Genomic DNA, 57,671 nt, shown 5'->3' with positions numbered 1-57,671 from the left:
GCAATGTCAGCCCAGTTCAGGCGTTACCAGGGTGATCTCCACCGTCTCGCAGCAACGCTGGCGCAACCAGTAGGCAGACTCCACTTCGACGAAGCAGAGTTGATCCCGCCCTGCCTGCACGCCCTGCATGATCTGCTCAAACCGCAATTGCTGTTGCTGCTCCCAGGCGCTGGCCAGTCTGCTGCCATGGGCCTCGTCCACCACCTCGCGGCGCAGCTCGAACAGATTATCGGTGATCGGGCTGTTTATCTTGGCCGGGCTATGCCAGTACATCAGCAGGTTGTCCATCATCTCGGTGTCATAGTTGGCAAGGGCATCCAGCTCGGGGGTCGCCCCGACATCGCTGGCGGCAAAGTCACACCAGCCCGCAGTCAGCGGCGCCAGGGTTTGTGCAGCCGCCCCCTTGCCATGCTGACGCAAGGAGGCCACATCCGATCCCTTGATTGCGGGCAGCCAGACATCGCCCTGATGCTGGTCCAGCAGCGGCAGCAACAGAGAGGTGGGATAGACAGGGAAACGGGGGCCGAGAGAGTGAAGCAGTGATACTAGCGTGATCTTAACCATGAGGGACGCCTTGAACTGGAAGGCCGATCAACTGTGCTCGGCCAGAAAGACAAAGGAGGCCCTTATCCTATCATGTTTGACTGCTAGCGAGCGGACTCACATTTTCACGGCTCAAATCGGAGGGCAATGCCCAAAAAAACAGCGTTCAGGCAGGGGGACGCCAGAGAAAGCCCAATAGTTTGAACCAGCGCCCACTAAAGTGGATCCGGGAATGCTAGTTTGCATACATCTTTAGCGTAAGGAGTGCATTCATGATTGGGATCGACCAGATTTCTAACGACTTTATAAACGACTTGAAAATACTGGCATGCTTTGATCCGGCCAACATGAGCCTAGGGATCAAGTTGCGCAGTGACATGTCTGACGAGCTGTGCCAAGCGGCTGTACGCCTGCATCAGCAAGGTCTCATCAGCGCAGAAGATGGCGGCTACCTGACTCCTTTTGGCATGACCATGGTTGAGCATCTGCAGCATCTGATCGTCGCACTCAAACCGCTTTGATCGCCTGCGGGGCCCAGAGTGAAAAGTTGAGCAACTCCCAGCGTGAGCCCTGCCGCAACAGACAAGCAAACAACAAAGGACCTTCGGGTCCTTTTATTTTGCCATCGACCATCCATTCACCTTCCCGTTTCGGCAAAGGCTGAGCCTTGATCTCATCGGGTATGCTCATGCTTCCCAGGCGAACTTGTACAAATTGCTGACACACGGCTTTCGCTTCGGTGGCAAACGCATTCTGTGCCTCAGTGTCAACGGACATGAGCAGGCTGGCGGCCAGTAGGAGTGATGGGATCATGGTGAGAGAGGGCGGTGAAAGTGAGATCGATACAAGCCTAAAAAAAACCTATAAACAAAAAGCCGTGGAACCAGAGGCACCACGGCTTTCTTAAATTCTGTAAGAATTACAGAGCAGTTACGTTCTCAGCCTGCGGGCCTTTCTGACCTTGGGTCACAGAGAACTGTACGCGCTGACCTTCAGCCAGGGTACGGAAACCGTTACCGCTGATAGCGCTGAAGTGAACGAAAACGTCCGGGCCGTTTTCTTGCTGGATGAAGCCAAAACCTTTGGTTTCGTTGAAAAACTTAACGGTACCGGTGATCATGTTAGACATATCTATAACCTGTATTCAAATAATTACTTATGCTTTTCAGCGGATAAAGCTCAAAAACGGGATTAACTTATGAACAACAGGAAAAGATGTAAAACATCATATTCATTGACATAACTTTCGCCCTTTCAAGCTGATTTAGATTATACGTGGCTTTGGGGATTACGCAAACAAATTTGTGCCCTGCCGACGGCAGGGCACAAGGGTTTATAGCGCGGGAGCTTCCAGTGCCTGAACCAGGATCTTGAGGAAGCGTGCAGCCTCGCCGCCAGTGCAAGCTCTGTGGTCAAACGTCATCGACAATGGCAGTGCCCTGACCGGACGAGCCTCTCCGTGGATGAACACCACCTTCTCGAACAACTTGCCGGCGCCAATGATGGCGACCTGAGGTGGCGTCACTATGGGGCTGGCATAGCGACCGGCGATAGCACCGAAGTTGGTGAGGGTGATGGTCGCTCCCTGCAGCATCTCCCGCGGCACGGCACGCGCTTTCACATCGGCGATCATGCGATCCAGCCCCTGCCGGATGTCCGCCCCCTCCCGCTCTGCCACGTTCTCCATCACTGGCACATAGAGTCCATGCCGGGAGTCCACCGCGATGGCGACGTTGACCTCGCTGAACAGCCGCCTTGAGAGGGTATCGCCGTCAAACCAGGCGTTCATGGAGGGCTCTGCACGACAGGCAACGCCAATGGCCTTGATGAGGCGTACCGTCACATCCTCATCCAGCCGCCAGTGACGCAGATCTACCTCGTCGGTAATGCTGACCGGCACGACGGTCTGGTGGGAGAGCTCCATCGCCTTGGCCATGGCACGGCGCGAGCCCTTGAGGAATTCGTTGCCGCTGCCTTGAAGAGCCTCGAATGCCTCCTGCACATCCTGCTCTGTCACCATGCTGGCGCTGCCACTGCCCTTGATCCGGTCGATATCCAGTCCCAACTTTTGCGCCAGCAGGCGCACGGCAGGCATGGCTTGCACCAGGCTGCCACCCGGGGCTATGGCACCCACCACGAAGTGATCCTCAATATGCTGTTGATGAGCACTGACCTTGCCAACCACAGTGCCGTCATCCTCGCCACCTTCGAACTCCACCAGCGGCGCACCGATGTGGAGTATGTCGCCCTCCTGCCCGCACAACCTGGCGATCACCCCCGCCACCGGCGAGGGCACATCCACCAGTGCCTTGGCGGTTTCTACCGACAACAGCACCTGATCGACACTCACTGTATCGCCGGCACTCACCTTCCATTCGACTATCTCGGCCTCGGCCAAGCCTTCGCCCAGATCCGGTAATTTGAAAAATTTCATAGCCACTTCTCCATCAGCTGATGAGCCGCGTCCGCGATATCCTGCTCGGTGATGAGGTAATACTCTTCGTTGCGGTAGTAGGGCACGGCGGCATCCACCCCGGTAAGGCGCCTTGGCGGTGCCTTGAGAGAGGTCAACGCCTCCTCGGTAACCCGCGCCACTATCTCTGCGCCCACGCCGAAGCTGCCGCACGCCTCATGCACCACCAGCAGACGGCCCGTCTTGCGCACCGAGGCCAGAATGCTCTCCATGTCGAGGGGTTTGATGGTGGCGAGATCCAGCACTTCACACTGGATATCCTGTTCCGCCAGCAGGCTCGCTGCTCGCATCACCTCCTGGATGCAGGCTCCCCACGCAACCATGGTGATATCCCGTCCCGGCCGCAGGGTGAAGCAGACGTCCAGCGGCAGGCCGACACCGTCATCCACCACATCCGACTTCATGGAGCGATAGATACGATCAGGCTCGAAGAACATCACGGGATCCGGGTCGCGAATGGCCGACAGCAGCAAGCCATAGGCCCGCCTCGGACTGGAGGGGATCACGACCCGCAGCCCCGGAATATGGGCAAACAGGGCTTCGACGCTCTCGCTGTGATGCTCCGGCGAGTGGATACCGGCGCCATAAGGAGAGCGGTAAACAATGGGACAGGAGAGGCGGCCACGGGTGCGGTTACGCATCCGCGCCGCCTGGCAGATGATCTGCTCCATGCCGGGAAAGATGAAGCCCTGAAACTGGAACTCGGCCACCGGCTTGAGCCCCTGGGTCGCCATGCCGACGGCCACCCCGGCGATCAGCCCCTCGGCGAGCGGCGTATCGATCACCCGCTTGAAACCAAACTTGTCGCGCAGGCCGACGGTGGCGCGAAACACCCCGCCGTTGACCCCCACGTCCTCACCGAGCACCACCACATCGGGGTCATGCTCCATCTCGTGATGCAGCGCCAGATTGATCGCCTCGAGCAGTGTCATTTCACTCATGCTGCCTCCCCATTCCCATTGCGTGCCATGTCGCCACACCACGCCGGCTTGATGGCATCCTGCAGTCTCATCTCATCGATCATGAGTGTTCCTCCCCAGCGTGGCGCTGCATGCCCTTGGCAATGATGCGCTGGCGCTGCCCGCGATAATCCTTGGGTAACTCGGCAAACTGATAGTCGAGCAGGGTTTCCGGCGCCTGCGGGACCGTGCCTTCATAGGCAGCCACGGCGCGATCAACCTCCCGGCTCGCCTCGGCCAGCAGCGCCTGCTCCTGATGCTCATCCCACCAACCCTGCTCGGCCATGAACTGGCGCAGCCGCTTGACCGGCTCCTTGGCCCAGGCGGCCTCGACTTCGGCGGCATCGCGATAGCGGGTCGCATCGTCGGCCGTGGTGTGATCCCCCAGCCGATAGCTGATTGCCTCTATGAGGGTCGGGCCCTTGCCGGCGCGCGCACGCTCCACGGCAATGCGGGTGGCATCATAGACGGCCACCACATCATTGCCGTCAACCTGAATGCTGCGCACCCCGGCCCCCATCCCTTTCTGGGCCAGGGTGGGGGCGCTCGACTGCAACTTGCGCGGCACAGAAATGGCCCACTGGTTGTTGTTGATGATCATCACCATGGGCAGATGCCAAACTCCAGCGCAGTTGAGTCCCTCCAGGAAGTCACCCTTGGAGGTGCCGCCGTCACCTATGGTGACCACGGCAACGCGAGGCTGGTTGCGCAACTTGAAGGCCGCCGCTATGCCGGCGGCATGGGTGATCTGGGTAGCGATGGGCACGCAGATGGGTAGGTCCTCCGACAGCTCGCCATCGGCCTTGTAAAAGACACAACCCCGTTCGTCCCCGCCCCAATATTGCAGGTTTTTCTCCATGGGCACGCCCCGCACGTAGAGGGTGGGCATGTCCCGGTAGTAAGGCACGTAGACATCCTGCTCCTGCATGGCGAGACCGACGCCTACCCCGACCGCTTCGGCTCCCAGATGGGAGGGAAACGTGCCGAGTTTGCCGGTTCGCTGCAGCGCTATCGCTTTCTTGTCATAGCTGCGCACCATCACCATGTTGCGGTAGAAGGTGTGCAGTATCGCCTTGTCCAGCCAGGTCGGCAGTGTCGCGACCGGGCGCCCTTCCTCATCGAGGTAACGAAGGAAAGGGATGTCGACATGGGTCATAACTGGCTCCTTGCCGTTGTTAACGTCACCACCATGAGGTGACCCTGAGAATGTAAATAACATGTTAACCAAAGAGCAACATAATTTAACCAGGTAAGACCAGTAGAAACTTCTTTAATTTCAGAAAGACACTGAACTTTTCGGCTGAGCAGAGACGAGAAAGGGAGCCGCTTTGGGCTCCCTTTTCGGGCTGGTGCGGGATCAATCCCACGGAATGGATGCCACCGGCCCTACGGTACGCAGGTGGCGGGCGCAGGAAAGGATCAGTTCACTCCCACAAGCGGGTCGGTACCACCAGCAGCACGGTGCGCTGACCTATGGCCACATTGGCGTTGGGGAAGACCACTGCCTCCCGCGTCTTTTCTACCGTGTAGCGCAGCGCCCCATCCTCAGCCAGCACAAATCCCTGGGGAAACTCGGTGAAATTGTCCACATCGCTGGCAAACAGGAAACGAAACTGGGCCGATTGCTTGTTAATCACCCGGTCGATGGCAAAAAGGGTGAAGTCATCCGCGCGCCAGGGCTCGAGCACCACCTCATCCTTAGTCACCAGCTCCTGCAGGGCCTGACGGGTCTCGATGAAGCGGGTCATGTCGTTCTCACCAAACGGGCGCACCTTGCCCAGCTCCACCGTGAAGGCATGGGCACCATGCTGGTGCGAGCTGTAATAGCTAAAGGTGGTGGTGGGGCCGCTGGAGAGCAGTATGGTGCGCACCCCGCAAGCACCGAGGAACTGCACCTGCTCCCTGCTGTGCGGCCGCTCATGAGGGAAGGGGTAGACAGCAAACTTCTCGTGGCGTGAACCCCGAATGGCGGTGTGCAGATCGTAGTGATAACGGGGCCGGGCCGGATCGGCAAAGAAGCGGCTCACATACTGCTCGAGGCGCATGGCGCGAATGCGCTCCTGATTGCACAGCCCCTCCCCCTTGCTGTGGGCACCGGAAAAGAGCCGGTTCATGTTCTCCTCCACCTCCCGCAATCCCAGGTTCATGGCGGCCGGGTTGCCAAACAGGAACAGCACACGATGACGGGCGCTGAGCTCACCGCTGAGCAGCCGGGTCAGCAACTGGTTGCAGATCTCGATGGGGGCGGTTTCGTTGCCGTGAATGCCGCAGGAGAGCACTATGTCCTTGCGCCCCCCCGACTGCCCATCACCCCCTTTCGCAGGCTCCAGGCAGAGCACTCCTGTATCCCACACGCTCACCCGGGTGCCACCAGGCAGGTCAAATGTGAAGGGCTCAAGCTGCCACTCATGGCGACGAGTCAGGGCCAAAAAGTCATGCTGGGGAATCATCCATCTCACCCTTTTGTCAAGAACGCTATGAGCGGATTATACGCAAGGCGTGAGGGCTTAAAATCAGTTTTTAAACAAATTCAAACAGTAAGGATACAAATATGGCGACAGATAACGACAAGTCGGCAAGGCATGGGGTAAACGAGGGAACGGCGAGAAGAGGAGAGCAAGCGACAGGGACGAGAAAATATCAGGCAGTCATTCACGCACCGGCGTCAGGCCGGTAGACAGAGGAAGATCAGGATAAGCAGAAAAACGAGGCATCCATGCCCGGCTGATCAACCACGCCAAAACGGCTTGGTGGTCTCTTGATAGCGATCAGATTCGTTCAGGCCGATGTCCTTGAGCAGGTACTCGGGCAACTCGGAGAGCTGGCGACGGCTGCGGCTGCGTTCCAGCCAGGTAAGCACTGTCATTTTGACGCGAGCAACCAGATTCGATTGGCTGGAATGCTGGTAACCTACCTCGGTATAAGCCATGTTGGCCATGATGTGGCTCCTCTTGATGATGTCTGCGCGGGGTGCGAATTTGTTGCGCAAAGCTTAGTCAGGAGGAACGGGCGACTCAATTGACGAATTTTGATACAACACATTAGTAAAGCTAATAGTGAATATCGTCAGCCTAAAAAACATAAGGTATTGATTTTAAAAAATTAAATAACCATTTTATTCCACCTGAAAGCGCAACAGCATATTCTCCTGTATGGCATGTCTCTAACTATGCAGTTTCTTGTCTTGCCTATGCAGTCACGGGCTCCCGAAGCGAGGAAGACAACCTGGGGTTTACATCCAGTTGTTAATCAAGAGATCTTTTATTGATCCTTATTTAACAAGTAGATACAAAAAAACACTCTCAAACGGCTATCGCTTTTCGCCCTCGCCAAGCACACCGCTAAGGAGACGCTTGGCGCACTTCCGGCATGCTGGTATGGTTATTTATACAGTAGTTCAGCCAACCCCCTGCCAACTCTCTTTAGAGGATGTGACAGGGGCGACCACAGGACATGCCGATGGACACATTTACGCCGACTGCCGCCCTGCGTCAACAGATGGACGCACTCGAAGAGGCGCTGGCCCACCTGGCCCGACAACTGGAGCAGCTCCCCTTGCTGGAGGCCCACGTCTATCCCCTTCCTGCCGTACCCCAAGGGCAGGAGCACGAGCCCATCGAGCAGATAGACGTGGGCTATCTGGGCGGAGAGGAAGCGCTGGCGGCCACCCTGGTGGCCTACCGGGATCACAGCGCTCGCCCCGGCTGCTCCACCAAGGCTACCCACCGCCTGCCGGGCTGGCTGCGCTTCTCTGCCGCCAGTGCCAGCCAGCTGCGCCCACTGCTCGAGGAGATCAACGCCCGCAAACTCGCTTTCAAGACATTGGTGCAACAGGCCGGCGGGCGCGATGAGAAGTTCGAGCTGGTACACAGGGCCCTGCCCGGGGTGATCACCCTGCAGGTCTACCGCAAGCTGACCCTGCTGGAGGGAGAGCTGCATTCTCTCGGCTTTACCTGGGCCGACAAGCAGAGCATCAATCGCCTCAGCCGGGAGCAGGTGCTGGAGATGCTGGAGCGCAGCCGCCGCTACATACCGGCGCTCTCCAACAACGAGGAGTGGAGCAAGATGGTGGATCAGGAGGTCTATGACCTTCGCCGCCTGCCTGCCGATGCCGAGCTCAGGATCCGGCGACCGGTCAAGACCCACCCCATGATCAACCTGCTCTGGCAGGACCGGGAACCCCGCAAGCAGCAGCTCAAGGCGAGCCTGCCCCTGCTGCTCTGCTCGGACACCCAGCCCGGCGTCACCCACCTTGGCCACTACCCGCCCAAGCTGCGGCAAGCGCGGCGGGATCGCAAGATTGGCGGTGAGCCCATCATAGAGCGGCTGCATCTCTACCTCTATCAGGGGTAGCCGTGGGTCAGCAGACTCCCCTTGCCCAGCCTCTCCAGATGGCGCAGCAAGATGCCAATTCATCGCCGCCGCTGGCCTGGCCTCTTTGACGGGCACGCCTGCACAGGCACAGCCATAAACGAAGGGGGGATCGCCTGCTGGCGATCCCCCCTTCTATGTGCACAACATCAGCCTGATCAGCCCATCAGCAAAGCGCGCAGACTCTCCACATCCAGCCCGCGCACTTCGGACTGGCCGCTCAGCAGGCCATCGGCCAGCGCCCGCTTCTCGTCGTGCAGGGCGACGATCTTCTCCTCCACCGTCTGCTCGCACACCAGCCGATAGACAGTGACCGGCTGGGTCTGCCCCATGCGGTGGGCCCGATCGCTCGCCTGATCTTCTACCGCCGGGTTCCACCAGGGATCCAGGTGCAGCACGGTATCGGCCTGGGTCAGGTTGAGGCCGGTGCCCCCCGCCTTGAGGCTGATGAGGAACAGCGGCACCGGCTCGTGCCGGAAGCGCAGGATGGACTCCTGGCGGGACTTGGCGGAGCAGCCGCCATCCAGATAGCAGTAATCCCATTTCTTCTGTTCAATGCGCCCGCGCAGCAGGCTCAGCAGATCGACGAACTGGCTGAACACCAGCACCCGATGACCGTTGCCGATCGCTTCGTCCAGCAAGGCCATCGCCTCGTCCAGCTTGCTGCTGGTCTGGGACCACTCGGGCATCACCAGTTCGGGGGAGCAGCAGAGCCGGCGCAGCCGGGTCAGGCCGCTCAGCACGTGCATAAGAGCGCGGCCATCGGCACTTTGCACCTGCTGCACCACCTCGCGCCGGGTTGCCTCATACAGCTGGCGTTCCTCGGGAGAGAGGCTGATGTGATGAATGATCTCGGTCTTGTCCGGCAACTCGGTCAGCACCTGCTGCTTGAGACGGCGCAGGATGAAGGGGCTGATCACCGCCCGCAGCAGCGCCATGTGCTGGGGATCCTTCACCGCCTTGCCGAAGCGGCGCTTGAACTCGCCCAGGCTGCCGAGCAGACCCGGGTTGATAAAGGTAAACAGGCTCCACAGCTCCCCAAGGTGGTTCTCGATGGGCGTGCCGGAGAGGGCAAGGCGAAAATCCCCTTCGAGCTGGAACAGCAGCTTGGCGCGCTGGGTGCCGGCATTCTTGATCTGCTGCGCCTCATCCAGCACCATGCTCGACCAGCGGCGGGACTTGAGCGCCTCCGCCAAGCTGCCGAGCATGCCGTAGTTGATCAGGATAATCTGGCCGGCCTTGGCATCGCGGATCACCCCTTCTCGCTCGGAGGGGTTTTCGAACACCACCACCTCGAGTTCGGGGGCGAAGCGCACCACCTCTTCCTGCCAGTTGGTGACCACTGACTTTGGCACCACCACCAGCGCCGGCCCCAGGTGCTGACGCATGCGCAGCACGATGAGCGCCTGCAGGGTCTTGCCCAGACCCATATCATCGGCCAGACAGGCGCCAAAGCCATGATGCGCCAGGGTCGCCAGCCAGCGAACCCCATCCTTCTGATAATCCCGCAGCGGGGTCAACAGTTCGGCCGGACACTCCACCTCCTGCAACCACTCCTGTTGCAGGGAGTGCCAGGCGTCATCCCCCTCAGTGGTGATGACGGAGAGCAAGCGGGTGAGCGGATAGGCCAGCTTGTTGTTGATGCGTTGCTCTTCATCCAACATTGCGCCCAGCATGGTGAGCCGCTCCACCAGCTTGTCGCTCAGCATCAGGCTGGTCTTCTCGTCGAGCTGGACGGTGCGCTGACCCGGCGTCATCTGGCGCAGGATGAGACGCAGGTCGAGGATCTGGTGCTCATCAAGGGCCAGAGCCCCCTCCACCTGGAACCAGTCCTGGCGCCGCTCGATGCGCAGGCTCAGGGCCGCTTCATCCAGACTCTTGAGGCGGGCGCTGTCCTGATGCCAGTGAATGACCACACCGGCATCCACCAGCTCGGGCAGGGCGTTGACCAGTGCCAGCGCCTGCTCCCCCTGAAGTAGCCACTCACTGCCGGGCAGCCCTATGGGCAACGAATGGCGCAGCTGCTGGGCCTGCCCCTTCTCGGCGGCAAGGTCCCGCTGCCAGTAGTGATAATCCTTGATCCCCTGCCGTACTATGGCCTCCCCCTTGCCAAGGGGCAGTGGCGGCAACTCGCCCTGGCGGGTCACCAGCCTGACCGCCAGCTGGCCATCCTGCCAATCCAGCTGAACCGAGGGAACACCGGGCCAGGGAGCCAGTTCGGCATTGCCTGTCAGGCCAGCCACCTGGCTGTGCCAAGGCAGATCCGGGATGGCATCCAGGGTACGTTGCAGCTCACCTACGCCCTCTTTCGACAAGGGAGGAATGGATTCCAGCGCGGGCAGCCGATCGAGCAGCGCCTGGGGGGTGAGGATAAGCTGCCACAAGTCCTGCGCCAGCGGCAGTATATGGGCCCCGCGCGCAGCGGCGGCCGGGCTCAGCACGGCGCCCATGCCCTGCTCAAGGGTGACAATCTGCAGCAGGGGGGCACTGATGGCCAATTGCAGCTTTTGTCCCTTGGCATTGAACAGACGCGGATGATTGGCCAGCGGCACCCAGGCATCTCGCGGCAAGTGGCCCATGACCCTGGGCAGGGTGCGCACCAGCGCCCAGTCCTCTTCGTCGAGCAGAGCGGCATACTGGGTGGAGAGCAGCGCAGGATCGACCCGACGGCCGGCGGTCCACTCCCCCTTGGTGCTCTGCTTCTGGATCTTGCACTCCAGCTCGGGCCCTTCGGCATGCAGCAGCCACACCAGCCGCTCCTGCGCCTTGCGCACGCCGCTGGAGCGTCCCAACCCCTGCAACCAGTTGAGCCAGCTGGCAGAGGCGGGTGTTTTGTCCTCCCCGTCCTGTTCGTCTGTCTCTTCCTCCCCGTTGGCGGTACGCAGCTGTTGCAGCGGTGCACGCTGCGCCCCCAACCCCAGCAAGAGCCGCAGCAGATCCTGACAGAAGGCCATCAGCCTGTGATGGGGATCGGCCTCCAGCACGTGGGAGAGATCCCACTTGTGCAGGATGGCAACCTGGGGGCTCTGCTCACCGTGCCGGGCAAGGGCGCAGAGATCGAGCCAGAGGTAACCCCAGTGCAACTCCTCCAGCGGCAGTTGCAGGGTATCGAACAGGCCGACCGCCTGGCCGTGGCGATCACCAGCCCACTGGCCCAGCAGATCCGCCAGCAGCGGAAACTGGTTACCCAGGCTGCGCTGCCATTTTTTGCGCTGCTCGCTGGCAATCACGGGGTCAGCTTGTTGCAACCAGCCGAGCCAGAGCAGGCCGCCGAACATCAGTGGCCATTGGCCCTGATCGCCTTGCGCCTGCCACTGCCCCAGAGCACCGAGCAGCCGCTCGGCAAGGGGTTGTTCTGCCCCCTGCTCCGCCAACTGCTGCAAGGCGGGCCAGTGAGTGGTTACCTCACCGGCAAGGTCGCCACAGAGCCATTGCCACTCGGATGCGAACCCTTCACTCACGCGGGTCAGCTCGGGGGCACAAGCGCAGGCGACCGATGTCAGCGGCCACTGCTCGCCCGGTTCAGCATCGAGCAAGGTTTGCAGGGAGAAGTGCATCAGCATCAGTTGCTGCCATTGCGGGCTGGAGCCCGGCAGCAGGCGATGGGCCTCGGGCACGTCGAGCAGGCTCAGCAGATCGGCCGCGAGGTAGTAGGTCGGCACCTGACCCGCCTCCCCAAGGCAGAGCTCGCGCACCAGCGCCTGGGCCATCTCCTGACCGGTCACCGAGGGCACCCGTGCCCAGTTCGGCATGGGGCAGGCTCCCGAGCGCACCGCCAGGATCAGCGCCAGGGTTCCCTCTGCCGTCAGACTCCACTGCTGCTCCCCGCGCAGCCGCACCAGCCCCTGCAACTGCAACTGGCTCAGCTTGTCGGTCAAAGCCCGCCCGATCGGCTGCTGTGCTTGCAGTTGTTCTTGCAAATAGCGGGTACTGGCGGTGCGCTGCAACTGCAGCTCACTGAGCAGGGCATAACAATCGGAAGAGAGGGTGAACGCAGACATCAAGACTCACGGGCAGGTGCAAAAGCGGAATTTTAACGGGAAAGCGGCGGCGGCTCGACCCTTAACCGTGAAATAACTCAAAAAAAGCCGACTGGCTCATAGAACGCAGCGCTCAGGGCTGAGCGCCAAGGGATGGCAAGAGGCGGAAACCTCGGCGAAATGGCAATAAAAAAGGCGCCTCAGCGCCTCTTTAGGGGGAAACGTGCCGACGTATCAGCCTTCCAGCTGCGCCAGACGGGCTTCCAGCGCCTGTAACTGGGCCTTGAGGGTTTCGACCTCCGCCTCCAGCGCGCTCAATCTGTCCACCGCCGGGGAGGCATAGCTGCTAACAGGGGATGCCTCGGCCAGCGTCTGCAGATCCACCTCGCCACTGAACAGGTGGGCATAGCGAGATTCACGCTTGCCCGGTTCGCGGGGCAACTTGACCACATAGGGCCCCTGCTCAATCAGGGCAGCCAGCGCCGCATCCACCTGAGTGACATCATCGAAGCTGCACAGGCGGTTGGTGCGAGAGCGCAACTCACCGGGTGTCTGCGGGCCGCGCAGCAGCAGCTCGCAGACGATACCGAGCTCCTGTGCGCTGAATTTGAGGGTGCCGAACTCGGTATTGCAGAAGCGATGCTGGTAACGGGGCACCCGGGCATTGAAACCGGCGGTGTTGACTACCAGACGCTTGCGGATCAGCTCATCCACCACGGCGCGGATATCCAGCTCACAGAGCTCCAGGACCGGCTCGCGGTTGCTCTTCTGATTGCAGGCATTGACCAGGGCATTGAGGGAGAGGGGGTATTGATCCGGCGTGCAGATCTCTTTCTCGATCAGAGCACCGATCACTCGGGCTTCCAATGGGCCTAGCACTAACTCCATTTCATACTCCCTTTCTAAAACAAGATGTTGAGGCCACTATCTTAGCCATGGCGCCCGGGCCGTCCAGCAGAGGCAACCATTTTTGCGAAGCGGTGAGGCGGTTGATGAAACATCACCCAACCTGGCCGCCCCGCGTTGCACCGCCCCCCAACATCAGGAGGAGGGCTTGCGCTCCAGCGCCGTGGCCACGGATGTGGCGGCCGAGCCGGTTAGCAAGGGATCACCCGGATAGAGCATCAGGGCCTGCGCTCGCAGTGCCTGCGCCTCCTCTTGGCGTCCCAGCGCGCCGAGCGCGATCACCATGTTCGCGTAAATATTCGCTCTGGGCGTGTGACGCACAAAGGCCTGGCCCCAGTCGAGATAGGCTTCAAGCTCCCCCTTGTTATCGGCCTGCAAGCCCACCATGAGTCGCACCGAGTTCACGTCAAACTCCACCCGGGTCAACCAGGCCATGGGATTGACGATGTCGAGCAACAGGGTCGGCTCCTTGTAGCCACCACGCTCATACTTGGTCACCACCCAGGCAGTATGAATGGCGGTGAGCATGAAGGGCACGACCAGCAGAGGAATGGTGATGGCCACGAAACGCAGCAACAGCCAGGGGCGATAGACATACTCGCGCCAGCTGGCACGGCCCGAGGCTTGCAGCCCCTCCTCCACCTCCGCATCCAGCACATGGATCAACAGCAGCAGGGCCCACCACAGGGCAATGGCATGATAGAGCGGATACTCGGTCTGGGTGTGCAGCAGTATGGGGATCACCAGCGCCAACAGCGCCGTCCCCTTGACCCAACCGGCCCGACTCAGCCGCCATAGCAGGGCGCCCACCATCAGCACCATGCCAATCATGGGGGCCAGCCCCCCTTCCACCGCCCAGTAGAGAAACTCGTTGTGGGGGTGATCGAGGTTATATTCAATCTGCACCATGGCCGGGTTCAGCGCCTTGTCGGCCATGTAGTGATGCAGGAAGGTGGTCTCAAAGCTGCCGTAGCCCCAGCCAGCCAAGGGGGATTGCGCAATCAACCTGGCAGCATAGGGCCAGTAGACGGAGCGCATGCCACCGGATTGATACACCTCAAGCCCGCGCTTGACGCCACTGATGCCGTATTGTGACACCAGCCCCAGCACAATGCCGAGCGCAACCAGGCCAAGAATACGGGCCAGTTGATGCTGATGACGCAACTGCGGTGCGAGCAAGATCAGGGCCAGCAAGCCACCCAGTTGCCCCACCCGGGATTGCAATACCACCAACAACAGGCTGGCCGCCAGGATCACCCCATAACGCAGCCCTCGTAGCCAGGCATTGGCATTGCCGCGTAGCTCCAACCAGATGGCAAGAGCAAGTCCGGTCGCCATAAAGGTCGCCATCACATTGGGCTGCTGAAAAATACCGTAAGGGCGATTGGCAAGGGTGTTATAACCGAGCCAGTTGCCCGGGGTCAGCAGGTAGTACTGCACCAAGCCCAGCAGCGCCTCGATGGCCACAGCCCCCAACAGCAAATAGAGCAGCCGGTCGCGGGATGCGCGAACCAGCTGCCACTGGTACAGACAAAACAGAAACAGCAGACCGGCAAACAACCCCAGCAGCCGGGGAATGGCATAGTCCTTGAGCTGGAAGCCGGGATAGGCCATCGGCAGCAACAGCAAGCCTCCGCCAAGCCATAACCAGGCCTGCAATGACGAGAACACCAGCCGCTGTTGCAGCGTCACCTGCCACAACCCCAGGCCAATGGCGAGGCTCGCGAAGATCCAGCCCCAGGCATTGAATGGCAAATAGAGCCCGGCCCCACCGGGGTTGTGCATGAAGAAATGCATGGCCAGCAGCCAATAAAGCACGCTGACCATACCAAAGATCCTTGTTGTCATCCTCATCAGCCCTGACCCCTTGCTTTCAGGTTTCCATGCTCTTGAACACTGTCACCAACACCCAAAAAAAAGAAAGGGGGCAAAGCCCCCTGTTATTTACTTGGTCAACATTATGCCTGTTCTGGCCGGCGGAAAGCATGCCGTACCAGCACAATACCAACCCCCAGCATACCGCCAAGCAGGGTGGCCAACACCACGATGAGAGGACGTTTGGGCTTGTCGCGGCTCAGGGGGGCTTCTGGCGCATCGAGATACGAGAAAGGCCTGAAGCTGATGCCATCAAGTTTCACCTGCTGGAGACGGTCTATTTGAGCCTGAAGATCCAAAAGTTTAGGCTGATACAAGGTCAAATCCATGGCCTTGAGCACCTTCAATTGCTCTTCCAGTCCCTTGGTACCCAGAGTAATTGGAAAACGCTCACCAATGTTATAATTTTCAAGGGGCCGTTCAACACCCGCGGCTTTAGCAACGGCAATCGTCAGCACTGTACCCTCTATTTCACGCTTGAGGGCCTGCTCAGCATCCTCTTTGATCAACTTAAGATTCAACATCAAAGTATCAAGCTGTATAGACTGTTGCTCTTTCAGTTCACTGACCAACCGCTGCTGTTGCTTTGCAATGATGAACTGGATGTAACCTTCCAGCATGGCTAATGCCTCATCGGAGCTATCAGCGCTGAACTTCAAGACAACACCTGGCTTTTCTCCCTTTTTATCGACGGTATCAGCATAAATATACTTGGACCATCCGCGGATCCACAGGCGCAGCCCTCGCTCATCCAGCTTGGCTACTTTTACTTGCTCTTTAAAAAATGGGCTGTCTTTCAAAAAAGCACGGCGATTCTCATAGGTATTGAACTCGCGCACAAACTCATCATAAAGCACTTTGCTATCTGGAAAGTCCGTTATTCCCAGTAGTTTAGCTTGACTGGCCACGCGCAACATTGGAAGCAGATCATTTTTCTGAGGTGTTTGTATGACTGCATTGGCTGACCAGACCTGTGGTGCCAACAGCGCATACGCAATCCCAGCCAGGGCAAACACACCAGCTACCAGCGAAACCAATACCTTCTGGCGCCACAATACCAAGACCAACTCACGCAAATTAATCTCATCAGAGCCCGAGGTTTGTACCCACTGAACTGGCACATCTGGCATTCTCTCTTTCATTTGCTCTCTCTTATCTATTAACACTCTAAAAATGGATGTTTTATCCAAGCTCAAGCCATGATGACAAACTCTGCTGCCTGACGATCTTTATCAGACAAAGACAGGGGGTATTTATCCGATAATGGCCAATTTATCGCCAACTTGGGGCTATCCCACCGAATACAAGCTTCATCACTCGCCTGATAATAATCGCTGCACTTATAAAAAACATCCGCACTGTCACTTATCACATAAAAACCGTGAGCAAAACCGGGGGGAATCCAGATAAGTTCGCCACGGTCTGCATCTAAAATACAACCCATCCATTGACCATAGGTGGATGACCCTGGACGAATATCGACCGCTACATCAAAAATGATCCCGCTTATTACCTGCACCAACTTGCCCTGTGGTCGGCTACGCTGGTAATGAAGGCCGCGCAAAGTCCCGCCAACCGAACGACTCAGATTGTCTTGTACCAGTGGATAATGACCACAGTGCAGCTCAAACTCGGCTTTACGAAAACACTCTCGAAATTGGCCACGATGATCAGAAAAGGTAGCGGGCGTGAGTATCATCACCCCCTCCAACGAGGTTGAACGATATTGCATCAATAACACCATGTAAAAAAGAAAAATAGGTCGCTATCTGGCTATTCTACAGTTAACCCAGCCAATTGGCAGACCCCCATCTCTTCACAAATACACATCGGGAAAGGGCAACATGGTAATCTCCCCATTTTCAGGTGGGATTACCATTAGACAATTCCATTAATGCCGGTTACGAGGCTAACAACCGTAACAGATATTGACCATATGCATTTTTCACCATCGGCATGGCAAGAGTTCGCACCTGATCCGCATTAATAAACCCCTTTCGATAGGAGATCTCTTCAGGGCATGCGATCTTCAGTCCTTGGCGCTTTTCGATAGTCTGAATAAAGTTACTCGCTTCAATTAAACTTTCATGGGTTCCGGTATCAAGCCACGCATAGCCACGCCCCATTATGGTGACTGTCAATTGCCCTGTGGAAAGGTAGTAATTACTAATATCCGTGATTTCCAGCTCACCACGCGGTGATGGCTTCAGGCTCTTGGCGATCTCCACCACGCTGTTGTCATAGAAATAGAGGCCGGTGACCGCATAGTTGCTCTTGGGCTCCAGAGGCTTCTCTTCCAGTGAAATAGCGGTGCCCTGCTTATCAAATTCCACGACACCGTAACGCTCAGGGTCATGCACGTGGTAGGCAAAGACGGTAGCGCCGATCTCTTTGGCTGCCGCCGCTTCCAGCTGTTTCTGCAGGTCGTGGCCGTAGAAGATGTTATCGCCCAGCACCAGCGCACACGGGTCTGAGCCGATGAACTCTTCACCCAGAATAAAGGCTTGTGCCAACCCGTCCGGGCTCGGCTGTACCTTGTATTGCAAGTTCAAGCCCCACTGGCTGCCATCGCCCAGCAACTGTTCAAAGCGGGGGGTATCTTGCGGTGTGCTGATGATCAAAATGTCGCGAATACCGGCCAGCATCAGGGTGCTCAACGGGTAGTAGATCATCGGCTTGTCATAGATGGGCAGTAACTGCTTGCTCACCGCCATGGTGACCGGATAGAGACGGGTGCCAGAGCCACCGGCCAGAATAATGCCTTTACGTTTGGTCATGATGCTTATTTCTTATTTTTAAATTGCAAAAGAAAAGGGTGGCTTGCGGCCACGCCTTTCTGTTTTATCCCTGGCCAGTGATTTACTTGCCCAGGATCTCGGTCAACATCCTCTCCACACCGACCGTCCAGTCCGGCAGCACCAGATCGAAGGTGCGCTGGAACTTGCTGGTATCAAGGCGGGAGTTATGGGGGCGTTTGGCCGGGGTAGGGAAGGCGCTGGTAGGCACCGCATTGAGTTGCGCAACCGCCAGTTCAACGCCGGCCTCTCTGGCTTTGGCAAACACCAGCTGGGCAAAGTCAAACCAGGTGGTGGTACCGGAGGCTATCAGATGGTACAGCCCGGCAACGTCGGGTTTGTGCTGCGCCACGCGGATCGCATGGGCGGTGCAATCGGCCAGCAACTCGGCACCGGTCGGGGCGCCGAACTGGTCATTGATGATCGACATCTCGCTACGCTCTTTGCCAAAGCGCAGCATGGTCTTGGCAAAGTTGGCACCACGGGCGGCGTAGACCCAACTGGTGCGGAAAATCAGGTGGCGAGAGCAGAGGGCTGCACCCTGTTCCCCTGCCAGCTTGGTTTCGCCGTAGACGTTGAGCGGGGCGGTCACATCGGTTTCCACCCAGGGACGCTCACCGCTGCCATCGAACACATAGTCGGTGGAGTAATGCACCAACCAGGCACCCAATACTTCCGCTTCTTTGGCAATCGTCGCCACACTGGTGGCATTGAGCAGCTCGGCAAACTCCTGCTCGCTCTCCGCCTTGTCAACCGCCGTATGAGCAGCTGCATTGACAATCACATCCGGTTTGACCAGACGTACCGTTTCGGCCACCCCCGCCGAATTGCTGAAATCACCACAATAATCGGTGGAGTCAAAATCAACGGCGGTGACACGGCCCAGCGGTGCCAATGCACGCTGCAGTTCCCAGCCTACCTGGCCGTTTTTGCCAAACAGCAGAATATGCATCAAGCACTTTCCCCATCGTTCTGCTCGAGCCTGGATTGGTAAGCACAGCTGTTGACGTTGCTCACCTAATGCTGGATATCCAGATACTACTTCACGGTTTTACGAATACCAGACTTGATAGTTTATTGCGGCAGCCAATCCAGCCCGGCGCGGTTGTAGATATCCACTTGCTCAAACGTATAACGCACGCTATCGCGATGCATGCAACATGCGATGCCATATGACTGGCATACATAAAGTTATCGAGGTTGAACATAGTATCTTGGATATCACAGATTATATATCGCACAACCGCAGAACCGAGAAAGCCCCCTCGGAAAATCCTGTTACTGTTGATTACCAACAACAGATAGTGTGATCAATGCGGGACTACGAATGAACAGGCTGATGACTTTCTGAATTAAGAAAATCAATGTCATCGACGGCGGTAAAATGCGGCATATGCGGCAATGTGTTTTTTGCCTGCCACACCAGATCACAGATCCCATCGGTTGGGTTAAAACCAGTAGGCATGCTCAACAGCAGGCTACGGATCTGCTCATGATCAAAACGGAAACAAGCACTATCAAGCTCGGCCAAAAAAGTCCGCAATTGCGGCCATGGCAACATCAGCTCAGAGGCTTTCATAATTCGAGGATGAGCGGTCCCCTCAACCTGTTCACCAATCAGTAACTCCTCAAACAGTTTCTCACCCGGACGCAGGCCGGTGATTTTAACTTCAATATCACCACCAGGATAGATATCGCTCTTGAGCTTGAGGCCGCTCAATCTGATCATCCGGTAAGCTAAATCTATAATCTTGACCGGCTCACCCATATCCAAGACAAACACATCTCCCCCCAGCCCCATCGCACCTGCTTGGATAACCAACTGCGATGCCTCAGGGATAGTCATGAAATAACGAATGATATCGGGATGAGTAACAGTCAATGGACCACCATCGCGGATTTGCTTGCGAAACAGTGGCACCACTGAGCCAGAAGATCCCAATACATTACCAAAACGCACCATACAGAAACGAGTTTGGCTTTGAGCAGCAGCCAAGGCTTGCAATACCAATTCAGCCAATCGCTTGGTAGTACCCATGGTGTTGGTCGGTCGCACCGCCTTATCCGTCGAAATCAAGACAAAAGTTTCAACCTTGGCTCTAATGGCAGCTTGCGCGCAGTACAGTGTGCCAAAAACATTATTACGTACACCTTCAACCACGTTGTACTCGACCAGTGGAACATGTTTATAGGCTGCAGCATGATAAACAGTCTGGATCTGGAAGGTACTCATCACCGCTTGTAAACGATGCTGGCGCTGAACTGAACCGAGCAAAGGCACAAGTTCTACCTGCAAATGTTCATGCAGGTTTATTTCATTTAGTTCTTTATCTATGGCATACAAGCCATATTCAGAGAGCTCAAACAGTACCAGTTGCGATGGTCTGCACCGAATGATTTGGCGACACAACTCAGAACCAATAGACCCCCCCGCTCCCGTCACCATTACGCGTTTTCCGGATATATTCGCATTTATAAGATCTGGAATTGGGGCAACGGAGTCACGCCCCAACAGATCCTCAATACTAACCTCTTTAAGCTCATCTATATGAGCATGACCCTCGACAAGGTCTGCCATGCCAGGAATAGAAAGGACTTCACATGGACACTGTTCTAGCCTATTGATCACGGCTTGTCTGGCACCCCGAGACGCACTCGGTATCGCTAGCAAAATCTTCTTAATATCAAAACGCGCAATCAACTCCTCGATCATATCAGGGCTATAGACATTTACCCCTTGGATAACAGCTTTGGCTAGAACAGGATCATCGTCAACAAACGCAACCGGAAAATATTCCTGCCCTTGATTCAATGCCAACTGCAATTGTCGTCCCGAAGACCCAGCACCATATATTAATACTGAGACCCGTTGCAGCTTACCGCGACTTACTAACGCCCTGAAAAATAACCGAACACTACCAATCAACAAGACTGCGAAAGAAAAATATATCACAGATACCGTACGAGGAAGTGAAACCCCCATAAAAAACGCCAGCATGACCAAAGACATGGAGGAAAATAGAACGCCAAGTGACACAGTCCACAGCACCTTGAAACCGACATAGCGTAATACCGCGCGATAGAGCCCTAACCGCATAAAGATTATGATGGTGATCGGCAGTAACAACGCCAGCATTTGCCAGTGCAGCACACTCTGCAATGGAATATTGGCATCAAGGCGCACCCAATAACCGCCCCAGAATGCCAAAGTGAGCAATAGCAGATCAGCACAGACACTAATCCCCCGTTTATAAACACGGGGGATTGCCAAGAAAGAGGTCAACATAATGGCACCATCTCGTTAATAACGGTAAGGAAGATAAGGTGAAGTAACTCTGCGCAATACTATTTCGATCCAACCGCATCGCCAGCACCGCTACCGGTTGCCGTCATAATGATATAACGAAAGTAGCTAGCTAAGGTGAGGGAATCGATCATCTGCCGATCTGTTTTGGCAAGCAACGCAGGGGTCGACATATCGATATTTTGTACCTGTGCCAAGCCGGTAATCCCAGGTAACACCCCATAAACCCCCAAAGCATCGCGCTCTTTGATCAGTTCTTCCTGATTAAAAAGATTAGGCCGAGGTCCTACAAGACTCATTTCACCCTTAAGTACATTAATCAGCTGTGGCAGTTCATCGATTTTGGTTTTACGTAAAAATGCCCCCAGCTTGGTGATAGAACTGGTGCTTGCCAAGTGACTCGCCACCGACTGGGTATCAACCGACATTGTGCGAAATTTAATCAGCTTGAATGGTTTTTTGTGACGTCCAACCCGCTCTTGCACAAAAATAGGCGAACCCGTATCAAACAAGCCGATCAGGGTAACTACGAGTAATACTGGCCATAACAACAATAGGCCTAACAATGCTGCGAGAAAATCCAATAAACGAATCATGGCTACCTACTACTTTTTGATTTAATAAATGCAACAGCGGTTTTTTTAAACCCCTCCTGCAATGTTTCTTTTGGGGTCCAACCTAAGGTTTCTTTCGTATGGGTGATATCAACCTGCAATGATCCTGTCAATCTATCAACTATGTCAGACTTGCTAAAAAGCTTACCTGCCAACGTATAGCACCAAAGAGGCACCGGTATTTGCCACGTTGGTTTTTCTAGTGCTGTCGCCATTTCACGAACCATCTCTGATGTTGAAATATCATGATCATCTGAAACCAAAAAAATTTGGTTTGCTGCTTTAGGATGATCAATGCAAGTAATGATTAAATCAACCAAATTCGTAACCGAGACTAAGCTTCGTTTATTATTACAAATACATGCGAATGGAAATGGTATACCTCTCGAGACAATATTAAAAAGTGAGGCGAAATTTGCTTTAACAGCAGGCCCATATACCAGGGGTGGGCGGATAATCACAACCTCCATCTTGGTTTCTTGAGACAATTCGAGTAAAGCTTGCTCGGCTTCAGCTTTAGATTGACCATAAGGGTCCAAGGGGGCAGGTAGACTCGATGCGCTAAAGATAGGACTATTAGTAGTCGACTCACCATTGACCTTAATCGAACTAATAAAAATGAAGCGCTTAACCCCACACTTTGCTGCTTGCTGTGCAAGATTCAAAGTTCCTGCAACATTGACCCGGCGATACTCATCCAAAGGGTCTGCGACATCATCACACATAACGTGAGCACGAGCAGCGCAGTGAATTACGACATCAACATCCGTAAGTGCGGTAGAAAAGTCTGTCGCGCCATCAATATCACCGACAACAAAAGTGCTGCTATCAACAGCCACTCTTGTTTTTCGAATGGCCATAACGACCTGGAAACTTTCAATTTCTTTAAGCGTTTTAAGCAAAGAAGAACCCACGAAACCTGTCGCACCGGTAAGTAAAACCTTAGCCATGTTCAAGTCCTCTATCACTCACAACCAATTCAGTTAAATCGTTCACAAATACATCAAAACCCAAGCGTTCTTTCAATGTCTCTCGATCAATATCGAGCTGCAGATTGCTGTACTCATCACGTTCAATAGCGAAGAAAAATTGGCATAGTAAGTCAACGCAAGGTTCAATCACGACACCAATAGCATTTGTTGTTACCCATTCTGCAACGCTGGTAGTACAACTACAAACAGCAACAATCTTTGCACCGGCAAGAACATAAGACGAAGACTTGCTAGGAAATGCAAATTTAGTTACGTCATCCTCAATGGGCAACAGCGCCCATTCATAGTCAGCACTTAACTGTGCAGCTTCTGATGCAGAAACCAACCCCTTGTAAGTAACATTCACATACTTTTCCGCAAGAATTTTCAGAGCATCTGCATATACACCAGCCCCAGCAAATACGAAGGGTAATGTTCCGCCAGCGTGACAATACTGATCAATAGCTTGGATTATCAGAGGTATACGTTGCAAACGCCCCGCATTACCACAAAAAGTAAAACCAGCTTTTTTAAAATCGGGAGCAATAACGTGTTCAAAAGAAACCGATGGATTAGCAAGAATTTTAATCGGCACTCTTGTTGAGGATCGTTCTTTTATTTGCTCAGCCATTTGATCAGTAATCGTGATCAGCAAATCTGCAGTTCGCATTGTAAGTGAATCCATGGACTTTAACAGATGAAACAACATTGGCTGAACAGGCATGACCACATTTGCTGCCTCAGGATGTATATCCTGTAAGTGATAAACAAATCGCGCACGAAAAAGTTTGCAATAAATCATTACAATAGAAGGAACCAATACAGGAGGATCAGTAGAAACATACACCTTCTTCGGGCGTTTAAGCAGTAAAATAGCAAAGACCCACAACATAAAATAAACAGTATCTGCTACACGACGAAGAATGCTACTACCTGAAACAGAAAACGCATGGCAAGGGTAAAAATTAATACCCAAGCCACGATTCTCACGAGTAAGATGTTCTTTAATACCAGCATGATCCTGCAAAATAACTCCCACATTTTTGGAGAGTGATTGTTGCTCGGCGAAGCGCATAAGCGCTTCACCGATAACAGGGTAAACCGGCCAGAAACTGCGATTAATAATCACCAAATCTAAACGTTTAAGCATTAATACTGTTTCCATACAGTACGCATCACATAATCCCGATAGCTGTGCACAATTCGCACGATCTTATCGGAAACATTTGGCATGCTGTAATCATATACGGGGCGCAACAACCGAGCATCACCCGCAGGTTGTGAGTCCAAAACCTGCAACGCTTGGAATACCCGCTCAATCTCTAGCCCAACCATCATGACCGAGGCTTCTTCAAACGCTTCCGGACGCTCATGCGCTTCCCTGATATTTAGCGCAGGAAAGTTCATGATAGAAGACTCTTCACTAATAGTCCCACTATCGGAGAGCACTGCCTTGGCGGATTTCTGCAGTTTGTTATAGTCGTGAAAACCTAATGGCTTTAACAACTGCACCAAAGGGTTAAATTCAAGCCCTTGCTCCTCAATACGCTTACGGGTTCGCGGATGAGTCGAAACAATCACTGGATAACCATATTTTTCAGCCAAACCATTCAAAATTTGGCCCAATTTTATCAGATTTTTTGGTGAATCGACGTTCTCTTCACGATGGGCGCTGATCACAAAAAATTTGCCAGCTTCGAGTTGCAAGCGGCTTAATACATCTGAGCCGTCAATCTGCGACATATAGTTGTTGAGCACTTCAAACATCGGGCTGCCGGTTTTAATGACTCGATCAGCAGGAATACCTTCTGCCAGTAAATAGTCACGAGCAATACTGCTATAGGTCAAATTAATATCGGCGGTGTGATCCACAATGCGGCGGTTAATCTCTTCCGGCACCCGCATATCAAAGCAGCGGTTACCTGCTTCCATATGGAAGGTGGGAATTTTACGGCGCTTAGCCGGGATCACCGCCATACAACTGTTGGTATCACCAAGTACCAGCATGGCATCGGGGTTCACCTCTGCCAATACCTTATCCACACCAATGATCACATTGCCGATAGTTTCAGCCCCAGTGCTGCCCGCTGCACTTAAAAAGTAATCAGGCTTGCGCACGCCAAGGTCATCAAAAAACACTTGATTTAATTCAAAATCATAATTTTGGCCAGTGTGTACCAAAATATGTTCGCAATGTTCATCTAACGCGACGAGCACTCGTGACAAGCGGATAATTTCTGGGCGCGTGCCCACTACTGTCATTACTTTAATTTTATTTTTCATAGTCAACAGGCTCATGCTAATGGGCTGGCGATGGTGTCGGGCTTGCTACGATCAAAAATCTCGTTCGCCCACAGCATTACGATTAACTCTTCTTCGCCGATATTGGTAATGTCGTGCGTCCAACCAGGCACGGTTTCAATGATCTTATACTCACCGGCATCAACGGTAATTGAATGTTCTTCACCGGTAATGACCTGCTTAAAACGATATCTCGCAGTACCTTTAATCACTAAAAATTTTTCATTTTTAGTGTGATGATAATGGCCACCACGGGTCACCCCGGGGTGGGCAGTGAAAAAAGAAAATTGCCCTGCTGATGGGGTTTTTAACATTTCAACAAAGCTGCCACGCGGGTCAGTATAACCCGGCACAGTATAGGCAAAGTCACTGGGGGAAAAATAACTTAAATAGGTAGAATAAAGGGCGCGTATTAGCCCAGTACCCACATCTTCAGTGATCAAGTTAATCCGGCTTTGTTTAAATTTCTGCAAAGCCTCAGCCACCGCTCCCACAGTTGTGTGATAGACAGGCTCAATTTCTTTATAACCGCCTTGTTGATAATCACCCGCTTGTTCGCCACTTAGCAAATTGATAAAGCTGGCGCACACATCATCGATATAGACCAACGCCAAAGGCGCATTGGCATCATGAATGGTGATGGGTAAATCATGCACGGTATTATGACAGAAAGTAGCTACTGCCGAGTTATAGTTTGGGCGACACCATTTGCCAAACACATTGGCCAAACGATACACATACGCAGGGCTACCCGTTTGATGCATATAATCAAGCGCGACTTGCTCTGCCGCCGCCTTACTTTTGCCATAAGCATTGTCGCGATCAGCCTGAATGGATGACGTTAATACCAGCGGAATATGGCGGCCAGTCACACTTAACAAAGAAACCAGGCGTTGGGTTAAATCGGTATTGCCTTTGGAAAATTCAATTTCATCTTTAGGCCGATTCACACCAGCCAAATGAAATACAAATTCGGTTTTGGCAACCATATCAGCTAGATCAGTATAAGAATGGTCTTGCTCAAAACATGTCACATCCGTAAAACCTTGTTCGGCTAAAAAAATCCGCAGGTTTTTTCCAATAAATCCGTTGGCACCGGTGACAAGAATTTTCATTTACACCCCCTCTGGCACGATCAGGCTGCCGGCCTCAATATCCCCGATAAAGTCGAGTTTATGCAGCAATTTGACCATACCCGCCACATCTAAACGCTCGGTGTTGTGGGAGTTGTAATCTTCAACAATCGACAAATCCTTTTCACCTTCTTCGTTATATTTGGAGTAGTTCAAATCGCGATTGTCGGATGGAATACGGTAATAGCCGCCCTGATCTTCAGCTACAAACATCTCTTCACGGCTACATAAGGCTTCATAGAGTTTTTCGCCATGGCGGGTGCCAATCACATTGACCCGATGATCAGGCTTTTGGGTGATTTGCAGCAATGCTTTGACCAGCACATCGATAGTAGCCGCCGGCGCTTTTTGCACAAAGATATCGCCGTTGGTGCCATGCTCAAATGCGTGCAATACCAGATCAACCGCGTCATTTAATGTCATCATAAAGCGAGTCATATTTGGATCTGTGACAGTCAGCGGTTGACCGTTGATGATTTGGCGCAAGAACAAGGGGATCACAGAGCCACGGGAAGCCATCACGTTACCATAACGGGTGGCGCTGATCACCGTCTTGGCCGGATCAACGTTACGTGATTTAGCTACGATCACCTTTTCCATCATTGCCTTGGAGATACCCATGGCATTGATAGGATACACAGCTTTGTCGGTGCTTAGACAAACAATCCGTTTAACTTCGTTTTGAATCGCCGCTTCCAGCACATTTTCAGTACCCAACACGTTGGTCTTCACCGCTTCCATCGGGTGAAATTCACAAGAGGGAACCTGCTTCAATGCCGCGGCATGATAGATATAATCCACCCCACGGGTGGCATTTAAAATGCTCTGATAATCACGCACATCACCAATATAAAATTTCAGTTTGGTGTTGTTATATTTTTTGCGCATATCATCTTGCTTTTTCTCATCACGAGAGAAAATGCGAATTTCTTTAATCTCTGTGTTGAGAAAACGATCAAGAACGGCATTTCCAAAAGAACCAGTACCACCTGTTATCAGAAGAGTTTTATTTTCAAACATTGATGCCTCTTTAATTTTTACTTCATTTACATTACTCAACATAAATACCCACCTTTTCAAAAAAAATAGAACATGATCTGAAAATAAAAGCTACAACTGAAACTATGAAATATCCCTTCAGCCATTTACGCTCTCTTTAAATAAAAAAACACAACAAATATCATAATCAGAAGATATATGACACTATTGATTAAATAAGCGTAAGACAAACCAACGAACCCATAATATTTACTAAGTGAGATTGACAACCAAGTTATGTTAATTGCCGAGAAAATCTCTGTCAATATAAAAGTTTTAGTCATAGCCTTTGCAAGCATAAAATAACTTAATAAGCATGCGGAGACTTTTACAATATCCCCCAAAAGTTGAAACTCAAGAAGTATCAGCATCCCCCTGAACTTTTCACTGAATAGAAGAACAACAATCCAATCTCTTAGTAAGAAAATTGTAAATGCTATCAAGATAGTCACTGGGAGTAAAACAAGTGCGTTATTTTTTAGCTCTTTATACATTTCAGTTTTATCTAACGCGCTGGACAAGCGAGGTAGATAATAAATCGTTAATACAGTAGAAACCACCAATAGATACATGGATGATATATAACTAGCAGCCTGCCAATATCCAGCGAATTCCCATGAAAACTGAGTTGCAATATAGTTTCTAATAAATAAAGAAGACACCGGAAGACAAACAGCAGACACTATCGCCATAAGCGAATACTGAAATAGCTTTTTTACATAGAGTAAATCCGTTGGCAGTGAGAAAATATTTAAAATTGAAATGTCTTTATCTTTCCTCAACATAAAAACTAGTATAAAAAATACCACCGATTGATTTGTGACCATAGCAATCAGTGCACCATCCAACTTAAAAAAATAAATCAAGAGGACAGTCAATATAAGACTGTAAACACTTTGAATTACGTTCAAAGAAATGTAAAGTCTTATTTTTTTCAATCCATTTATAATGGATAGTAATAGTTGATTTATAGAAAAAAGACTTATTGTACATCCGAATACAATAAATACATATGCATAATCCTCCCCACCTAAAAAACACTCAGATAAATAAGATGAAAAGCAAACTAATATTATACTACTGAACATTGAGAAAAAAAATGTTATTCTAAATGCAGTTCCCCAAAGCGGGGCTCTATTAACATTTTCTGCAGTATATTTTACAACACCATTCGCTAACCCCGCACTTGAAAATGTTTGAATTATACCAGATGCATTTTGAAGCTGTCCAATCATTGCCAACCCACTTGGCCCTACAAATAATGAGATACACTTATTTATAATGAGGCCGGAGATAATCTTAACTCCTGTAGATAATGAAGCTAAGAACATTACTTTCCATATTTTCATGTTCTTTCAATAAGTGAAATTAATTTATCGACTTGCCTACGAGAATTGCAGTTTTTCATAATGAATTTTTTAGCTGCTTCACCCATCAAGCCCAATGCCACACTATCCATGGCAGCAATTTCTTTAAGTTTACTTGAAAACTCTCCAGTCGAATTAATATGAAAAAAGAATTCATCATATTCATTCGGGATACCACCCAACTTATACATTAATGTAGGAACGCCAGACCGCATATACTCAATAACCTTAGATGGGAAAGAAAATTTCGTATATTCACCTTCATTGCTTCTCGGGTTAATGAGCAAAGACGCGTTAATTTGTAATTTCATTATTTTATAGTGCTCAAGTTGACCAAGATATACAATATTATTGTATCTCAAAGTCATCTTTTTTACATATTCACGTTCATTACCATCACCACAAATAACTAATTTAAGATTACTCACTCCAGATTCAATGTAAGAGTCAATAAGATCTTTTATTCCATAACGGCGATCTAGCGTCCCTGTATAAAGAAAATATTGTTTATTGGCAATTTCGTCTTGCCACCAATCGTTATCTATATTGACGTCTGGCAATGCGATGCCCTCAATCACGGTATATGGCAGACTATGCGAAAAACGTGAAGCCATATGCTCAGTAATATATACTGCTCCATCCGACCTGTTTACAATAAAATATGATAAACGATTAATCCACTCATGAATTTTTTTACCAATTCCTTTTCGCTCACTCATATACTCAGGTAAATCGGGAATAATAACATAAAACTTACAACCAGCCTTAAAAACTTTAGCCAAATAACATGCACATAAAAATGGAAGATGCATTGAATAGCATACAATACTACATTTTTCCTCAGATCTAATCATTGAGAAAAATGTTTTTATTGCATTAAATGCTCTTGCTATATTTTTAAATCCTTTAATATTATTGAATTTTAAATTATACACTGTCCATGAGTCGTAGATAGATTCTATATTTCTCGACGGAATAAAATTTTTATCTTTAAAATGCTTCGGATAACTCCCAATGAATGGTAAATTTATGCATATAAGTTCGATGCCTTTTCTTGCATTTATAAAACCGTGTAAATAGTTTTTTTGCAAAATATTAGCTGCATTTTGTAGTGGCCCAATGGAGTTATTTCTAACATATTCAAATACTGAATCAGTATACAACCCACCAAGAAATATTATCTTCACAAAAAATCTCTCTTAAATTCTTCAAAAGAAGTAAAAAGACTGAAACAATGGTACCAGTGTATAATCAATCACTGGGTATACGTAATAAATAAAAAGATAAAATGAATAAAAAACAATATAAATCAAAGCGTATATTGTTGTTTTTTTTGTAACTAAAATTCTTTGGAATAAGTATACGATATTTATAAAAACCAAGAGTCTAAATACACGGACAAATATATCAGATTGAAAATACAGCACCATAATAAGCAATGATACTATATTGGCGTTCAATATAAATACATCATATCTCCCCCCCCTTCTTCCTTTAAAATCAAGATTAATAAGAAAAACGGATAATGCATGAAAAAATATACAAGACACTGTCGTTTTCCATGTTATTTCGTAATAAGAAAGGTGAGCAATTATTTTTTGGGGAATATAGCCATAATAAAATACCCCTTGGATAAAGATAGCAAAAAACAATGTCGCCATTATATAAACTGGCGCTTTATTTATCGCCCCTCCTCTTTTAACTAAGAGAAAGATTAAAAATAGCGCAGCCGATTGATGAATCAATGCAGCAATAACAACCAAAGAAAAATAAACCCCTCTTTTATCTCTAAATAAAAATACAAATGCATTCAATACAATTGCATATGACAAGCTAGTTCTCATTAACACATAGTCAAGAGGGAACATGAGCAATAAATACAAAAGAATAGCGATGCCAGGATATTGATACATTTTATTGAAATAAATACAAACAAGTACAATTGTAATAAATGAAATTATTATCTGAAAACTTTGAAATGATAAATCTAACTTATGTGAAAGAATATTCATATAACCATAAAGTATCTCCACACCCCACGGCACTATGCTGTCACGAACATAATAAAGCTCATATGCATCCCTATCACCATTCCATCGATTTCCTCCATATAAACACCAAGCCGTTAAAAACAACAGAATAAAAATATATTTATCCACCAATTTAATGTCATAAAAACGCATTTTTGAAGGCTTCTTTTATACTAATAGTTTTATTCAACTTGAATACTTTACGGATCCCTCTGCTAACAATCGACTTTAATGAGAAAAAATTAGGGTCAATGATAAGATCAGCCAACATATTCTCAATAGCATTATCTACAACTAATGCCTTTGGATGCACCAATGGAAATTCCAGCTTCTTGGTTTTACGTTCACAAAATCTTTCGACCATGATATTGTTCATTGAGCTACCACCATGAACTGAATTATGATCAACACCGACATTAGTAATTTGATTATATTTTGGTATTATCGCATACAAATCATGAGCGCGCATAGAGAACGCCATTTGGTAATCCCAAGAATAAAAACGACCATTTAACCTATTAAAATCTAACTCATACTCTAAATTATAAACATCCTGCTGGTACAATCGATTATTTTTATACTTCGCTCTTAACGCTTTCTTACCCAAAGATTGGTAAAACGATAATTCACCATCGTAATATCGATTAAATTTATTACCCCAAGAAGCCCAACCACACGGTAGCATATTTTTACTGAATACATAAGAGGCTTCATTTTCAGGACTGCATTCCTCAAGATAATTGCTCCCACATATCCACAGCACTTCTTCATTATCTTTATATTCATCTAAAAGATCTGCACAATACTGGAAAAAAGTTATTTCAGGCAAGTTATCATCTTCCAAAAAGATCGCAGTCTCTTCATAAGAAAAAACCCACTTAGCCCCTCCCGCTATGTTTTCATAAACACCAACATTTTCATTTTGATATCTTTTAATTATCACACAATCCCAAGTTATTGCAGATTCAATTTTTTCTCTTGTTTCTGCAACCTGTTTTTTCTCTAAATCAGATCGTCCATGGTCTGATATCAAATATAATTTTGAAGGTTTTATTTTATCTAAAACTTTTAATATTTTTAAAACGCTTTCAGACCGTTTAAACAAAAATATTGCAATTGGTATATTGAATTTATCTTGCATAATAAATCTCATTAAAATTAATTAAAATGATTCAGTCTTGTTTTTACAGCATATTAAAGCGTTACTTTGTAATAATTTAGTTAGGCTTCCCACTTCATTTCACATGAAATGAGCACACAAAATTCAACATATCGTTAATACTAAGAAGCTGTGAATACAGGTGAAAGGAATAGTCAAAACACTCTTACAAAAACGCACAAAGATAGATAAAATTTATGTTGCTATTGACGTTGTTTCTTATATCGTGATTCGAACCTAAAACCACTTAAAGTCAGCTACTAACCAACGACACTTTTTCATAGAAGACCATATAATTTCGTCTTCTGATGTGCTTATTAATATAATGGAAGGCATATTTCAACAATAGCATCATGTTTATTTTAATGCTTCACCGAGACCGAAGCCATCTTTTTGCTGTAAGCGAGGCTTCAGAATAATACCAAATACTATTATTGTTGAAACGGTGTTGTTTCCCAAATCAGCCATCAAACCACAACCTGCCAAGCCCCAAGTGACCGCTACACTTGGGGCTTGCTTACAGGCAGACCAAGGACGTTCAGTTTGTTTATCGCACTCACGTACGCCATAACTTCCCCTACCTGACCGTTGTATTTTCGCTGCGTGATGTTGCCTGCTATTAACTGCTTGAACCGATACATCGCCATCTCTGCCAACGAGCGACCGTGATACCCCGATATCTTCTTCCTCTGCGCCAGCCCTTCCTCTCACATCACCAGCACAGCTTCATTTCTTGGATGTCCCTTTTTCCATAGCCCCGCATTTTTGCGAGGTGGGATACAGGCTGTCGACCCTTTGCTTGCCATCGGCTGATGGCTGGCTTTGCTGTCGTAGGCGCCATCCGCATAAACACGTCCCAGCTTGCGCTGCAGTGGATTGAGCAAGGTCAGCAGTACCTCGGCATCATGGATATTTTCCAACGACACCTCCGCTGCCACGATATCGTGAGTTGCGGGGTTTACTGCCAGATGCAACTTGCGCCACACTCGCAGTTTCTCTGCGCCGTGCTTTCTGCACCTTCCACTCGCCTTCACCAAATACCTTGAGACCCGTCGAATCGATAACCAAGTCAGTGATACTCCCCTTGGCGGGTTGTCGGTAGGCCCCTTTCACCATGTGAGCTCGCTTGCTGACACCGCTATAGTCCGGCGCGCACTGCGGCACATTCATCAACTCGAACAGGGAGTCGGTTAGCCCCTGAGCCGCTCGCAGAGTGAGGCTGAAAATCCCTTTGAGCATCAGGAAGGTAGAGATGGTTTGGTCGGTGTAGAGCTGGCTGCGGCCACCTCGTCCGTGATGGTCATGGTGGAACCAGTTGTCCATGACCTAGGCATCAATCCAGAAGGTGAGTGAGCCACGGTTAATCAGAGACCTGTTGTATTGAGGCTAGTTAGTGATGAGGTGAAGCGACGTGCCCATGATGCAGACTTGAAGGGGATGGTGGTGATCATATCACCGGGCCCTCAGGTAGCTCCATCCAAGCTGCGTCGATTTGGGAAACAACGCCTCCTCATCCCATTTCGCACCAAAGGCAACCTGCTCCTGCTCAGCCTGCGACAGGGTGGCAGCACTGTAAATCAGACGTAAGTCGCCAGCCAATTCCTTACGCTGCTTACAGCTGACATAACGCAGAGAGTGGCGTACCTGATGCACCATACGGAGCTCTAAATGGGTCTGCTGATAGACGACTTCAATGGCTTCCGGGAACCTCTTAAGCCCATCGACGCTGCAACCAGGATGTCCCGTACACCTCTGTTTTTCAACTCTGTCATCACCGATAGCCAGAACTTGGCCCCTTCGAGTTGTGCCATCCACAACCCCAAGAGGCAGGGCAAGATCGCGAACGTTTTTTAACCAAGAAAAACAGGTTTGACCCTGCGATCCAGCTGGGATGCTATGCTCCTTTTTCAGGAGTGCCTTCATGTCTATTGATGCTGTGTTTGCTCAGTTTTTCGATGATATTCCCAACCCTCGCCAGCATGCCAAGATTTATTATCCCTTCTACGATGTCCTGTTTCTCACCGTCTGCGCTGTGATCGGCGGCACAGACGGCTGGGAAGATATTGAAGATTTCGGTGAGGTTCATCTTCCTTGGTTTCAATCCAAGGGGCTGTTTAAAAATGGTATTCCTGTCCATGACACCATCGCCAGGATCATCTCCGGTATCAAACCAGAGCCGTTTCAGACCGCGTTCGTACGTTGGACTCAAGCCATCAACCAGCACACCGATGGATTGCAGGAATGAGCAGTGAATACCTGGAAAGGTACTCAATGCTGGCCTCAACAAATTGGGTGCATTTTAACAATATGTTCACGCTCTCGCCCTGCCCCAAGAGCTCTTTCTCACCATCCATATTGACGCCCAGCGCCAGATAAACGGTCTTGTTCTGCACCGCCCCAGAGGCACGGCTACGCACGACCAGCGCATCCAGATAAACCATGGGATAGACCGCATCCAGTGGCCGACTCTGCCAGGCGTCACTTCCTCCATGACGGCATTGATGACCTGCGAGATGAAGGTGGGTGAGACATCCACACCATAGACTTAGCTAAAGTGGGTCTGGATATCGCGGGTGAACATGCCGCGAGCATAGAGGGAGACAATGCGGTCATCAAAACCCTGCAACTGTCGCTCGCCCTTTTGACCCGTTGTGGCTCGAAGGTGCTATTGCGATCACGGGGCACCTCAAGCTCGCTCTACCGTGCACCGAGCGAACGGTCTTGGAGCTCTTGCCATTGCGAGAGTTTCCGGTGTTTTTGCCATGGGAGGCATGCTTGGCATAGCCGAGATGGGAGTCCATTTCCGCGTCGAGGACACGCTCAGCGATACGCTTGGTCAACTGCTTGAGCAAACCACTTTCGCCGAGAATATCTTCCGGGCTGGAGCAGCCCTCGAGCAACAGGTCGATAAGATTGTATGGTATTGGCATTCTGTTGTTCCTTTCAACAGGTTGGTCAGGATGCCACTTACACAGTTTTTACGCTCTCAACAACGCCGCTTCCAGCAACTCTTTTGCCGTCCACTTTCGCAAACTAATGTAAAAGCGCAGTTCTAAAATACATAACCGCGTTTCTCTTCGTCCATGACCAAACTCCTGGGTGGCATACCAGTCATCATTATCCGCCATCCCGCTTTGAATATCTGCGGGCTGTACCACACCGAAAAAGCCTGTTCTAACTCACTTTGATTGCCTTTCACTGCCAGCAGATAGTTTGCATCCATATGCACTATCTGTTTCGCTATGTTACGTTGGCATCCCATTGCATCAATATCTGCCAAAAAATGTTAAGTAGTTTTGGCATGGTAGTTATCCAGATACCACTGCACAGTTTTGCGAAGACCGGATTCGAAGGTCTCTTGCGGCTGCCAATCCAGATCGGCACTCATTTTGCTGGCATCGATGGCATAACGGCGATCGTGACCGGGGCGATCCGCCACATAGGTGATTTGATCGCGGTAAGAGCCAGCTTTGGGCACCATCTCGTCCAGCAAATCGCAGATGGTGTGTACCACGTCCAGGTTCTGCTTCTCGTTGTGACCGCCAATGTTGTAGGTCTCACCGATAACGCCACTGGTCACCACCTTATAGAGCGCGCGCGCGTGGTCTTCCACATAGAGCCAGTCACGGATCTGGTCGCCCTTGCCATAGACCGGCAGCGGCTTGCCATCCAGCGCATTGAGGATCACCAGCGGGATCAGCTTCTCGGGGAAGTGGTAAGGGCCGTAGTTGTTGGAGCAGTTGGTGACTATGGTCGGCAGGCCGTAAGTACGGCGCCAGGCGCGCACCAGATGGTCACTGGAGGCCTTGGAGGCAGAATAGGGGCTGCTGGGGGCGTAAGGAGTGGTTTCGGTAAAGAGCGGCAATGGCTTATTCCACAAGGGATGACCGGCACTTACCTCATCCGGGTGGGGCAGGTCGCCATACACCTCGTCGGTGGAGATATGATGAAAACGAAAGGCCGCCTTGCGCACCTCGTCCAGACCGTTCCAATAAGCGCGAGCCGCTTCCAGCAACACATAGGTGCCGACGATATTGGTCTCTATGAAATCGGCAGGGCCAGTGATGGAACGATCGACATGGCTCTCCGCCGCCAGGTGCATGACTGCATCAGGTTGGTGCAGGGCGAATACCCTATCCAATTCACTGCGATTACAGATATCCACCTGTTCAAAGGCATAACGGCCACTGTTTGCGACACTGGCTAAGGATTCCAGATTGCCCGCATAAGTGAGCTTATCGAGGTTGATGACTGAGTCGTTGGTGTCTTGAATGATATGACGAACAACCGCCGAGCCGATAAAGCCAGCGCCACCAGTGACAAGGGTTTTCATAGGTATGCTCTTGAAAATGAATAGAAAAAATTAATATTTTCAGCTAACGAAAAAGAATGGAGGAAAAATTGAGTGTGTCTGACAGGCAGATATCTCACGCTAATCAGGAAGTTTCGATAAGCTACCGCCCCTGAGTTACAGCCCCCAGTTTGCTGCTTTTTACCAGATTGTGAGTGCTGTTGGCCATGATGCCCTCCAGCGTAGGATAAGTCTGCCACCGTCCCTGATGACAACGTCTCGATTGTTTTAAAAATTCAGTCTGGCGGTCTTACCAGAAACGGCCGCGAGATAAAACCGTACAACAAGGACAAAGTCTGGATTCTAGCGCCTTTCCGGCCTGTTTGAACAGTCAAAACAACACAGTTTAAAGCGCCGGACCTGCTGGCTGTTCATTAATCTATCAGAATGAAAGCGTGCAGGAGATTTCCCACTTAAACCTACAGATTGGATTCATAAGTTGCCCATTCTAGCCTTGACCCCATTAATACTGAAGTAAAAGTAATAGCAAACTGAGCGTTAGCTCTAATTTGGGTCATGATATCGATCCGCGCCTCGAGGTTTACGGCAAGTGTGCCATGGTGTTTACACTAACAACCGCCCCTCCTCCCCACACATTGACCTTGTTTGCCAACGTACCCATCCATTTAGCACCTGGCAGCGGCAACACCCGCACGACGCATTATGTCATCAAGGTTTCATATCTGTATGTTTTTGCTGAAAGCAAACAGGGCGAACCCAATGGTTCGCCCTGTGGCTATACCATAACGCAAGCTGTGAGGTGATAGCTACTGCTCCATCGAGATCCTGTCGGGGGCTTGCCAACCACCACCGACGGCTTTGTAGAGTGCGCGCGCACCTGCAGAGGCTGTTGGCAATCACCATGAGATCCAATCATACCCACAACCTCATTGAAAGCGGTCTGGATACTCTTCTCATCGCTGGCCACCGCCTGCCTGCTGCTCACCTTGGCCACGTCGAGGTCGGCAATGCGTTTGCCACCATCTAAGATGGGGTGGTTGATCTGGGGGGGGGATAAAAGACCAGATCCCTGTCCCTCCATTAAACGATACATGACGCAGAACACCAGGAAGATCGCCTTGAACAAGGTCTGCACCACCTCCTTGATGGCGAGCTTCGCGAACGGCGTGGTGTCGTACGACCTCCTGCTCGACAGCCTGTTTGCCCTGATAGCCCTGCCAAACAGCCCGGCCGCCCACCACACCTGATAGCCTTGGACCCGGAGCTGGCCAGCGCTCCTTGCTCCCCCACACCATCACTGACCCGCACTCCTGCCAGGCAGTGCTGGTTTGCAGCACGACACTTTGGTAGCCCGCCGCCAAATTTGCTAGAGTAGCGCCCCCGAAAGAAGGTGCCTGCCATGCCCATATTGCCACTGCCCCATCATGATGCCCCCCCCAGTCTGCCATCTGTGGCGGATCCAGACACCCTGTCAGCCCGTCAGCGCTTTCTGATGTTGTTGGCAAGCGGGGCTCATCTGCTGGAAGCGGGCTGCGGCGCGGGTGAGGATCTGCACTTTTTCCGGCAACAAGGTCTCATGGTCACCGCCTTGGATGCCAGTCTGGCCCAGGCCAGGCTGGCATCGCGCCGCGGTGGCCAGCCGGTGCGGGTCTGCCGCCTCGAGCAGATGCACAGCGCCTTGCCCTTTGACGGCATCTGGGCCAGCGGCTCGCTGCCCTGCCTGGCCGAAGGAGAGCTTGCCCCCGCCCTGATGCATCTCGCCGGCCTGCTCAAACCCCAGGCGCCGCTCTACTGCTCCTTCCCTTATGACGAGGGCGAGCACCGCTGCGCCGTGGCTCCCTCACAGGATGAATACCCACTGCAGACCCGCCTCGATGAGGCCCGCCTGCAACAACTGATCGCCCCCCTGCCGTTTGGCCTGCATCAGATCTGGTGCAGCGAGGATACCGAGCACGGCCGCTGGTTACATGCCCTGCTGATCCGCCTCCCCGATCTCGCCCCCACCAGGAACCAATATCGCCGCCGTCGCTTCAAGGGGCCCATCTCCCGTGATCCATCATCCAGATAACAATATTTAACTCTAAGTTAACCAGCTGATGGCAGACAAGATACGGCGTTTGTGTTAAAAAGCGGCATTAAAATCAAAATCAAATAACAAATCAGACACTAACACCTGGATTTACTTATGAAACTTGTCCTCAAACTGGTTGCCGGCATCCTGGCCGGTCTCTTGCTAGGTCTCTACGCCCCTGAATGGGTCGCACGCGTGCTGTTTACGGCCAAGATAGTCATAGGTCAGCTGATCACCTTCACCATTCCGCTCATCATCCTGTTTTTCATCATGAGCGGCATCGCCAGCCTGCCAAAAAACTCCGGTAAGCTACTGGGTAAAACCGTGGCACTCTCCTACTGCTCCACGATTCTGGCGGGGCTGTTTGCCTTTACCGTGGCGAGCCACTTGATCCCGCAACTGACCAGCGCTGCCGAGCCCACCTCGGCCGAGGCGATCAAACTCGCCTCCTACATCAATCTGGAGATCCCGCCGCTGTTTAGCGTGATGTCTGCCCTGGCCGCCGCCTTTATCTTTGGCATCGGCGTCAGCGCTACCCAGGCCACCGATATGCGCCGGGTCGCCGATCAGGGCCGTGACATCATCGACCGCCTGCTGGCCAAGGTGATCATCCCGCTGCTGCCGTTCTACATCGCCGGTGTCTTTGTCGAGATGACAGTGGAAGGAACCGTCTTCGCCACCCTGAAGACCTTTGGCGTGGTGTTGGTGATGGCCATCGTCATGCACTGGCTCTGGCTCTCGGTGCTGTTCGTTGGCACGGGTCTGGCGCTGGGTCGCTCACCCGCCATGCTCATCAAGAACATGCTGCCTGCCTACTTCACCGCACTGGGCACCATGTCCAGCGCCGCTACCATTCCGGTTGCCCTGCAGGCCAGCAAGAACAACGGCGTGAGCGATGGCATCGCCAACTTCACCGTGCCCCTGTGCGCCACCATCCACCTGTGTGGCTCCACCATCACGCTGGTGACCTGTGCCACCGCCGTCATGTTCCTCTCCGAGCACCTGGCCATTCCGGGCGTAGACACCATGCTGCCATTCATCATGATGCTGGGCGTCATCATGATAGCCGCGCCGGGTGCACCGGGTGGCGGCGTCATGTCGGCGCTGGGCCTGCTCACCTCCATGCTCGGCTTCGGTGAAGCTTCCATCGCCCTGATGATCGCCCTCTATCTGGCGCAGGACAGCTTCGGCACCGCCTGCAACGTCACCGGTGATGGCGTCATCGCCCTGTGGGCCAACCGTTTCGCCCAGAACGGGGAAACCGTGCCCAGCACCGAGCAGGACGCAGCCTGATACGGCAAGCAAACACATAAAAAAACGGGAGCCATCGGCTCCCGTTTTTTTATGGCTGATATGTGAGGTCAACCGCGCCGACGGATCACCCCCTCCTGCGCCGTGCTCGCCACCAGCATCCCCTCGCGGGTGAAGAACTGGCCGCGCACCAGACCGCGACCGGCGCTGGCGCTCGGGCTGTCCACCACGTAGAGCAGCCAGTCATCCAACCGGAAGTCCCGGTGGAACCACATGGAGTGATCGATGGTGGCCACCTGCATGTCCGGCTCCCAGTACGAGACGCCATGGGGCTGCAAGGCGGTAAACAGGAAGTGGAAATCGGAGGCATAGGCCAGCAAATACTTGTGGACCCGTTGATCGTCCGGCATCTGGCCATTGGCCCTGAACCAGACGTGGCGCAGCGGCTCATGTACATCCGGCCGGATCGGATCGACCAGGGTCACAGGGCGAATTTCGATGGGCTTCTCGCACATGATCTTGTCGCGCAGGACCGGCGGGATCTGCTGCTCGTAGGGACGCACCAGCTCCAGCTCGCTCTTGAGTTGCTCGGGCGGAGTGATCCCCGTCGGCATGCTGATCTGATGCTCGAATCCCTCGGCCTCGACCTGGAAGGAGGCGTTGAGATAGAAGATCGGCTTGCCGCCCTGAATGGCCTTGACCCGGCGGGTGGAGACGGTCTGGCCGTCACGGATATTCTCCACGTCATAGATGATGGGATGATTGGCATCACCGGGGCGCAGGAAGTAGGAGTGGAAACTGTGCACCTGACGATCGGCGGCCACCGTCTGCTTGGCGGCTGACAAGGCCTGCCCCATTACCTGTCCGCCAAACACGGCCCGCAGACCGAGATCCTGGCTCTGGCCCCGAAACAGGCCCTCCTCGATTTTCTCGAGCGCCAGCAGTGCCAGCAGCTCATCAAGTACCTTGCTCATTATTATCTCCTGTATCTGTGCCACAAAGGCTAACAAGCCTGCCGTGGCAGAGCAACCTTGCCCCTCCCCCACAGCGGATCTGCCGGGCGGTTTCATTCAGCAAAGAGGGCATTGGAATACTCAACAGCAAACTGCAGCAACAAAAAACCCGCCAGAGAGGCGGGCCTTTTCTTGGGCGAACCCATGAGAGTCATCACAACGCTTACTTGCTGCCGGTACCCGAGTTGCGGGTGGAGGAAGTCGGCTTGCGGCGGGCCGTGGTGCTGCGTGCACGCGGCTCCATGCCCTGCATATCCTTGTGACGTTTGACGGCGCGGCGGATCTGGGCGGCCTGCTTGTGACGGGTGCTCTTGCCATCTTGCTGCAGATCGACCTTGGATTCGGTCTCCGGCGGCATGTTGACCAGACCACGCAGGTAGTTCACATCCGGCAGTTTCAGCTCCTGCCAGCCACCACGGGGGATACCACGATCCAGAGTGACGTCGCCGTAGCGCACCCGCATCAGACGGCTCACCTGCACTTCCTGGGATTCCCACAGGCGGCGCACTTCACGGTTGCGGCCCTCGGTCAGGGTGACGTTGAACCACTGGTTCAGGCCCTCACCGCCGGCCGGTTTGATCTTGTTGAACTTGGCCATGCCATCTTCCAGCTGCACACCTTTGCGCAGGCGCTGCAGCATGGCTTCGGTGATCTCGCCAAACACACGCACCGCGTATTCGCGCTCCACTTCGTGGCTCGGGTGCATCAGGCGGTTAGCCAGCTCACCGTCTGTGGTGAACAGCAACAAGCCGGAGGTGTTGACGTCGAGACGGCCTACCGCGATCCAGCGGGCGCTTTCCAGCTTGGGCAGACGATCGAACACGGTGGGACGACCTTCCGGATCGTGACGGGTACACATCTCCCCTTCGGGCTTGTGATACGCCAGCACGCGGCAGATCATCTCTTCCTCGGCACGGGTCTTGACCGTATGGCCATCGACACGGATCACGGCGTTCACTTCGACGCGATCTCCCAGTGTGGCGACCTTGCCATCCACACTGACCCGACCTGCGGTGATCAGGGCCTCCATCTCACGACGGGAGCCGTGACCCGCGCGGGCCAACACTTTTTGCAGTTTTTCACTCATCGGGGTTACCTGATTGTTGATCGCTGCCCGCCAGCATAACGGGCAACGGTTATTACTGTGTCGCACCCCGTACGGGCAATCCGACACGCTTTAATACTCAAAAGAGCTGGTCAGCTGGCACATGCCAGCACAGTGGACCAGCTCTCGCGGCCCTCCCCCGGCATGCCGGGCAAGGGGATGGCGATGCAGGATCCCGTATAGGTCATCCGACACGCCCTCCTGTTCAAGAGGCCCGGTCAGCTGGCACAGGCCAGCGACCCGGACTAGGTCTCGCTCCCCTCGACCGGCAGCGCGGGCAAGGGGGGTTGCAGTTCAGGATCCAGCTCGGGGAGCTGCTCCAGGCTCTGCAGATTAAAATAATCCAGAAATTCCCGGGTGGTGGCGAGCAGCTCGGGGCGACCCACCACCTCCTTGTGTCCGACGCTGCGCACCCAGCCACGCTCTTTCAGGGTATTGACTATCTGGCTCGACACCGCCACCCCGCGGATCGCTTCTATCTCGGCCCGGGTGATGGGCTGACGATACGCAATCAGGGTCAGCGTCTCCATCACGGCGCGGGAATAACGGGGCGCCCGCTCGCTCCAGAGCCTGGAGAGCTCCTCGGCATACTCCTGGCGCGCCTGAAAGCGCCAGCCGGAGGCGACCTCTTTGAGCTCCACCCCCCGCTCGCTGTAATCTTGTCGCAGTTCCGCCAGCAAGAGTTGCACATAGCGGCCGGTGACGGGGTAATCCGCCAGCACACCGCTTTTCAGCTCGCTCACGGTTAACGGGCGCCCGGCCACGAAGATCGCGGCCTCGATCAGTGTCTTGAGTCGTTCAGCGGGCAGCGCCACGGTTGCCCTCCCCGCGCATGACATCAGGCTGGCATGCCAACGGGAGATGCACACACACCCCGGCAAACTGGCAGCAAGCTCGGGATAAAGAAAACAACTCAGTGTGCATGTTCACGCTCCCCGCTTTCATCTTGACTCGCCAGGGCAAAATGGATCGGCCCCAGCGGCTCGGCCTGCAGGATCCAGATCAGGGACTCCTTGCACAGCTCCAGCAGGGCCAGAAACGTCACCAGCACCCCCATGCGCCCCTCTTCGGCTCTGAGCACCTGTTCCAGCCGCAACGTCTGGCCCAAGGAGAGCATGGCGAGGATCTCCGCCATGCGCACCCGGGTCGGGATCTGCTCGCGACGGATCTGATGATGTTCGAAATGAGTCGCGCGTTTTACCACACTTTGCATGTAAAGGGCGAGCTCAACCAGCGAAACATCCGGGGTCAATGGCGTGAGATCGCCAAAATCCGGCGGCAAGGCGGCAGCGATAAAGATCTCCCGCTCCACCCGTGGCAAGGCATTGAGGCGCTCGCCCCCCACTTTGAAGCGCTCATATTCCTGCAGTCGACGAATAAGCGTGACGCGGGGATCTTCTCCCTCCTCTTCGTCTGCCAGCTCGGGGGCCTTGGGCAGCAGCAGGCGGGATTTGATCTCCGCCAGCCAGGCCGCCATCAGCAGATACTCCGCTGCCAGCTCCAGATTGAGCCCCTGCATCAGCTCCACGTACTCCATGTACTGGGCGGTGATCTGCAAGATCGGCAGGTTCAGGATATCCAGCTGCTGGCGCCGGATGAGGTAGAGCAGCAGATCGAGGGGGCCCTCGAAGGTATCGAGGAAGACTTCCAGCGCATCGGGCGGGATGAACAAGTCCTGAGGCAACTCATGGTAGGGCTGCCCCAGCACGCGCGCGATGGGGGTTGGGATGGCCTGGGGGAGGGCTCCCTCCCCCGTTGCGCCCAAAATAGGCGGAGCCATCACAGGCGCTGGGTCGGCAGACTCACTCAAACGGGGTCGGGTCTCCGGCGCCACGACGACGCAGCACCGGCTCGTCATCGGAGAAATCCACGACCGTGGTGGGCTGCTCGCCCAGATAGCCACCGTTGACCACCAGATCCAGCTGCTTGCCCAGTTTGTCGAAGATCTCTTCCGGGTCAAACTCCGTCATCTCTGAACCCGGCAGGATCAGGGAGGTCGAGAGCAGCGGCTCACCGAGCGCTTCCAGCAGGGCCAGCGCTATGTTGTTGGCTGGCACCCGGATACCGATGGTCTTCTTCTTCTCGTTCATCAGGCGGCGCGGCACATCCTTGGTCGCCTTGAAGATGAAGGTGTAAGGCCCGGGCGTGTTGCCCTTGACCAGGCGGAACGCCGTGTTGTCCACCTTGGCGTAGGTGGAAATCTCGGAAAGATCCCGGCACACCAGAGTGAAGTCGTGGGTGGGATCAATGCGACGGATGCGGCAGATGCGCTCCAGCGCCCCCTTGTCACCCATCTGGCAACCGAGCGCATAGCCGGAATCGGTCGGATAGACGATGACGCCACCGTTCTGGATGATCTGTACCGCCTGGCCGATCAGACGGGCCTGGGGGTTTTCCGGGTGTACGTAAAAATGCTGACTCATATGCTCTTCTCGCGATAGGGGCACGCGCGGTGCCCGCTTCATGGTCACGGGTTCCAGACCCATGACGCTACCTTAACCTGTTTGACGCCGGTTTACCCTCCCATACAGCGGGGGTCCACCGGCCAACCCCATGCTAGCGACTGGCCAGCAGGGCGGTATGCTGCTCGGTGGTGAGGCCGAAGTGGCCCGGATAGGCCAGCCAGACCGGCATGCCCTCCTTGGGCAGCCAGAGGTGGCGGCCCAGCTCGGTCCAGTTGGAGGGAAAGTGAAAATCAGACCCCACCGAAATATAGAGATCGTGATCCTTGGCCCACTGGCCCAGGTTGGCTCGCTCCTGCGGGCTCTGCTGGGGCAGTGACACCTCCATAGCATCGCCACCGGCCGCCTTGAAGGCTACCAGTAACCGCTTGATCCACTTGGCGGTGAGATCGTAACGGCTGGGATGGGCCAGCACCGCCAGCCCACCGGCGGCGTGAATGGCAATGATGGCCTCGCTCATCTCGGGCCACTCGGCCGGGGCATAACCCTTGTTGCCACGGCTCAGGTACTTTTTGAATACCTTCTGCATGTTGTCGGCCACCCCGCGTGCCACCAGCACCCGGGCAAAATGGGCGCGGGTCACGGCAGCATCACCGGCCAATGCCTTGGCCTCTTCATAGGTGCCGGGGATAAGGCACTTCTCCAGACGGCGCCCAATTTCCAGTGCGCGCGCCTCGCGGCGAGCCCGTTGGCCCGCCAAAAATGCCACCAGCTGCGGATTTTTTTCATCCACCCCCAGCGCCACGATATGAATTTCGTGATGCTCCCAGCCAGTGGAGATCTCGACCCCGCTCACCAGCCGCAGCGGCAGCTGCTCGGCTTCGATGGTGCGACGCACCTCATCAAGCCCGTCAAGGGTATCGTGGTCAGTAACCGCTAACATCTCGACCTGTTTTTCGGCGGCGCGGCGCACCAGTTCGGCCGGGCTCAGCACACCGTCGGAGGCAGTGGTATGACAGTGAAGATCGAATCTCATCAGGTTATTCCGCTCTCATGATCAGGTCACCATCGGTGAAAGAAGGCTAAAAAGCGACTTGACTTGGCCGCGGCTTTATCGTTTTCTGTAGGCACTTCATTGCAAACCTCTTTTTACAGGACTTTATCATGCAAACGACTTCCATCCTGACCATCTGGTGGTGGCACACTCCCTGACATGCGGGCGTGTGGTCGTTGCTGTACCTGTAATCTGACAGCAAATTAAGAACCCAAAGAAAAAGCCCGCTGACCCCAGCGGGCTTTTTTATTATCCGGCAAATGGACCTGTGATGAAACCAAGAATTCAGACAAGTGCAATGACCTGGCGATGGCGACCCTACTGAAACCGCCCAAACCAACTTAAATTCCAAGGCATTTTTTCAAGGTATGCAACGTCATGAACATCGGTAAAACACATCACACGCAAGGGAACGCACTATGACCGTCAATACGACTCGCTTGCCCCTGGGTGAATTCGATACCCTCAAGCTCAACGCCCCCTATGTGGCTGACCCGCTGGCGCTCTATACCCGGCTCTGTCAGGGCCGCCCCAACAACCTGCTGCTGGAATCGGTCGAGATCGACTCCAAAGCGGGCAAACAGAGTCTGCTGCTGGTGGATGCTTGCCTGCGCATCGAGTGCCGTGGTCGCACCGTGCGGGTGCGCACCCTGAACGACAACGGCGCCCAGTTGCAGAGCCTGCTGGCCGAGCGCCTGCCCGCAGTCATCAGCCAGATTCTGGTGGATGGCGAGCTGCAGCTCGACTTCCCGGCCTCCGATCGGGAGCAGGATGAAGACAGCCGCCTCAAGGGGAGCAGCGTGCTGGACGTGCTGCGCACCCTGCAACAGGAGCTCCAATGCCAACTGGGTAAAGAAGCACTGTTCATGGCGGGCAGCTTCGCCTATGACCTGATCGCCTCCTTTGAGGATCTGCCAGAGGTGCCGGAGGGGGGCAACAGCTGCCCCGACTACTGCTTCTATGTGGCCGAAACCCTCATTACCATCGACCATATCGAGCGCTCTACCCAACTGCTCGCCTGCATCTTCGGCGGCGACAGCGACGAGAGTCAGGTGGATGACAGATATACCCGCCTGAGCGAACGGCTCACCGACTTCAAACAGCTTTGCCAGCAGCCCCTCTGCGCCGAGCTGGCCACTGCGGCCCTCACCGGCGGCATGAGCGTCGACAAGAGCGACAAGCAGTTCTGCGCCGAGGTGGAGAAGCTCAAGGGCTTTATCCGCCGTGGTGACATCTTCCAGGTGGTGCCGTCCCGCTGCTTCTCCCTGCCCTGCCCGAACCCGCTGGCCGCCTATCGCCGCCTCAAGCAGACCAACCCCAGCCCCTACATGTTCTACGTGCAGGATGAAAACTTCACCCTGTTTGGCGCCTCGCCGGAGAGCGCGGTGAAATTCTGCGCCGCCAGCCGCGACGTCGAGATGTACCCCATCGCCGGTACCCGTCGCCGGGGGTTGAACCCGGATGGCAGCATCAACCGGGATCTGGATGGCCGCATCGAGCTGGAGCTGCGTCAGGATGAAAAAGAGGTGGCCGAACACCTGATGCTGGTGGATCTGGGCCGCAACGACATCGCTCGCATCTCGGCGCCCGGCACCCGCTACGTCAAGGAGCTGCTCAAGGTGGATCGCTACAGCCACGTGATGCACCTGGTCTCCAAGGTGGTCGGCACCTTGCGCGCCGACCTTGACGCCCTGCACGCCTATCAGGCCTGCATGAACATGGGCACCCTCACCGGCGCCCCCAAGATCCGCGCCAGCGAGCTTATTCGCATGGTGGAGGGCAAGCGCCGCGGCAGCTACGGCGGCGCCGTCGGCTACATCAACGGCGCGGGGGAGATGGATACCTGCATCGTCATTCGCTCCGCCTTTGTCAAAGATGGCGTGGCCCATGTGCAAGCCGGTGCCGGTGTGGTCTATGACTCCAAACCCCAGGCCGAAGCGGACGAGACCCGCGCCAAGGCGGCCGCCGTGCTGGCCGCCATCGCCGCCAGCCATGGCACCTCACTGCAAGCCCTGAGCGCCCAGCAGGAACAACATAAGGACGTGAGCCATGACTAACATTTTCCTGCTCGATAACTTCGACTCCTTTACCTACAACCTCGTCGACCAGTTCCGCTCCCTCGGTTATCCGGTGCGGATCTACCGCAACAGCCTGCCGGCGAGTCGCATCATGAGCGAAATTGCCGCCTGCGAAGGGGATGCGGTACTGGTGCTGTCCCCCGGGCCGGGCGCCCCCCACGAAGCGGGTTGCCTGATTGATCTGATCAAGCTGGCCCGCGGTCAGGTGCCGATCCTCGGTATCTGCCTCGGTCATCAGGCCCTGTGCGAAGCCTACGGCGGCACCGTCGGCGCGGCGGGTGAAATCGTCCACGGCAAGCGCTCCCTGATTGAGCACAACGGCCACGGCGCCTTCGCCGGTCTGCCGAGCCCGCTGCCGGTGGCCCGCTACCACTCGCTGGTCGCCACCTATGTACCGGAGGAGCTGACGGTGATTGCCCACTATCAGGGCATGCCCATGGCCATCGAGCAGCAGGATGAGCGGGTGCTGGGCTTCCAGTTCCATCCGGAATCCATCATGACCTCGGAAGGGGCCCGCCTGCTGACTCAGGCGCTCGCCCATATCACCCGTCCAGTTAGCAGTGTGCGGTAAGGAAGACCCTATGCATCATCATCTCAACACCCTCTATCAGGGTCAGTCTCTGAGCCGTGAAAGTACCCGCGACGCCTTCGGGCAAGTGGTGCGTGGCGAAGTGGATCCCATAGTGCTCGCAAGTCTGCTGACCGCCCTCAAGATCAAGGGGGAGACCCCGGAGGAGATCACCGGTGCCGCCGAGGCCCTGCTGGCGGAGGCGCGCGACTTCCCGCATCCGGACTACGAGTTCTGCGACATCGTCGGCACCGGTGGCGATGGCCTCAACACCATCAATGTCTCCACCACCTCGGCACTGGTCGCCGCCGCCTGCGGCCTGAAAGTGGCCAAGCACGGCAACCGCTCTGTATCGAGTAAATCCGGCTCCAGCGATCTGCTCGACAAGATGGGCATCAAGCTCGACATGAGCCCGGCGCAGGCGCGCCATTGTCTGGATGAACTCGGCATCTGCTTCCTGTTCGCCCCCCAGTACCACGCTGGCGTGCGCCACGCCATGCCGGTGCGTCAGGCCCTCAAGACCCGCACCCTGTTCAATGTGCTGGGGCCGCTCATCAATCCCGCTCGCCCCACCTATCAGCTGATGGGGGTCTATGCCCCCGAGCTGGTGCGTCCCATCGCCGAAACCCTGCTGGCGCTGGGTCTGAAAACCGGTATGGTGGTGCACGGCGCCGGGCTCGACGAGATCGCCATCCACGGCCCGACCCAGGTGGCCCAGATCCGTGACGGCGAGATCCGCGAATTCATGATCACCCCGGCTGATTTTGGCCTCGAGACCTATCCGGTCAGTGCCATTCAGGGGGGGGAACCGGAAGAGAACCGCGCCATCACCGCCGCCATTCTGGCTGGGCAAGGCACCCCGGCCCACAACGCCGCCATCGCCGCCAATGTGGCCCCGCTGCTGCTGATGGCGGGCAAGGCGAAGGATCTCAAGAGCGCGGCGGCACAGGTGCTGGCGGTGCTGGCGAGCGGCAAGGCAGCAGAGCTGACCATCCAACTGGCGACCCTGAGTCATCAGGAGGCATGATGTCCACCACATCGCACAGCAGTCATTCAGAACGCCCTCTGGGCAAGAGCCAGCTTCGCAAGGATAACGAGATGTCAGACCTTATTGCCCCCCACGCCTTTCTGAACATGGCCTCCATCAATCAGACCATTCTCGGCAAAATCGTGGCGGCCAAGCAGGCGTGGGTTGCCGCCCGCAAGCAGGCCCAGCCGCTGGAGAGCTTCCAGAGTGCGCTGATCCCAAGCGATCGGGATTTCGTCGGCGCCCTCAAGGCAGGCTCCACCTGCTTTATTCTGGAGTGCAAGAAGGCTTCCCCCTCCAAGGGCTTGATCCGCGACGATTTCAGCCCGGAGGCCATCGCCGACATCTATGGCAAATACGCCACCGCCATCTCGGTGCTGACCGACGAGAAGTTCTTTCAGGGGGATTTCGCCTTTTTGCCGCGGGTGCGAGGTCGCGTCCAACAGCCGGTGCTGTGCAAGGATTTCATGATTGACCCCTATCAGGTCTATCTGGCCCGCCACTATCAGGCGGACGCCATCCTGCTGATGCTCTCTGTGCTCACCGACGAGGGCTATCGCGCCCTGTTCGCGGTGGCCAAAGCGCTCGGCCTCGGGGTGCTGACCGAGGTGAGCAATGAAGAGGAGCTGACCCGTGCCATTGCGCTCGGCGCCCCCGTGATTGGCATCAATAACCGGGATCTGCGCGATTTGAGCGTCGATCTCAACCGCACCAAACAGCTGGCCAGAGACATTCCGAGCGACCGGGTCGTGATCAGCGAGTCCGGCATCAATCACCGTGCCCAGGTCGCCGACCTTCGCCAGCACGCCAAGGGCTTTCTGGTGGGCTCATCCTTGATGGCCGAGCCGGATCTGGAGGCTGCGGTACGCAAGCTCACTCTGGGTCAGAACAAGGTGTGCGGCCTGACCCGCGCCGACGATGCCGCCGCCGCCCATCAGGCAGGTGCGGTGTTCGGGGGACTTATCTTTGTTGCCAAAAGCCCGCGCTATGTGGACATTCCCACCGCCCGCGCAGTGATGGCGGGTGCGCCGCTCTCTTACGTCGGGGTATTTCGCAACGCCATGCCCGCCACCATAGTCCAGACGGTTGAAGCACTGGGACTGGCCGCGGTGCAACTGCATGGGGATGAAGACGCCGCCTATATCGAGGCGCTGCGCCCGTTGCTGCCAGCTGGCTGCCAGATCTGGAAAGCCATAGGCGTCTCTCTTGGCAAAGAAAGCGGCGAGCCGCTGCCCACCCTCGACTATCCGGCGGATCGGCTGCTGCTGGATACAAAAGTGGGCAGCCAGAGCGGCGGCACCGGTCAGGCATTCGACTGGCGCCTGCTGGCCAATCTCGACAAAGCCAAGCTGATGCTGGCAGGCGGGCTAAATCCCGACAATGCCCTGCAAGCGGCAGAGGTCGGCTGCCTCGGCCTTGATTTCAACTCTGGGGTAGAGAGTGCCCCGGGCCAGAAAGATGGCCACAAACTCGCCGCCGCCTTCGCCGCCCTGCGCGCGCTCTAAGGCGGCCACTGGATCTCTGTATCATTTTTGATGTTCCGTTTTTGACTCAAGGTATAAGGAAGAAACCATGACCCTGCTCAACCCGTTTTTTGGTGAATTTGGCGGTATGTATGTACCCCAAATCCTCATCCCCGCCCTGCTTCAGCTGGAAAAAGCTTTCGTCGATGCCAAGGAGGATCCGGCCTTTATCGCCGAATTTCAGGAGCTGCTGACCGAGTATGCCGGTCGCCCGACCCCGCTCACCCTGACCCGCAATTTGACCCGCGGCACCAGGACCCGCCTCTATCTGAAGCGTGAAGACTTGCTGCACGGCGGCGCCCACAAGACCAACCAGGTGCTGGGTCAGGCGCTGCTGGCCAAGCGGATGGGCAAGAGCGAGATCATCGCCGAGACCGGAGCCGGTCAGCATGGCGTTGCCACCGCACTGGCCTGTGCCTTGCTCGGCCTCAAGTGCCGGGTCTACATGGGTGCCAAGGATTGCGAGCGCCAGAAGCCCAACGTATTTCGCATGAAGCTGATGGGGGCCACCGTCATTCCGGTGCACTCCGGCTCCAGCACCCTCAAAGATGCCTGCAACGAGGCGCTGCGTGACTGGGCTGCCAACTACGACTCCGCCCACTACCTGCTGGGCACTGCTGCCGGTCCGCACCCCTTCCCCACTATCGTGCGGGAGTTCCAGAAGATGATCGGCGAAGAGGCCAAGGCCCAGTGCTTCAAGAAAGAGGAGCGGCTGCCCGATGCGGTGATCGCCTGTGTCGGCGGCGGTTCTAACGCCATCGGCATGTTTGCCGACTTTATCGACAACAAAGAGGTGCGTCTGATCGGGGTCGAGCCGGGTGGTCACGGCATCGAGAGTGGCGAGCACGGTGCGCCGCTGGGTCACGGCAGCAAGGGGGTCTTCTTTGGCATGCACTCCTACCTGATGCAGGACAAGCAGGGCCAAATTCAGGAGTCCTACTCCGTTTCGGCGGGGCTCGACTTCCCCTCCGTCGGCCCGCAGCACGCCCATCTGGCCTCCATCGGCCGCGCCGAATATGTCTCCATCACCGACAAGGAGGCGCTGGACGCCTTCCAGGAGCTGGCCAAATCCGAAGGCATTATCCCGGCGCTGGAGTCCTCCCACGCGCTGGCCCACGCCCTCAAGATGGCCCGTAGTGAACCGGAAAAAGAGCAGGTGCTCATCGTCAACCTCTCCGGCCGTGGCGACAAAGATATCTTCACCGTTGCCGACATCTTTGAAAAAGAAGGAACCTTGTCATGAACCGTTACGCACAACTTTTCTCCCGTCTGGATGCGGTCAATCAGGGCGCCTTCGTGCCGTTCGTGATGCTGGGTGACCCCACCCCCGAATTGTCGCTGGCCATCGTCGATGCGCTGGTCGCAGGGGGGGCCGATGCCCTTGAGCTCGGCATTCCCTTCTCCGATCCGGTAGCGGACGGCCCCACCATTCAGGGCGCCGCCCTGCGCGCCTTCGAGAGCCACACCACCCCGGACGACTGCTTCGAGCTGCTCGGCCGCATCCGCGCCAAGTACCCGCAACTGCCCATTGGCCTGCTGGTTTACGCCAACCTGGTCTATGTGCGCCAGATCGACGGTTTTTATGAGAAGTGCCAGCAGGCGGGCGTGGATTCGGTGCTGGTCGCCGATGTGCCGGTGCAGATGTGCACCCCCTACAAGGCGGCCGCCGACAAGTTCGGTATCGACAGCATCTTTATCGCCCCACCCAATGGCGATGCCGAGACCCTGAAACAGGTGGCGGAGCTCGGCAGTGGTTACACCTATCTGGTGAGCCGCGCTGGCGTCACCGGTGCCGAGACCAAGGCTGGCATGCCGGTGGATGGCCTGATCAATACCCTGCGCGAGTTCAAAGCCCCCCCCGCCCTGCTCGGCTTTGGCATCAGCGAACCGGCGCAAGTCCGCGCCGCGATCGCCGCTGGCGCCGCCGGTGCCATCTCCGGCTCCGCCGTGGTGAAGATCATCGAGACCCACCACCAGAACCCGGAGCATATGCTCACTCGCCTGAAAGAGTTTGTAGAAGGGATGAAGGCCGCAACCAATCGATAAGGGGCGGCATGGGTCAAATGCCATTGGCCGTGTCTGCAGAAAGGGAGCCTGATAGGCTCCCTTTCGATTTCCTGCTTGTTGCCGCTCCCAGCGTCTTTGTCCCCTCTCCCCTTGGGAGAGGGTCAGGGTGAGGGAACCCATAATCCCCCGGCGTTATCGAATCGTAGGTTCGAATAGCGCAGCGTATTCGAACGTTCGCGGATTGGATGTGATGGCGCGGCTTCGCCACGCAGGACGCGAGGGCTCCGCCCTCGACGGGGTTTCGCCCGCCCTTCGGGCTGAGGCGAGTGCCTTTGGAAAGACCCAAAGTCACCAAAGGTCTTCTCCCCCGCTTATTCGCCCGACTGACGTCGGGTACCTTCGGCTCATCCTCTTGTCCAACGGCACGCGCCGATGGGCCGTCCATGGCCCAACGCCGCTTGCTCGGCGTCCTGCCTCGCGGCCTGGACAAGAGGACTCGCCTAAGCGAATAAGAGGGGTATCAAAACCGTGTCAGTCTTCGGCTACCGTGCAACCGTGAACAAGCCCCCCTCTCCCCTTGGGAGAGGGCTGGGGTGAGGGTATCTTCGCATTCACTAGCAAAGCGAGTGATCACCCAGCACTGGGTGCAATGACTAATTTGTTGATCCAGCACAGATTCCCGCCAAAACACGCTTCTCAAGGCGCCCCCCTCCCCCTTAAGATAGCCAAACGACAATCTCTCTCTCGGGAGCACACCATGGCTGCGATTGTTGCTATCTCGCGGGTGAAAAGCAGCGATCTGGGGGCTGTCACTCAGGGGCGGTAGCCTTGCCGACTCTTGCCATCACCGACGAAGAAGCCAAGCGAATACGCTCAGGCATCAGAATCAGACTGGTAATATTTTTATTTAATTTTATTTTTTCGTGGCAACTATCAGGGCAGAGCGGAGTTATATGGAAGGCTATGCTATCGGATTAGTGCCGCCTTCTATCTAATCACTGTTAGAACTATCCAAGGAGATTTCGTGTACGACGCACACTCATTAAGTGGAATAATAGAAAGGATTGACTCTGATCTCCCTCGGATAGTTGAATATTTGAAGAAAAAGCCCATTGTCATTATGGGCTATATGACATCTTTAGATATGAATGTTCCAACGCGATATCAAACTGTAAGAGTTCAAGAAGAGCGCAACTCAAAACTAGTTGGAATATTGCTAGCTCACCCAAAATCATCAATATCTAAAAGTGAAATAGTGAGTCATCTTAACTATTTTCATCATCGTTCAGGCGAAGCTATTGATTTCTTTTGCGTGGGTTATGGTGCCTATTGGCCAGAGAGCCATTATCCTGATCAGGACTCTGTGGCAAGAGTAGATGGGGTTGATTGGCTTTTTAGCGAAAAAGCATTTTCCGATGTAATCCATGAGCTTGAATCCGAATCAAAATGGCAATATAGCGGAGAAACTGAGTTGTTGCTTATTTCCGCTAGGAAGGACAAGGGTGGAAATACCTCAATGGATTATTCTTCTGCAATCGTATGCAACCTTGAAGCAATGCAGAAAGACCAAGCTTTTACTTCAGTGCGTTCATTTTTTGAGGGTGTATTCCGTTTCGCTAAAAAGAATAGCTGCTCGGATGAAACTTGGGGTTTGAGCGATCAGCAAGGTTTAAATGTTGGCCAGTCCGCCATTAAAGATGCCTTACTTTCGTTGCTTCCAAAAAACCTTAAAGATTCATACAAAAAGGCAGAGTATTATGCAGTGCGAAATATCGCGTAGATGTTCTAATAAACGCAGTTGTCAGACTGGTTTTCCGCTGCGTTCCAAACCAGCCGAAAATGCCATCACTATGTCACAATGGGAATAGTATGAGTATTATAACTAACTGCTCACTTAATAAAATATGGGCTACTGAAGGAAGTAATAATTACGCCGATTTCATCAATGTAGAGGGTAAGCACGGTGTTTATATATTTCGTGATAAAAACAATATAACCCTGTATGTGGGCGAAGCTAGAAAGCAAGATCTTAAAACACGAGTTACACAAAACTTTTCAGAGAACGATTCCGGTGGTACATTCCGGAAAAATTTCATGTCTGATAAAGGTGTAGATTTCGATGGCTTTAAACAAGAAATGATGTCAGCCAGCTTAATCTTCATTATTTCAGAGACAAGCGACATGCAGATTAGAGCTTTAGAATCTTTATTGATTCTAGCGCTCAATCCAAAGCACAATAAAGACACATAACCCCCCATATTTCTTAGCAATTCTGCTGCATAGCCTGTATACAAAGGTAGATTCAAAACTTTCCGGTTATCAGGCCAAACTAATCTATACCAGACATCATTAAATGACTCCAATTCATACATTAAATGCGCGCGGAAATGTCTTCCTAGAAGTTATGCAAGAAACTCTGAACATTTCATCTAAAAACATGCGAAATGAGATTAAATGTTTGCATGCTGAAGTAATTTCAGTTCTTAAACAGAAGGGTATTGACTACAATAAACTTCGTGCTGGTCTTGTACCAAGCACAGATAAACATGAAGCGGCATTTATATTTGATTCAACCCTAATTAAGTCTTTCACGTATGGTCGAGAGGTGATGCTAAAAATTTTACCAAAGCTGGAACAAAAATCCGTCCAGAGTGTATTGTGCGGTGATTTATTGGGCGATGATCAAACAGCAATCGAGAAAATCCTCCGAGATTCGTTAGTTATTGCAAATAACTTTGTGTTTAGACATAGCACTCTATTATATGCAGTTTATGTTAATAATTTAACGGAAAGATCACTAACAGATATACATCAGTTTTTAAAGGATAGCGATGCATATGTCGGATATATTCCTACAACCAATCAGACCTTGGCAAAAAGTTATGTTTCATTATATTTAGTTAATGTTTTCCTAAAAGTTGAAAAAACCATACTGTTGGGGCACGAAGATGATCGCCCAAATGAAGATAACTGCAATCTTAGCTTATACCCGTTCGAAGAAATGGGGTTTAAGGTTGTTAGTCTGAAAAGCTATCTTTTTGATATGTTTTTATCTTATAAGATCGAGCGCCCAGTCTTTAAACCTTTTGAGGCTGACACCAAAATGGCGATAAATTCTATTTCAGATGTCGTTGACAAAATATACGACTTTAGCGTTGAAATAGAAGACGCAAAACACAAGTATATTTTAGAGAACAAGATCGGCTCCATGACATTGGCTGGTTTACATGAAATAGATAAAGCTTCACTTGAAGAAATAATAAGATTGAAGCTATCCAATAGCTATATGTACAACCTTAAACACCTTCATGAACACAACGCAATGCTATTTAATATAATTATTGAGATAGAAAACAGTGAACGATATGCTGTTCGTCTTTTAGCTGCATTGGAGTATAAACCAATATTAAAAGTTCTCAGGTTGGTCACGCTCTACTAAAAAGCAATCATGACACCCATCTTTCTGAGCAATATGTTGCATAGCCAGAACTCAAGAGATGGGTGTCCAAGTTCTGATCTTTTACTCAGCCACGATATATCCAATAACCTTTCCCAATCCCACCACTACCGTCCCCTGCCCCGCACCCGCCATCCCATCAACACCAGCATCAATACAACCCCCGGCAGCCATACCCAGTAGAGCTCGGAGAGGATCACCGCTTCCCCTCGGGCGGTGAGATAGGCCTCCAGCTTGAAGGGGGCGACCCGGATCACCTGCCAGGGGGCAAAGAAACGCTCGTCATGCCACGGCCAGAGCCAGCCTACCCCCTTGCCGCCGGTGGTGAGGGAATCGAGCAGGCTGTGGGAGAGCAGCGACACCAACAGAAACGACCAGACGGTGGCGGCGCTGGCCCTTAACTGGCGGTAAAACAGCATGGCCAGAGTGGGCAGGGCAAAGGCGAACAGCAGTGAGTGGGTAAAGCCGCGGTGGCCAAAGACATGGCCGTAGGCGACCCCCAGTTTAAAGGCGAGCACATCGGCATCGGGCAGCATGGCGATGACAACCCCTGCCAGCAGCAGGCGCGGCGGGATAATCCGGCTGCCAAGCCCCAGTCCAAGGCAGAGGGGTACGGCGGCGTGAGTGACTATGGTGGGCATGGAGTAAAGCTCCGACTGAAAACGTTAGCCTACCCTACCCCCGCTCGGTGAAGTGAACGTGAAGAATAAAAATGATGATACTCACCTTTCCCCTTAAGCGGGCGTTATGCGATTAGAGGAACAATCAATGAGAGCACCATTTCAAGTATTAGTATTTCCGTATCAAATCCTCAATGAACAACCTCGTTACTTAATCGGACAACGAAGTGACAATGAGGCTTGGCAAGCTATTTCAGGCGGTGGTGAAGATAACGAATCCATTCTTGAGGCGGCAAAACGGGAGCTTAAAGAAGAAACCTGTTTAATTGGCTGTGATTGGCAGCAGCTTGACTCAATGTGTATGCTTCCCAAGGTGTACTATGCTGGTCATGAAAATTGGACTAATCATCAGTTTGTAGTACCTGAATATTCTTTCTCAGTTCGGGTGTCTGCTGAGCCACAACTATCAAATGAGCATACAACATTTCGTTGGTGTAGCTTCCAAGAGGCTAGTGAATGTTTGAAATATGACTCAAACAAAATAGCCTTATGGGAGCTTAATCAAAGGCTTCAGAGTACGCTTTGAAAAAACGCGTAACAGACACCTCAAGAGGGACTGTCAACGCGTGGCGTTTCCAATCCCATTGAACTGAAGTGGTTACGGTTGTTATATTTGAGTTTAGTGGTATTGCGTTGCCAGCTCCTTGAGCAGGCGTGATGCGACTTGTTCGAGCTACAATAAAGGATAAAAATATTATGTATAAAGTGGGCATTGTTCTGTTTGATGATTTTACAGATGTAGATTTCTTTCTTATGTATGACTTGCTTGGTCGAACCACTGATAGCTGGGATGTGAAAATATTAGGCACTAAGGCAGAGCATAACTCGCAACTCGGAATTTCAGTGAAGACCGAAGGCCATATCTCTGAGGTTAATGAGCAAGATGTTGTTTTGATCACGAGTGGTTACCGAGGGATCCCAGCTGCACTGAAAGACAAAAACTTCATGTCCGCTTTAAAGCTTGACCCTAAAAAGCAACTCATCGGCTCTATATGCGCAGGGGCTTTTATTTTACACGAACTTGGTTTGCTGAACGGGAAGAAGTTAACGACAAATCCACACGCTAAGGCTGCTCTAGAAAGCATGGGAGGGGACGTTCAGGATCTACCTCTCGTTATCGAAGGTAATATAGCTACTGCCGGTGGCTGTCTTTCATTAATGTACCTAGTTGGTTGGTTAGCAGAACGGTTGTTTGACTCAAATAAACGAAAAAGCATACAAAATCAGTTAATTCCAGCGGGACAGTTAGAGCTATTTAAAGAGATTATTTCTAAAACCATCGAATCAGGGCGAGAGCGTGAACA

At 53.3% G+C, this 57,671-nt stretch carries 53 protein-coding genes and 4 pseudogenes; 19 read left to right on the top strand and 38 right to left on the bottom strand.

Features of this window, described 5'->3' with window-relative positions; all coding sequences use genetic code 11:
• Positions 1-6: 6 nt before the first annotated feature.
• Complete coding sequence (locus BN1129_RS10765; protein WP_042036409.1) at positions 7-564, bottom strand: hypothetical protein; 558 nt, start codon at positions 562-564, stop codon at positions 7-9.
• Positions 565-815: 251 nt separating this feature from the next.
• Between BN1129_RS10765 and BN1129_RS10760 the strand changes: the two genes are divergently transcribed.
• Positions 816-1,064, top strand: a complete 249-nt coding sequence (locus BN1129_RS10760) for a TIGR02647 family protein (RefSeq protein ID WP_042036408.1) — start codon at positions 816-818, stop codon at positions 1,062-1,064.
• Here the strand turns inward: BN1129_RS10760 and BN1129_RS10755 are convergent.
• The 7 genes from BN1129_RS10755 to BN1129_RS10725 all read right to left on the bottom strand — a co-directional run bounded on the left by BN1129_RS10755 (position 1,051) and on the right by BN1129_RS10725 (position 6,913).
• The gene (locus tag BN1129_RS10755) at positions 1,051-1,356 is read right to left on the bottom strand and encodes a hypothetical protein (RefSeq protein WP_042036407.1); all 306 of its coding nucleotides are present in this window, start codon (positions 1,354-1,356) and stop codon (positions 1,051-1,053) included. The two genes, BN1129_RS10760 and BN1129_RS10755, sit on opposite strands and share 14 nt — an antisense overlap.
• 106 nt (positions 1,357-1,462) lie before the next feature.
• Complete coding sequence (locus BN1129_RS10750) at positions 1,463-1,672, bottom strand: cold-shock protein (protein WP_005331438.1); 210 nt, start codon at positions 1,670-1,672, stop codon at positions 1,463-1,465.
• 204 nt (positions 1,673-1,876) lie between these two features.
• Complete coding sequence (locus tag BN1129_RS10745; RefSeq protein WP_042036404.1) at positions 1,877-2,977, bottom strand: dihydrolipoamide acetyltransferase family protein; 1,101 nt, start codon at positions 2,975-2,977, stop codon at positions 1,877-1,879.
• A complete protein-coding gene (locus BN1129_RS10740; protein WP_042036401.1) occupies positions 2,974-3,957 on the bottom strand; it encodes an alpha-ketoacid dehydrogenase subunit beta in 984 nt (327 codons plus the stop codon). The genes BN1129_RS10745 and BN1129_RS10740 overlap by 4 nt, the downstream gene beginning before the upstream one ends.
• Before the next feature lie 79 nt (positions 3,958-4,036).
• A complete protein-coding gene (gene pdhA / locus BN1129_RS10735; RefSeq protein ID WP_042036400.1) occupies positions 4,037-5,131 on the bottom strand; it encodes a pyruvate dehydrogenase (acetyl-transferring) E1 component subunit alpha in 1,095 nt (364 codons plus the stop codon).
• A gap of 268 nt (positions 5,132-5,399) precedes the next feature.
• Positions 5,400-6,425 (bottom strand): succinylglutamate desuccinylase, encoded by a 1,026-nt coding sequence (astE, locus tag BN1129_RS10730; protein ID WP_042036398.1) that lies wholly within the window; start codon positions 6,423-6,425, stop codon positions 5,400-5,402.
• A 278-nt stretch (positions 6,426-6,703) separates the two neighbouring features.
• A complete protein-coding gene (locus BN1129_RS10725) occupies positions 6,704-6,913 on the bottom strand; it encodes a DUF1127 domain-containing protein (RefSeq protein ID WP_042036623.1) in 210 nt (69 codons plus the stop codon).
• A gap of 521 nt (positions 6,914-7,434) precedes the next feature.
• On the opposite strand from BN1129_RS10725, the gene BN1129_RS10720 reads away from it, so the two are divergent.
• A complete protein-coding gene (locus tag BN1129_RS10720) occupies positions 7,435-8,328 on the top strand; it encodes a DNA replication terminus site-binding protein (protein ID WP_042036395.1) in 894 nt (297 codons plus the stop codon).
• Positions 8,329-8,504: 176 nt separating this feature from the next.
• Here the strand turns inward: BN1129_RS10720 and BN1129_RS10715 are convergent, their stop codons facing one another.
• The 20 genes and pseudogenes from BN1129_RS10715 to BN1129_RS24200 all read right to left on the bottom strand — a co-directional run.
• The gene (locus BN1129_RS10715; protein WP_042036393.1) at positions 8,505-12,347 is read right to left on the bottom strand and encodes a DEAD/DEAH box helicase; all 3,843 of its coding nucleotides are present in this window, start codon (positions 12,345-12,347) and stop codon (positions 8,505-8,507) included.
• Positions 12,348-12,560: 213 nt separating this feature from the next.
• Positions 12,561-13,214, bottom strand: a complete 654-nt coding sequence (locus BN1129_RS10710; protein ID WP_042036390.1) for a YceH family protein — start codon at positions 13,212-13,214, stop codon at positions 12,561-12,563.
• A gap of 153 nt (positions 13,215-13,367) precedes the next feature.
• On the bottom strand, positions 13,368-15,080 hold the full coding sequence (locus BN1129_RS10705; protein ID WP_042036388.1) for a PglL family O-oligosaccharyltransferase: 1,713 nt from the start codon (positions 15,078-15,080) through the stop codon (positions 13,368-13,370).
• Positions 15,081-15,190: 110 nt separating this feature from the next.
• Complete coding sequence (locus tag BN1129_RS10700; RefSeq protein WP_052449336.1) at positions 15,191-16,249, bottom strand: LPS O-antigen chain length determinant protein WzzB; 1,059 nt, start codon at positions 16,247-16,249, stop codon at positions 15,191-15,193.
• A gap of 50 nt (positions 16,250-16,299) precedes the next feature.
• Complete coding sequence (gene rfbC, locus BN1129_RS22500; RefSeq protein ID WP_042036387.1) at positions 16,300-16,839, bottom strand: dTDP-4-dehydrorhamnose 3,5-epimerase; 540 nt, start codon at positions 16,837-16,839, stop codon at positions 16,300-16,302.
• Positions 16,840-17,008: 169 nt separating this feature from the next.
• On the bottom strand, positions 17,009-17,884 hold the full coding sequence (gene rfbA, locus BN1129_RS10690; protein ID WP_042036386.1) for a glucose-1-phosphate thymidylyltransferase RfbA: 876 nt from the start codon (positions 17,882-17,884) through the stop codon (positions 17,009-17,011).
• Positions 17,885-17,966: 82 nt separating this feature from the next.
• Positions 17,967-18,854, bottom strand: coding sequence for a dTDP-4-dehydrorhamnose reductase (rfbD, locus tag BN1129_RS10685; RefSeq protein WP_042036385.1), 888 nt, complete (start codon positions 18,852-18,854; stop codon positions 17,967-17,969).
• 369 nt (positions 18,855-19,223) lie between these two features.
• Positions 19,224-21,188, bottom strand: a complete 1,965-nt coding sequence (locus BN1129_RS10680; protein WP_042036382.1) for a polysaccharide biosynthesis protein — start codon at positions 21,186-21,188, stop codon at positions 19,224-19,226.
• Positions 21,189-21,247: 59 nt separating this feature from the next.
• Complete coding sequence (locus BN1129_RS10675) at positions 21,248-21,802, bottom strand: sugar transferase (RefSeq protein ID WP_042036380.1); 555 nt, start codon at positions 21,800-21,802, stop codon at positions 21,248-21,250.
• Between the two features lie 2 nt (positions 21,803-21,804).
• Positions 21,805-22,770, bottom strand: coding sequence for a UDP-glucose 4-epimerase family protein (locus BN1129_RS22495; protein WP_084204630.1), 966 nt, complete (start codon positions 22,768-22,770; stop codon positions 21,805-21,807).
• Positions 22,763-23,956 (bottom strand): glycosyltransferase family protein, encoded by a 1,194-nt coding sequence (locus tag BN1129_RS10670; RefSeq protein ID WP_244463044.1) that lies wholly within the window; start codon positions 23,954-23,956, stop codon positions 22,763-22,765. Before BN1129_RS10670 ends, BN1129_RS22495 begins: the two co-directional genes overlap by 8 nt.
• Positions 23,941-25,074 (bottom strand): non-hydrolyzing UDP-N-acetylglucosamine 2-epimerase, encoded by a 1,134-nt coding sequence (gene wecB / locus BN1129_RS10665; protein WP_042036377.1) that lies wholly within the window; start codon positions 25,072-25,074, stop codon positions 23,941-23,943. The genes BN1129_RS10670 and wecB overlap by 16 nt, the downstream gene beginning before the upstream one ends.
• An 11-nt stretch (positions 25,075-25,085) precedes the next feature.
• Positions 25,086-26,207, bottom strand: coding sequence for a UDP-2-acetamido-2,6-beta-L-arabino-hexul-4-ose reductase (gene wbjC / locus BN1129_RS10660; protein ID WP_042036376.1), 1,122 nt, complete (start codon positions 26,205-26,207; stop codon positions 25,086-25,088).
• Positions 26,208-27,287 carry a polysaccharide biosynthesis protein gene (locus BN1129_RS10655; protein ID WP_280136036.1) on the bottom strand — a complete coding sequence of 360 codons (1,080 nt, stop codon included), beginning with the start codon at positions 27,285-27,287 and terminating at the stop codon, positions 26,208-26,210. It lies immediately after the preceding gene.
• An 83-nt stretch (positions 27,288-27,370) separates the two neighbouring features.
• Positions 27,371-28,612: an O-antigen translocase gene (locus BN1129_RS10650; RefSeq protein WP_042036373.1), complete on the bottom strand. Its 1,242-nt coding sequence runs from the start codon at positions 28,610-28,612 to the stop codon at positions 27,371-27,373.
• A complete protein-coding gene (locus tag BN1129_RS10645) occupies positions 28,609-29,817 on the bottom strand; it encodes a glycosyltransferase (protein ID WP_157013343.1) in 1,209 nt (402 codons plus the stop codon). Before BN1129_RS10645 ends, BN1129_RS10650 begins: the two co-directional genes overlap by 4 nt.
• A 21-nt stretch (positions 29,818-29,838) precedes the next feature.
• Complete coding sequence (locus BN1129_RS10640; protein ID WP_042036370.1) at positions 29,839-30,813, bottom strand: EpsG family protein; 975 nt, start codon at positions 30,811-30,813, stop codon at positions 29,839-29,841.
• Positions 30,800-31,801, bottom strand: a complete 1,002-nt coding sequence (locus tag BN1129_RS10635) for a glycosyltransferase family 2 protein (RefSeq protein WP_157013342.1) — start codon at positions 31,799-31,801, stop codon at positions 30,800-30,802. Before BN1129_RS10635 ends, BN1129_RS10640 begins: the two co-directional genes overlap by 14 nt.
• Before the next feature lie 518 nt (positions 31,802-32,319).
• Positions 32,320-33,187 (bottom strand): annotated as a pseudogene (locus BN1129_RS22490) (IS5 family transposase).
• 132 nt (positions 33,188-33,319) lie between these two features.
• Positions 33,320-33,645 (bottom strand): annotated as a pseudogene (locus BN1129_RS24200) (transposase); the annotation flags it as partial.
• Positions 33,646-33,740: 95 nt separating this feature from the next.
• Here BN1129_RS24200 and BN1129_RS10610 point away from each other — a divergent pair.
• Positions 33,741-34,052 (top strand): annotated as a pseudogene (locus BN1129_RS10610) (ISAs1 family transposase); the annotation flags it as partial.
• A 94-nt stretch (positions 34,053-34,146) separates the two neighbouring features.
• Here BN1129_RS10610 and BN1129_RS10605 read toward each other — a convergent pair.
• Positions 34,147-34,689: pseudogene (locus tag BN1129_RS10605) on the bottom strand (IS256 family transposase); the annotation flags it as partial.
• Between BN1129_RS10605 and BN1129_RS24195 the strand changes: the two are divergent.
• Complete coding sequence (locus BN1129_RS24195) at positions 34,582-34,875, top strand: hypothetical protein (protein ID WP_244463052.1); 294 nt, start codon at positions 34,582-34,584, stop codon at positions 34,873-34,875. The pseudogene BN1129_RS10605 and the gene BN1129_RS24195 sit on opposite strands and share 108 nt — an antisense overlap.
• Here the strand turns inward: BN1129_RS24195 and BN1129_RS23810 are convergent.
• Together BN1129_RS23810 and rfbB are read right to left on the bottom strand one after the other, a co-directional pair.
• Positions 34,872-35,042 carry a hypothetical protein gene (locus BN1129_RS23810; RefSeq protein WP_167335275.1) on the bottom strand — a complete coding sequence of 57 codons (171 nt, stop codon included), beginning with the start codon at positions 35,040-35,042 and terminating at the stop codon, positions 34,872-34,874. The two genes, BN1129_RS24195 and BN1129_RS23810, sit on opposite strands and share 4 nt — an antisense overlap.
• A gap of 63 nt (positions 35,043-35,105) precedes the next feature.
• The gene (gene rfbB / locus BN1129_RS10595) at positions 35,106-36,152 is read right to left on the bottom strand and encodes a dTDP-glucose 4,6-dehydratase (RefSeq protein ID WP_042036359.1); all 1,047 of its coding nucleotides are present in this window, start codon (positions 36,150-36,152) and stop codon (positions 35,106-35,108) included.
• A gap of 880 nt (positions 36,153-37,032) precedes the next feature.
• Here rfbB and BN1129_RS24385 point away from each other — a divergent pair.
• From BN1129_RS24385 to BN1129_RS10580, 4 genes are all read left to right on the top strand, one after another.
• On the top strand, positions 37,033-37,158 hold the full coding sequence (locus BN1129_RS24385) for a hypothetical protein (protein WP_280136035.1): 126 nt from the start codon (positions 37,033-37,035) through the stop codon (positions 37,156-37,158).
• Positions 37,159-37,249: 91 nt separating this feature from the next.
• On the top strand, positions 37,250-37,378 hold the full coding sequence (locus BN1129_RS24380; RefSeq protein WP_280136034.1) for a hypothetical protein: 129 nt from the start codon (positions 37,250-37,252) through the stop codon (positions 37,376-37,378).
• A 248-nt stretch (positions 37,379-37,626) separates the two neighbouring features.
• Positions 37,627-38,199, top strand: a complete 573-nt coding sequence (locus tag BN1129_RS10585) for a class I SAM-dependent methyltransferase (RefSeq protein ID WP_422614005.1) — start codon at positions 37,627-37,629, stop codon at positions 38,197-38,199.
• Positions 38,200-38,316: 117 nt separating this feature from the next.
• Entirely contained in the window at positions 38,317-39,495 is a 1,179-nt protein-coding gene (locus BN1129_RS10580; RefSeq protein WP_042036356.1) for a dicarboxylate/amino acid:cation symporter, read from the top strand.
• 68 nt (positions 39,496-39,563) lie between these two features.
• Here the strand turns inward: BN1129_RS10580 and tesB are convergent, their stop codons facing one another.
• The 6 genes from tesB to rnm form a co-directional block, all read right to left on the bottom strand.
• Entirely contained in the window at positions 39,564-40,427 is an 864-nt protein-coding gene (gene tesB, locus BN1129_RS10575; protein ID WP_042036355.1) for an acyl-CoA thioesterase II, read from the bottom strand.
• 202 nt (positions 40,428-40,629) lie between these two features.
• Positions 40,630-41,553, bottom strand: coding sequence for a 23S rRNA pseudouridine(2605) synthase RluB (gene rluB, locus BN1129_RS10570; protein ID WP_042036354.1), 924 nt, complete (start codon positions 41,551-41,553; stop codon positions 40,630-40,632).
• 263 nt (positions 41,554-41,816) lie between these two features.
• On the bottom strand, positions 41,817-42,386 hold the full coding sequence (scpB, locus tag BN1129_RS10565) for an SMC-Scp complex subunit ScpB (RefSeq protein WP_042036353.1): 570 nt from the start codon (positions 42,384-42,386) through the stop codon (positions 41,817-41,819).
• Positions 42,387-42,484: 98 nt separating this feature from the next.
• Positions 42,485-43,429 (bottom strand): segregation and condensation protein A, encoded by a 945-nt coding sequence (locus tag BN1129_RS10560; protein ID WP_157013340.1) that lies wholly within the window; start codon positions 43,427-43,429, stop codon positions 42,485-42,487.
• A complete protein-coding gene (locus tag BN1129_RS10555) occupies positions 43,374-43,994 on the bottom strand; it encodes an L-threonylcarbamoyladenylate synthase (RefSeq protein ID WP_042036617.1) in 621 nt (206 codons plus the stop codon). Before BN1129_RS10555 ends, BN1129_RS10560 begins: the two co-directional genes overlap by 56 nt.
• A gap of 133 nt (positions 43,995-44,127) precedes the next feature.
• Entirely contained in the window at positions 44,128-45,009 is an 882-nt protein-coding gene (rnm, locus tag BN1129_RS10550) for an RNase RNM (RefSeq protein WP_042036350.1), read from the bottom strand.
• 437 nt (positions 45,010-45,446) lie between these two features.
• On the opposite strand from rnm, the gene BN1129_RS10545 reads away from it, so the two are divergent.
• From BN1129_RS10545 to BN1129_RS10510, 9 genes are all read left to right on the top strand, one after another.
• On the top strand, positions 45,447-47,084 hold the full coding sequence (locus tag BN1129_RS10545) for an anthranilate synthase component 1 (RefSeq protein ID WP_042036349.1): 1,638 nt from the start codon (positions 45,447-45,449) through the stop codon (positions 47,082-47,084).
• The gene (locus BN1129_RS10540) at positions 47,077-47,676 is read left to right on the top strand and encodes an aminodeoxychorismate/anthranilate synthase component II (protein WP_005347355.1); all 600 of its coding nucleotides are present in this window, start codon (positions 47,077-47,079) and stop codon (positions 47,674-47,676) included. The genes BN1129_RS10545 and BN1129_RS10540 overlap by 8 nt, the downstream gene beginning before the upstream one ends.
• A 10-nt stretch (positions 47,677-47,686) precedes the next feature.
• Positions 47,687-48,700 carry an anthranilate phosphoribosyltransferase gene (gene trpD, locus BN1129_RS10535; RefSeq protein ID WP_042036348.1) on the top strand — a complete coding sequence of 338 codons (1,014 nt, stop codon included), beginning with the start codon at positions 47,687-47,689 and terminating at the stop codon, positions 48,698-48,700.
• Positions 48,697-50,205: a bifunctional indole-3-glycerol-phosphate synthase TrpC/phosphoribosylanthranilate isomerase TrpF gene (gene trpCF, locus BN1129_RS10530; RefSeq protein WP_042036347.1), complete on the top strand. Its 1,509-nt coding sequence runs from the start codon at positions 48,697-48,699 to the stop codon at positions 50,203-50,205. Before trpD ends, trpCF begins: the two co-directional genes overlap by 4 nt.
• Before the next feature lie 67 nt (positions 50,206-50,272).
• Positions 50,273-51,466: a tryptophan synthase subunit beta gene (trpB, locus tag BN1129_RS10525; protein ID WP_042036346.1), complete on the top strand. Its 1,194-nt coding sequence runs from the start codon at positions 50,273-50,275 to the stop codon at positions 51,464-51,466.
• A complete protein-coding gene (trpA, locus tag BN1129_RS10520) occupies positions 51,463-52,269 on the top strand; it encodes a tryptophan synthase subunit alpha (RefSeq protein ID WP_042036344.1) in 807 nt (268 codons plus the stop codon). The genes trpB and trpA overlap by 4 nt, the downstream gene beginning before the upstream one ends.
• A gap of 985 nt (positions 52,270-53,254) precedes the next feature.
• Entirely contained in the window at positions 53,255-54,010 is a 756-nt protein-coding gene (locus BN1129_RS23315) for a hypothetical protein (protein ID WP_157013339.1), read from the top strand.
• An 89-nt stretch (positions 54,011-54,099) separates the two neighbouring features.
• Positions 54,100-54,480, top strand: coding sequence for a GIY-YIG nuclease family protein (locus BN1129_RS10515; RefSeq protein WP_042036343.1), 381 nt, complete (start codon positions 54,100-54,102; stop codon positions 54,478-54,480).
• Positions 54,481-54,583: 103 nt separating this feature from the next.
• On the top strand, positions 54,584-55,669 hold the full coding sequence (locus BN1129_RS10510; protein WP_042036341.1) for a hypothetical protein: 1,086 nt from the start codon (positions 54,584-54,586) through the stop codon (positions 55,667-55,669).
• A gap of 125 nt (positions 55,670-55,794) precedes the next feature.
• Here BN1129_RS10510 and BN1129_RS10505 read toward each other — a convergent pair whose 3' ends face one another.
• On the bottom strand, positions 55,795-56,328 hold the full coding sequence (locus tag BN1129_RS10505; RefSeq protein ID WP_042036340.1) for a metal-dependent hydrolase: 534 nt from the start codon (positions 56,326-56,328) through the stop codon (positions 55,795-55,797).
• A 127-nt stretch (positions 56,329-56,455) separates the two neighbouring features.
• On the opposite strand from BN1129_RS10505, the gene BN1129_RS22480 reads away from it, so the two are divergent.
• A complete protein-coding gene (locus BN1129_RS22480; protein WP_084204626.1) occupies positions 56,456-56,893 on the top strand; it encodes an NUDIX hydrolase in 438 nt (145 codons plus the stop codon).
• A 170-nt stretch (positions 56,894-57,063) separates the two neighbouring features.
• On the top strand, positions 57,064-57,671 hold a 608-nt coding region (locus BN1129_RS10500; RefSeq protein WP_042036338.1), incomplete at its 3' end, for a DJ-1/PfpI family protein.

It is taken from the genome of Aeromonas popoffii, assembly GCF_000820025.1.
GTDB lineage: Bacteria > Pseudomonadota > Gammaproteobacteria > Enterobacterales > Aeromonadaceae > Aeromonas > Aeromonas popoffii.
Note: the sequence above shows the minus strand (reverse complement) of the source record. Positions and strands in the feature narration are given on the sequence as shown.

What these genes read in the sequence shown, in the direction of transcription:
- BN1129_RS10765 (WP_042036409.1), bottom strand. Translation starts at nt 564, where the DNA reads ATGGTTAAGATCACGCTAGTATCACTGCTTCACTCTCTCGGCCCCCGT.
- BN1129_RS10760 (WP_042036408.1), top strand. Translation starts at nt 816, where the DNA reads ATGATTGGGATCGACCAGATTTCTAACGACTTTATAAACGACTTGAAA.
- BN1129_RS10755 (WP_042036407.1), bottom strand. Translation starts at nt 1,356, where the DNA reads ATGATCCCATCACTCCTACTGGCCGCCAGCCTGCTCATGTCCGTTGAC.
- BN1129_RS10750 (WP_005331438.1), bottom strand. Translation starts at nt 1,672, where the DNA reads ATGTCTAACATGATCACCGGTACCGTTAAGTTTTTCAACGAAACCAAA.
- BN1129_RS10745 (WP_042036404.1), bottom strand. Translation starts at nt 2,977, where the DNA reads ATGAAATTTTTCAAATTACCGGATCTGGGCGAAGGCTTGGCCGAGGCC.
- BN1129_RS10740 (WP_042036401.1), bottom strand. Translation starts at nt 3,957, where the DNA reads ATGAGTGAAATGACACTGCTCGAGGCGATCAATCTGGCGCTGCATCAC.
- pdhA (WP_042036400.1), bottom strand. Translation starts at nt 5,131, where the DNA reads ATGACCCATGTCGACATCCCTTTCCTTCGTTACCTCGATGAGGAAGGG.
- astE (WP_042036398.1), bottom strand. Translation starts at nt 6,425, where the DNA reads ATGATTCCCCAGCATGACTTTTTGGCCCTGACTCGTCGCCATGAGTGG.
- BN1129_RS10725 (WP_042036623.1), bottom strand. Translation starts at nt 6,913, where the DNA reads ATGGCCAACATGGCTTATACCGAGGTAGGTTACCAGCATTCCAGCCAA.
- BN1129_RS10720 (WP_042036395.1), top strand. Translation starts at nt 7,435, where the DNA reads ATGGACACATTTACGCCGACTGCCGCCCTGCGTCAACAGATGGACGCA.
- BN1129_RS10715 (WP_042036393.1), bottom strand. Translation starts at nt 12,347, where the DNA reads ATGTCTGCGTTCACCCTCTCTTCCGATTGTTATGCCCTGCTCAGTGAG.
- BN1129_RS10710 (WP_042036390.1), bottom strand. Translation starts at nt 13,214, where the DNA reads ATGGAGTTAGTGCTAGGCCCATTGGAAGCCCGAGTGATCGGTGCTCTG.
- BN1129_RS10705 (WP_042036388.1), bottom strand. Translation starts at nt 15,080, where the DNA reads ATGACAACAAGGATCTTTGGTATGGTCAGCGTGCTTTATTGGCTGCTG.
- BN1129_RS10700 (WP_052449336.1), bottom strand. Translation starts at nt 16,249, where the DNA reads ATGAAAGAGAGAATGCCAGATGTGCCAGTTCAGTGGGTACAAACCTCG.
- rfbC (WP_042036387.1), bottom strand. Translation starts at nt 16,839, where the DNA reads ATGCAATATCGTTCAACCTCGTTGGAGGGGGTGATGATACTCACGCCC.
- rfbA (WP_042036386.1), bottom strand. Translation starts at nt 17,884, where the DNA reads ATGACCAAACGTAAAGGCATTATTCTGGCCGGTGGCTCTGGCACCCGT.
- rfbD (WP_042036385.1), bottom strand. Translation starts at nt 18,854, where the DNA reads ATGCATATTCTGCTGTTTGGCAAAAACGGCCAGGTAGGCTGGGAACTG.
- BN1129_RS10680 (WP_042036382.1), bottom strand. Translation starts at nt 21,188, where the DNA reads ATGTTGACCTCTTTCTTGGCAATCCCCCGTGTTTATAAACGGGGGATT.
- BN1129_RS10675 (WP_042036380.1), bottom strand. Translation starts at nt 21,802, where the DNA reads ATGATTCGTTTATTGGATTTTCTCGCAGCATTGTTAGGCCTATTGTTG.
- BN1129_RS22495 (WP_084204630.1), bottom strand. Translation starts at nt 22,770, where the DNA reads ATGGCTAAGGTTTTACTTACCGGTGCGACAGGTTTCGTGGGTTCTTCT.
- BN1129_RS10670 (WP_244463044.1), bottom strand. Translation starts at nt 23,956, where the DNA reads ATGGAAACAGTATTAATGCTTAAACGTTTAGATTTGGTGATTATTAAT.
- wecB (WP_042036377.1), bottom strand. Translation starts at nt 25,074, where the DNA reads ATGAAAAATAAAATTAAAGTAATGACAGTAGTGGGCACGCGCCCAGAA.
- wbjC (WP_042036376.1), bottom strand. Translation starts at nt 26,207, where the DNA reads ATGAAAATTCTTGTCACCGGTGCCAACGGATTTATTGGAAAAAACCTG.
- BN1129_RS10655 (WP_280136036.1), bottom strand. Translation starts at nt 27,287, where the DNA reads ATGTTGAGTAATGTAAATGAAGTAAAAATTAAAGAGGCATCAATGTTT.
- BN1129_RS10650 (WP_042036373.1), bottom strand. Translation starts at nt 28,612, where the DNA reads ATGAAAATATGGAAAGTAATGTTCTTAGCTTCATTATCTACAGGAGTT.
- BN1129_RS10640 (WP_042036370.1), bottom strand. Translation starts at nt 30,813, where the DNA reads ATGCGTTTTTATGACATTAAATTGGTGGATAAATATATTTTTATTCTG.
- BN1129_RS10635 (WP_157013342.1), bottom strand. Translation starts at nt 31,801, where the DNA reads ATGCAAGATAAATTCAATATACCAATTGCAATATTTTTGTTTAAACGG.
- BN1129_RS24195 (WP_244463052.1), top strand. Translation starts at nt 34,582, where the DNA reads ATGGGAGGCATGCTTGGCATAGCCGAGATGGGAGTCCATTTCCGCGTC.
- BN1129_RS23810 (WP_167335275.1), bottom strand. Translation starts at nt 35,042, where the DNA reads ATGGATGCAAACTATCTGCTGGCAGTGAAAGGCAATCAAAGTGAGTTA.
- rfbB (WP_042036359.1), bottom strand. Translation starts at nt 36,152, where the DNA reads ATGAAAACCCTTGTCACTGGTGGCGCTGGCTTTATCGGCTCGGCGGTT.
- BN1129_RS24385 (WP_280136035.1), top strand. Translation starts at nt 37,033, where the DNA reads ATGAGATCCAATCATACCCACAACCTCATTGAAAGCGGTCTGGATACT.
- BN1129_RS10580 (WP_042036356.1), top strand. Translation starts at nt 38,317, where the DNA reads ATGAAACTTGTCCTCAAACTGGTTGCCGGCATCCTGGCCGGTCTCTTG.
- tesB (WP_042036355.1), bottom strand. Translation starts at nt 40,427, where the DNA reads ATGAGCAAGGTACTTGATGAGCTGCTGGCACTGCTGGCGCTCGAGAAA.
- rluB (WP_042036354.1), bottom strand. Translation starts at nt 41,553, where the DNA reads ATGAGTGAAAAACTGCAAAAAGTGTTGGCCCGCGCGGGTCACGGCTCC.
- BN1129_RS10560 (WP_157013340.1), bottom strand. Translation starts at nt 43,429, where the DNA reads ATGACGAGCCGGTGCTGCGTCGTCGTGGCGCCGGAGACCCGACCCCGT.
- BN1129_RS10555 (WP_042036617.1), bottom strand. Translation starts at nt 43,994, where the DNA reads ATGAGTCAGCATTTTTACGTACACCCGGAAAACCCCCAGGCCCGTCTG.
- rnm (WP_042036350.1), bottom strand. Translation starts at nt 45,009, where the DNA reads ATGAGATTCGATCTTCACTGTCATACCACTGCCTCCGACGGTGTGCTG.
- BN1129_RS10545 (WP_042036349.1), top strand. Translation starts at nt 45,447, where the DNA reads ATGACCGTCAATACGACTCGCTTGCCCCTGGGTGAATTCGATACCCTC.
- BN1129_RS10540 (WP_005347355.1), top strand. Translation starts at nt 47,077, where the DNA reads ATGACTAACATTTTCCTGCTCGATAACTTCGACTCCTTTACCTACAAC.
- trpD (WP_042036348.1), top strand. Translation starts at nt 47,687, where the DNA reads ATGCATCATCATCTCAACACCCTCTATCAGGGTCAGTCTCTGAGCCGT.
- trpCF (WP_042036347.1), top strand. Translation starts at nt 48,697, where the DNA reads ATGATGTCCACCACATCGCACAGCAGTCATTCAGAACGCCCTCTGGGC.
- trpB (WP_042036346.1), top strand. Translation starts at nt 50,273, where the DNA reads ATGACCCTGCTCAACCCGTTTTTTGGTGAATTTGGCGGTATGTATGTA.
- trpA (WP_042036344.1), top strand. Translation starts at nt 51,463, where the DNA reads ATGAACCGTTACGCACAACTTTTCTCCCGTCTGGATGCGGTCAATCAG.
- BN1129_RS10515 (WP_042036343.1), top strand. Translation starts at nt 54,100, where the DNA reads ATGAGTATTATAACTAACTGCTCACTTAATAAAATATGGGCTACTGAA.
- BN1129_RS10510 (WP_042036341.1), top strand. Translation starts at nt 54,584, where the DNA reads ATGACTCCAATTCATACATTAAATGCGCGCGGAAATGTCTTCCTAGAA.
- BN1129_RS10505 (WP_042036340.1), bottom strand. Translation starts at nt 56,328, where the DNA reads ATGCCCACCATAGTCACTCACGCCGCCGTACCCCTCTGCCTTGGACTG.
- BN1129_RS22480 (WP_084204626.1), top strand. Translation starts at nt 56,456, where the DNA reads ATGAGAGCACCATTTCAAGTATTAGTATTTCCGTATCAAATCCTCAAT.